Source organism: Streptomyces zhaozhouensis (genome assembly GCF_900230195.1).
GTDB classification, from domain to species: Bacteria; Actinomycetota; Actinomycetes; order Streptomycetales; family Streptomycetaceae; genus Streptomyces; species Streptomyces zhaozhouensis.
In genome coordinates this window covers 1-57,671 of the sequence record NZ_OCNE01000008.1, presented here as the reverse complement: position 1 = coordinate 57,671, position 57,671 = coordinate 1, and the positions used below count along the sequence as shown (strand labels likewise).

43 protein-coding genes (1 of these 43 running past the window's edge) are annotated in these 57,671 nt (G+C 73.0%); 23 read left to right on the top strand and 20 right to left on the bottom strand.

Annotation, left to right across the window (positions count from 1 at the left end; all coding sequences use genetic code 11):
• Positions 1-14, bottom strand: the 5' end (the start) of a protein-coding gene (locus tag CRP51_RS13330; RefSeq protein ID WP_097231378.1) for an SRPBCC family protein. 463 nt of this gene lie to the left of the window's left edge; the window shows 14 of its 477 coding nt (coding positions 1-14); it begins with the start codon at positions 12-14; its stop codon lies off the left edge, out of view.
• Positions 15-410: 396 nt separating this feature from the next.
• Between CRP51_RS13330 and CRP51_RS13325 the strand changes: the two genes are divergently transcribed.
• Positions 411-1,052 (top strand): histidine phosphatase family protein, encoded by a 642-nt coding sequence (locus CRP51_RS13325; protein WP_097231377.1) that lies wholly within the window; start codon positions 411-413, stop codon positions 1,050-1,052.
• A gap of 88 nt (positions 1,053-1,140) precedes the next feature.
• Here the strand turns inward: CRP51_RS13325 and CRP51_RS13320 are convergent, their stop codons facing one another.
• Together CRP51_RS13320 and CRP51_RS13315 are read right to left on the bottom strand one after the other, a co-directional pair.
• Positions 1,141-1,632, bottom strand: coding sequence for a hypothetical protein (locus CRP51_RS13320; protein WP_097231376.1), 492 nt, complete (start codon positions 1,630-1,632; stop codon positions 1,141-1,143).
• 274 nt (positions 1,633-1,906) lie between these two features.
• The gene (locus CRP51_RS13315) at positions 1,907-2,629 is read right to left on the bottom strand and encodes a bleomycin resistance protein (RefSeq protein WP_097231375.1); all 723 of its coding nucleotides are present in this window, start codon (positions 2,627-2,629) and stop codon (positions 1,907-1,909) included.
• A 268-nt stretch (positions 2,630-2,897) separates the two neighbouring features.
• Between CRP51_RS13315 and CRP51_RS13310 the strand changes: the two genes are divergently transcribed.
• The 3 genes from CRP51_RS13310 to CRP51_RS29515 all read left to right on the top strand — a co-directional run bounded on the left by CRP51_RS13310 (position 2,898) and on the right by CRP51_RS29515 (position 6,759).
• Positions 2,898-4,463, top strand: coding sequence for a S1 family serine peptidase (locus CRP51_RS13310; RefSeq protein WP_097231374.1), 1,566 nt, complete (start codon positions 2,898-2,900; stop codon positions 4,461-4,463).
• 72 nt (positions 4,464-4,535) lie between these two features.
• On the top strand, positions 4,536-5,264 hold the full coding sequence (gene cseB, locus CRP51_RS13305; RefSeq protein WP_097231373.1) for a two-component system response regulator CseB: 729 nt from the start codon (positions 4,536-4,538) through the stop codon (positions 5,262-5,264).
• A gap of 1 nt (position 5,265) precedes the next feature.
• On the top strand, positions 5,266-6,759 hold the full coding sequence (locus tag CRP51_RS29515) for a sensor histidine kinase (protein ID WP_245880566.1): 1,494 nt from the start codon (positions 5,266-5,268) through the stop codon (positions 6,757-6,759).
• A gap of 161 nt (positions 6,760-6,920) precedes the next feature.
• Here CRP51_RS29515 and CRP51_RS13290 read toward each other — a convergent pair whose 3' ends face one another.
• Entirely contained in the window at positions 6,921-7,340 is a 420-nt protein-coding gene (locus CRP51_RS13290) for an Imm10 family immunity protein (protein WP_170970542.1), read from the bottom strand.
• Between the two features lie 10 nt (positions 7,341-7,350).
• Positions 7,351-11,907 (bottom strand): DUF6531 domain-containing protein, encoded by a 4,557-nt coding sequence (locus CRP51_RS13285; RefSeq protein ID WP_097231371.1) that lies wholly within the window; start codon positions 11,905-11,907, stop codon positions 7,351-7,353.
• Positions 11,908-12,800: 893 nt separating this feature from the next.
• On the opposite strand from CRP51_RS13285, the gene CRP51_RS13280 reads away from it, so the two are divergent.
• The 4 genes from CRP51_RS13280 to CRP51_RS13265 all read left to right on the top strand — a co-directional run bounded on the left by CRP51_RS13280 (position 12,801) and on the right by CRP51_RS13265 (position 19,447).
• Positions 12,801-13,370: a GNAT family N-acetyltransferase gene (locus tag CRP51_RS13280; RefSeq protein ID WP_097231370.1), complete on the top strand. Its 570-nt coding sequence runs from the start codon at positions 12,801-12,803 to the stop codon at positions 13,368-13,370.
• Positions 13,371-13,503: 133 nt separating this feature from the next.
• The gene (locus tag CRP51_RS29975) at positions 13,504-15,216 is read left to right on the top strand and encodes a serine/threonine-protein kinase (RefSeq protein WP_281259651.1); all 1,713 of its coding nucleotides are present in this window, start codon (positions 13,504-13,506) and stop codon (positions 15,214-15,216) included.
• Positions 15,217-15,761: 545 nt separating this feature from the next.
• Positions 15,762-17,855, top strand: a complete 2,094-nt coding sequence (locus CRP51_RS13270) for a hypothetical protein (protein ID WP_097231369.1) — start codon at positions 15,762-15,764, stop codon at positions 17,853-17,855.
• Positions 17,852-19,447: an ABC transporter substrate-binding protein gene (locus CRP51_RS13265; protein ID WP_141514594.1), complete on the top strand. Its 1,596-nt coding sequence runs from the start codon at positions 17,852-17,854 to the stop codon at positions 19,445-19,447. Before CRP51_RS13270 ends, CRP51_RS13265 begins: the two co-directional genes overlap by 4 nt.
• Positions 19,448-19,647: 200 nt before the next feature.
• Here CRP51_RS13265 and CRP51_RS13260 read toward each other — a convergent pair whose 3' ends face one another.
• Positions 19,648-20,721 (bottom strand): S1 family peptidase, encoded by a 1,074-nt coding sequence (locus tag CRP51_RS13260; RefSeq protein WP_170970541.1) that lies wholly within the window; start codon positions 20,719-20,721, stop codon positions 19,648-19,650.
• 432 nt (positions 20,722-21,153) lie between these two features.
• Here CRP51_RS13260 and CRP51_RS28485 point away from each other — a divergent pair, with 432 nt between their 5' ends.
• The gene (locus tag CRP51_RS28485) at positions 21,154-21,339 is read left to right on the top strand and encodes a hypothetical protein (RefSeq protein ID WP_141514593.1); all 186 of its coding nucleotides are present in this window, start codon (positions 21,154-21,156) and stop codon (positions 21,337-21,339) included.
• A 13-nt stretch (positions 21,340-21,352) separates the two neighbouring features.
• On the opposite strand, the gene CRP51_RS13250 is transcribed toward CRP51_RS28485, so the two are convergent.
• From CRP51_RS13250 to CRP51_RS13230, 5 genes are read right to left on the bottom strand one after another with little or no spacing between them, the layout of a single operon-like run.
• A complete protein-coding gene (locus CRP51_RS13250; protein WP_097231367.1) occupies positions 21,353-21,985 on the bottom strand; it encodes a bifunctional 4-hydroxy-2-oxoglutarate aldolase/2-dehydro-3-deoxy-phosphogluconate aldolase in 633 nt (210 codons plus the stop codon).
• On the bottom strand, positions 21,982-22,824 hold the full coding sequence (locus CRP51_RS13245; RefSeq protein ID WP_097231366.1) for a carbohydrate ABC transporter permease: 843 nt from the start codon (positions 22,822-22,824) through the stop codon (positions 21,982-21,984). Before CRP51_RS13245 ends, CRP51_RS13250 begins: the two co-directional genes overlap by 4 nt.
• A gap of 27 nt (positions 22,825-22,851) precedes the next feature.
• Complete coding sequence (locus CRP51_RS13240; RefSeq protein WP_097231365.1) at positions 22,852-23,796, bottom strand: carbohydrate ABC transporter permease; 945 nt, start codon at positions 23,794-23,796, stop codon at positions 22,852-22,854.
• The gene (locus CRP51_RS13235; protein ID WP_097231364.1) at positions 23,796-25,079 is read right to left on the bottom strand and encodes an ABC transporter substrate-binding protein; all 1,284 of its coding nucleotides are present in this window, start codon (positions 25,077-25,079) and stop codon (positions 23,796-23,798) included. Before CRP51_RS13235 ends, CRP51_RS13240 begins: the two co-directional genes overlap by 1 nt.
• Positions 25,079-25,909 carry an IclR family transcriptional regulator gene (locus CRP51_RS13230; protein ID WP_097231363.1) on the bottom strand — a complete coding sequence of 277 codons (831 nt, stop codon included), beginning with the start codon at positions 25,907-25,909 and terminating at the stop codon, positions 25,079-25,081. Before CRP51_RS13230 ends, CRP51_RS13235 begins: the two co-directional genes overlap by 1 nt.
• A gap of 87 nt (positions 25,910-25,996) precedes the next feature.
• Here CRP51_RS13230 and CRP51_RS13225 point away from each other — a divergent pair, with 87 nt between their 5' ends.
• The 3 genes from CRP51_RS13225 (at position 25,997) to yicI (ending at position 30,851) form a co-directional block, all read left to right on the top strand.
• Positions 25,997-27,169: a mandelate racemase/muconate lactonizing enzyme family protein gene (locus tag CRP51_RS13225; protein ID WP_245880564.1), complete on the top strand. Its 1,173-nt coding sequence runs from the start codon at positions 25,997-25,999 to the stop codon at positions 27,167-27,169.
• A gap of 7 nt (positions 27,170-27,176) precedes the next feature.
• Entirely contained in the window at positions 27,177-28,073 is an 897-nt protein-coding gene (locus CRP51_RS13220; RefSeq protein WP_097231361.1) for a dihydrodipicolinate synthase family protein, read from the top strand.
• Positions 28,074-28,565: 492 nt separating this feature from the next.
• A complete protein-coding gene (gene yicI, locus CRP51_RS13215) occupies positions 28,566-30,851 on the top strand; it encodes an alpha-xylosidase (protein WP_097231360.1) in 2,286 nt (761 codons plus the stop codon).
• A gap of 97 nt (positions 30,852-30,948) precedes the next feature.
• On the opposite strand, the gene CRP51_RS13210 is transcribed toward yicI, so the two are convergent.
• The 3 genes from CRP51_RS13210 to CRP51_RS13200 form a co-directional block, all read right to left on the bottom strand.
• On the bottom strand, positions 30,949-31,947 hold the full coding sequence (locus CRP51_RS13210; protein ID WP_097231359.1) for a phosphotransferase enzyme family protein: 999 nt from the start codon (positions 31,945-31,947) through the stop codon (positions 30,949-30,951).
• A 157-nt stretch (positions 31,948-32,104) separates the two neighbouring features.
• Positions 32,105-33,904, bottom strand: coding sequence for an ABC transporter ATP-binding protein (locus CRP51_RS13205; protein WP_097231358.1), 1,800 nt, complete (start codon positions 33,902-33,904; stop codon positions 32,105-32,107).
• Complete coding sequence (locus CRP51_RS13200; RefSeq protein WP_097231357.1) at positions 33,901-35,694, bottom strand: ABC transporter transmembrane domain-containing protein; 1,794 nt, start codon at positions 35,692-35,694, stop codon at positions 33,901-33,903. The genes CRP51_RS13205 and CRP51_RS13200 overlap by 4 nt, the downstream gene beginning before the upstream one ends.
• Positions 35,695-35,987: 293 nt before the next feature.
• Between CRP51_RS13200 and CRP51_RS13195 the strand changes: the two genes are divergently transcribed.
• The 8 genes from CRP51_RS13195 (at position 35,988) to CRP51_RS13160 (ending at position 44,976) form a co-directional block, all read left to right on the top strand.
• Positions 35,988-37,466, top strand: coding sequence for a glycosyltransferase (locus CRP51_RS13195; protein WP_097231356.1), 1,479 nt, complete (start codon positions 35,988-35,990; stop codon positions 37,464-37,466).
• Positions 37,467-37,530: 64 nt separating this feature from the next.
• Positions 37,531-38,712: a radical SAM protein gene (locus CRP51_RS13190; RefSeq protein ID WP_097231355.1), complete on the top strand. Its 1,182-nt coding sequence runs from the start codon at positions 37,531-37,533 to the stop codon at positions 38,710-38,712.
• Positions 38,713-38,732: 20 nt separating this feature from the next.
• Positions 38,733-40,766 (top strand): aminotransferase class I/II-fold pyridoxal phosphate-dependent enzyme, encoded by a 2,034-nt coding sequence (locus CRP51_RS13185; protein ID WP_097231354.1) that lies wholly within the window; start codon positions 38,733-38,735, stop codon positions 40,764-40,766.
• Between the two features lie 110 nt (positions 40,767-40,876).
• On the top strand, positions 40,877-41,653 hold the full coding sequence (locus tag CRP51_RS13180; RefSeq protein ID WP_097231353.1) for a class I SAM-dependent methyltransferase: 777 nt from the start codon (positions 40,877-40,879) through the stop codon (positions 41,651-41,653).
• 74 nt (positions 41,654-41,727) lie between these two features.
• Positions 41,728-42,702, top strand: coding sequence for a UDP-glucuronic acid decarboxylase family protein (locus CRP51_RS13175; RefSeq protein WP_097231352.1), 975 nt, complete (start codon positions 41,728-41,730; stop codon positions 42,700-42,702).
• Positions 42,703-42,731: 29 nt separating this feature from the next.
• Positions 42,732-43,379 carry a class I SAM-dependent methyltransferase gene (locus CRP51_RS13170; protein WP_097231351.1) on the top strand — a complete coding sequence of 216 codons (648 nt, stop codon included), beginning with the start codon at positions 42,732-42,734 and terminating at the stop codon, positions 43,377-43,379.
• Positions 43,380-43,450: 71 nt separating this feature from the next.
• Complete coding sequence (locus tag CRP51_RS13165) at positions 43,451-44,278, top strand: phytanoyl-CoA dioxygenase family protein (protein WP_097231350.1); 828 nt, start codon at positions 43,451-43,453, stop codon at positions 44,276-44,278.
• A 29-nt stretch (positions 44,279-44,307) separates the two neighbouring features.
• On the top strand, positions 44,308-44,976 hold the full coding sequence (locus CRP51_RS13160) for a hypothetical protein (RefSeq protein WP_097231349.1): 669 nt from the start codon (positions 44,308-44,310) through the stop codon (positions 44,974-44,976).
• Positions 44,977-44,988: 12 nt separating this feature from the next.
• On the opposite strand, the gene CRP51_RS28825 is transcribed toward CRP51_RS13160, so the two are convergent.
• Entirely contained in the window at positions 44,989-45,609 is a 621-nt protein-coding gene (locus CRP51_RS28825) for a TetR family transcriptional regulator (protein WP_097231348.1), read from the bottom strand.
• A 130-nt stretch (positions 45,610-45,739) separates the two neighbouring features.
• On the opposite strand from CRP51_RS28825, the gene CRP51_RS13150 reads away from it, so the two are divergent.
• On the top strand, positions 45,740-46,585 hold the full coding sequence (locus CRP51_RS13150; protein ID WP_245880563.1) for a nitroreductase family protein: 846 nt from the start codon (positions 45,740-45,742) through the stop codon (positions 46,583-46,585).
• A gap of 51 nt (positions 46,586-46,636) precedes the next feature.
• Here the strand turns inward: CRP51_RS13150 and CRP51_RS13145 are convergent, their stop codons facing one another.
• From CRP51_RS13145 to CRP51_RS13125, 5 genes are all read right to left on the bottom strand, one after another.
• Complete coding sequence (locus tag CRP51_RS13145; RefSeq protein WP_170970539.1) at positions 46,637-47,821, bottom strand: YcaO-like family protein; 1,185 nt, start codon at positions 47,819-47,821, stop codon at positions 46,637-46,639.
• Positions 47,818-49,011: a TfuA-like protein gene (locus tag CRP51_RS13140; protein WP_170970538.1), complete on the bottom strand. Its 1,194-nt coding sequence runs from the start codon at positions 49,009-49,011 to the stop codon at positions 47,818-47,820. Before CRP51_RS13140 ends, CRP51_RS13145 begins: the two co-directional genes overlap by 4 nt.
• A 270-nt stretch (positions 49,012-49,281) precedes the next feature.
• A complete protein-coding gene (locus CRP51_RS13135) occupies positions 49,282-50,133 on the bottom strand; it encodes a helix-turn-helix domain-containing protein (RefSeq protein ID WP_097231344.1) in 852 nt (283 codons plus the stop codon).
• Between the two features lie 216 nt (positions 50,134-50,349).
• A complete protein-coding gene (locus tag CRP51_RS13130; protein WP_097231343.1) occupies positions 50,350-51,660 on the bottom strand; it encodes an aspartate aminotransferase family protein in 1,311 nt (436 codons plus the stop codon).
• A gap of 254 nt (positions 51,661-51,914) precedes the next feature.
• Positions 51,915-55,037 carry an alpha-L-rhamnosidase gene (locus tag CRP51_RS13125; RefSeq protein ID WP_097231342.1) on the bottom strand — a complete coding sequence of 1,041 codons (3,123 nt, stop codon included), beginning with the start codon at positions 55,035-55,037 and terminating at the stop codon, positions 51,915-51,917.
• 324 nt (positions 55,038-55,361) lie between these two features.
• Here CRP51_RS13125 and CRP51_RS13120 point away from each other — a divergent pair, with 324 nt between their 5' ends.
• Positions 55,362-55,892: an EF-hand domain-containing protein gene (locus CRP51_RS13120; protein WP_097231341.1), complete on the top strand. Its 531-nt coding sequence runs from the start codon at positions 55,362-55,364 to the stop codon at positions 55,890-55,892.
• A 312-nt stretch (positions 55,893-56,204) separates the two neighbouring features.
• Positions 56,205-57,317 carry a serine/threonine-protein kinase gene (locus CRP51_RS13115; protein WP_141514592.1) on the top strand — a complete coding sequence of 371 codons (1,113 nt, stop codon included), beginning with the start codon at positions 56,205-56,207 and terminating at the stop codon, positions 57,315-57,317.
• The last annotated feature ends 354 nt before the right edge of the window (positions 57,318-57,671 follow it).

Here is a 57,671-nt window from a genome sequence, read left to right as displayed (position 1 = left end):
TGGTTCCGGGTCAAGCTGACAACGCTCCTGACGGTAGAAGAAGGGGGAGGTGGGCCGCGTAGAGGCCCGCCCGACGGGGCATCGGGACGCCTCCCACAGCCGCACGCTAGGACGTGTGACGGACGCGTCTGAAGCGACAAGCCGGTCAGTCATCCGCCCGGCCGCACGGGCCGCCGCCGGGGTGGCACGGCCATCCCGCACAACTGGCGCGGGCGCCGCGAGGAGACGCGTTCCCACCACCTGACTCGACGACCACCCCACGGAGCGATCGCCGAGACCGGCACCGGCTCCCGCCGCCTCGCCAGCGCCCGAGCGCGAGCCGAAGAACCCGCTTGTGCGCTCCGCACCGTCTCCTCCATGGTTGCGGCCTGCGACCAGGCAGGACGCCACCTACAGGAGGGCACACACTGATGCGGACTCTGCACGTCGTCACTCATCCGGAGGCGACGCACCATGTCGAGGGAGTCGTCGGCGGATGGCATGACTCGCGACTGACGCCCGCTGGCGTCCGTGCGGCGGTCTCCGTCGCCCGGGCGTTGCGGGCACGGGTCCCGAACGACGCGGAGGTCGAGCTGTTCACGTCGGATCTGCGGCGCACCCTGCAGACGGCCGATGCGGTGGCCGAGCAGTTCGGCGTGAAGCCGGTCTCGGATAGCAGGCTGCGGGAGAAGTCATACGGTGAGGCGGAGGGTAAGCCGCAGGAGTGGCTGGACCGGCGCTTCGTCCCACCGCCGGCTGTCGGGGAGCGCATGGATCACGACGAGGGCGTGGACGGTTCCGAGACCAAGGCGGCGTGGGCGCGACGCGTCTACGCGGCCATGGACGAGATCCTGCGGAACCCCTGCGAACACCAGATCATCGTGACGCACGGTGGCACCCTGACGTTCGTGGTGGCGTCCTGGATCAGGATGCCGATCGCGTCGGCCGGCTATGCCAGTTTCCGGGCCCCCTCCGGCAGCATCACCACGCTGCGCGAAGACGACTTCTTCCGCAACCGCCAAGTCGTCAGCCTCGGTGACACTCCTGATCCCGACTCCGCACAAGCCGGCTGACCTCAACCCGGCCCGCTTCGACCGCCCGCCGCCCTCACGGGCGGCGGGCCGCCCCACACGGGCGTCACCCTTCGCGGACCTGGCGGGCTCAGCCCAGGGTCTGTCGCCAGGACTCCAGATAGCCCGTGAGGTCGTCGAAGACGCTGACCTCGGAGCCGGCGTAGACGACCTGCGGCTCGGCGCGTCCGTCGAAGGTGAAGTAGGCGCGTTCGAACGGCGCGTCCTGGTCGTCGAGGGCGAACAGCACGGTCGACGACGGGGTGAGGCCAGCCGGCGTCAGAAACCCGGGCGCGGTGTCGGAGACGATCATCTCCCGCACCGGACCGTGCCCATTCCACTCCCGAGTGGTGTGCGGGTCGCGCCATTCCAGCCGCACCGAGCAGTGCCTCCACCACGTCGCGTACGCGTAGAACTCGCGGATCTGCGGCGACGACGTGACCGTGGTACGCCCGTCCACGCACACCAACTCGTCGATCTCGACGCCGCGCGGCCCCAGCATGAGAGGGCCGAACTCCGCCGCCGCTTCGCTGTCGTCGCGGTTGAGCCGTTCGATCTGCTCCAGCAGTCGCGTGACGCACACGCGGCCATGGTGGCCGCCCGAACCGACCGCACGCCAGCGGAAGTGCGACGGGCAGCGGCAGTTCCTTCTCGATCCGTGCGCCGCGTGGTCGCGTCAAAGGTCGGCGACGGCCTTTCGGACGGCTTCCCCGGAGAAACCCCCGGGCGTCTCTCGGAGCGCTGGAGGCCGCGGGCGTGGGCCCACCCCCTCGGAGACGAGGCGGGGCCGGACCGCCGGACGGGGTTCAGCGCGCCGGGGACCGCACCGAACGACGGCCAGCGATCCGGCTCGGTCGTCACACCTCAAGCTGAGGCTCCGCACCCGTCAGGTCCTGCAGTCGCTCCAGTTCACCGCTGACGGACCGCCGTTCCTCGCCGGAGAGTCGCACCGCGGCGGCCTTCTTCAGCGCGGACACCGCCGTCGTCTCGTCACCGAGCCGCCCGGCCACGTCGCCGCGCAGGACGAGGAGGCGTACGAGTTGCGCGGGTGTCGGCCGCTCGCCGTCGAGCGCGAGCACCCGGTCGATGATCTTCGCCGCACCCGCCGGGTCCTCCTTGGAGTCGGCGAAGAGCGTGGCGTTGTGCAGCGCTCGCGCGAAGGTCTCCTCGGGGGCGGGCCGGTGGCTCGGGTCCTCGCTGGTGGGCTGCCCGACCCGGACGCAGTTGCCGCCGGGGTCGGTCATCAGGAACTGCCGCACCCCGTAGGACATGTCCTTCAGCGGCCCGATCCGCGGAATGCCCCGGCTCGGGATCCTCCCGTACGCGGCCTTGAGTCCGGCCCGGAACGCCTCGTACAGCCCGTCCACGTCGTCGGTGAGGACGTAGCACGTGCTGTACGACTGGCTGGGCTCGTACTTCTTCATGCCGAAGAACTGCAGCCCGATGTCCCCCCGCTCGACCACCGCGAACGGATTGGGGCTCCTCTGCACGAAGGTCACCTCGAAACCGAGAGCCGTGTAGAAGTCGACGACGGGCTGGATGGTCTGACACGGGAGCAGGGGAATCGTCTTCTCGGCCATACCCCCACGCTAGTCAAACTTGACTACAAGGGGAAGGGTCTTCGCGGGCCCGCGCCCCGTCTCCCCGCCCCGGGCGCCGTCCGCCAGCCCGGCCACGTTGATACACGACTGAGCGGTTGCCGCGTCGCCTCCGATACGCGGCAGAAACCCGCTGGTGGACCGCGGGGACCAGGGTGAGGCCGGACGGGGACGGCTGACCGCTGTCCCGCGGCGGCGGCCTGCCGGAAGCGGTGGCGGGCGGCGGACGAGAGGGGAGACACACATACACATGTCGAAGTACCGAAGGGCGGTCGGCGCGTTGCTGACGGGGATCGCGCTCGCCGCGATCCTCGTGGCCCCCTCGCCGTCGCAGGCCGTCGTGGGTGGCACCGAGTCCACCCGTGCCTACTCGTTCATGGGCTCGTTCCAACTGTCCTACCCCGCCCCGCCGCGCGCCGACCAGCACGGCTGCGGGGTGGCGGTCCTCGCGCCGCAGTGGGTCCTGACCGCCAGTCACTGCGCCGGCAGGAACCCGACCGACGCGAAGGTGGGTGTCCCCCGTGACTGGAAGGTCAGGGTCGGGTCGCTGGACACCACCTCCGGAGGCGAGGTCGCCGAGGTCGACCACTACTACCGGCTGGCGACCAGCCGCGACGAGGGGGGCTTCTGGGGCCGTGACCTCGCGTTGCTGCGTCTGCGGACCCCGGTTCAGGCCGAGCCGGTGCGGATCGCCTCGACCACGCCGCAGGACAACACGCCGGTCCGCATCATGGGTTGGGGCATGACCTGCGACGACGTCGACAACGAGGCGTGTTTCCCCACGCGGCTGCGGGAGGCCGACACCGTGGTGCAGCCGACGTCGACGTGCCCCTCGGCCGAGCCCAGCGGAGAGCTGTGTATCGGCAGCCCCGACGGCAGCGTCGCCGCGTCGAACATGGACTCCGGTGGGCCCGCGCTGGTCCGCGACGGCGACCAGTGGGCCGTGGCCGGTGTGGTCAGCGGCCCCGACGCGAGCGGCAAGACGCTGTTCACCGACGTCACCAGGCATGTCGACTGGATCAACGGCATCATCGGTGGCACCGACGTGCCCCCCGATGACCAGATTCCGGACGTGGAAGGCTCGGTGGACCTGGAAGGCTGTGCGGGCTCGGTGGTCCGCACCTCCGCCTCCGGGCCGCGGGACCCGGCGCTGGTGCTGACCAACGGTCACTGCGTGCAAGGAGAGCGGCCCGAGCCCGGGACCGCGATCGTGGATCAGCCAGCCGACCGCGGGGTGTCGATAGCCGACCGCCAGGGCTATCCCCAGACCACCGCCCACGCGGAACGGCTGGTGTACGCGACGATGACCGGCACCGACATCGCGCTCTACCGACTGGACAAGACCTACGGACAGTTGGAGGCCGAAGGCGCGAGGATCTTCCGGCTCACCTCCACGCCCGTGCGCGCGGGTGACCCCCTGACCGTGGCGTCCCTCGGCGCCCGCCACCACTGCACCGCCGAGGCCGTCGTCCCGCACCTGCGGGAGGGCGGCTATCAGCAGAACGACTCGATCCGGTACGCCGGCGGCGAAGACTGCTTCCCCGGGTACGGCGACTCCGGTTCGGCGCTGCTGGCGCCCGACGGCACCACGGTCGTGGGGATACACAACACGCACAACGCCGAAGGCGAGCAATGCACGGACAACAACCCCTGTGAAGTGGACCGGAACGGGGAAGTGACCTCCACGCGGGGCCGTGCCTACGGCCAGCAGGTGCACACGATCACGGCCTGCCTGGCCGAGGGATCGCAACTGGACCTGTCCCGCCAGGGCTGCGCGCTCACCGGCGGATCCGGCGCCGGCGTGGGCGCGAGGTAGGCGGGATTCACCAGGCAGGGGTCCCCCGGCGCATGATGGAGCTCCAGCGCCCGCGTCGTCCGATGGGGAGAGATGTCGGTTCCAGTGGCCGGGGGGAACACCCTGGCGCCCGTAACGGTCCTGCTCATCGAGGACGACGAGGTGATCCGCAGATCGGTCACCATGGCGCTGGAGCGCTACGGCTACCGTGTCACCTCCGCGGGTGACGGGCTGACCGGACTCGAACTGTTCCGGGAAGGCCGCCACGACCTGCTGCTGCTGGACGTGATGCTGCCCGGACTCGACGGCATCGGACTGTGCCGTCGGGTCCGGGAGACCAGCATGGACCCGATCCTGATGATGTCCGCGCGCGGCGACGCCCTGGACGTGGTCTCCGGCTTGGAGGCGGGCGCCGACGACTACGTGGTCAAGCCCGTCGACACCGCCGTGCTGGTGGCCCGGATCCGCTCGCTGCTGCGGCGGGCGACCTTCAGCCCCGCGGCGCGGCCGGAGGAACCCGCCCGCCCGGCCGAACCCGCTCCCCTGGTCTTCGGCGACCTGACCATCGACACCGCCGGCCTCGAGGTGTTCCACGCGGGCGAACCGGTCGCGTTGGCCCCCTCCGAACTGCGGCTCCTGCTGGAGTTCGCCGCGAACCCCGGCGTCGTCCTGGACCGGCGGACGCTGCTGCGCGACGTGTGGGACTACGGCTGGCACGGCGACAGCCGCGTAGTGGACCTGTGCGTCCAGCGGCTGCGAAGGAAGATCGGAGCGGAGCGGATCGAGACCGTCCGCGGGTTCGGCTACAAGTTGCGGCGCTGACATGAACACCCTGCGCGAGCTGCTGAACTGGCGTTCGTTGCGCTGGAAGACCGCGGCGCTCGTCACCGTGGCCTGCTGCGCCATCGCGCTGACCGCCGGGGTGCTGGTCCACCGCAGCATCCTGGCCCGGTCGATGAACGACGGCGGCGCCAAGGCCGTGACGGAGCTGTCCCTGGCCCTGGGGGCCTACGAGCGGGACGGCGCCCCGCCCGCATGGCTACGGACGTCGCCCGAGGCCATACCCGGCGAACTGCTGCGCCGGCTCCGGGACCCGCACGGCCAGCGGGACGGGTATGCCACCTGGTACGACGGTGACGGCCCCGGGGATCATCCCTCGATGTGGGCGGCGCGGACGTACCGGGGCGGCCCCGTGGCGGTGGAGGTCGACATGACGTCCGACCTGCTCACCCGGCGGGCCCTGGACCGGCGCCTGTGGAAGTACTCCCTCGTCGCGCTGGCCGTCGTCGTACCGCTGTCGGTGCTCGCGGCGGAACTCCCCCACCGCAGGCTGCGGCGAGTGGCGCGGACCGCACGACGGATCGCGGCCGGCGACCTGGCCGCCAGGACCGCTGCCGGTGCCCCGTCCGGTGGACCTCGCCGCGTGAGGCGCGTGAGGCGCGTGAGCCGCGTCGTCGGGCGCGGTCGGCCGGGTGACGGAGGGGTGCCCCCGTCGGCATGGGGGTCCCCCCAGCCCCTCGGGGAGTACCCGGACGAGCCCGACAACGCGGCACGGGGGCACCTTCCAGGCCCCCCAGGGCCGGGGGGAGGCCGTACCTGGCGGCGCGGCGGGGCAGAGGTACCCCGGCGGGACACCAGCCGCCGCGGCGACGAGATCGCCGAGATCTCCGCCACCGTCGATGCGATGGCCGACAGCCTGCACGCACGGCTGCTGGCCGAGCAGCGCTTCACCGCCGACGTCGCCCACGAACTGCGCACCCCGCTGACGGGCCTGGTCACCGCGAGCGAGTTGCTCCCCGAGGGGGAGGCCACGGAGCTGGTCAGAAACCGGGTGGGGGTGCTGCGGACCCTGGTGGAGAACCTGCTGGAGATCTCCCGGCTCGACGCGGGCGCCGAGCACGCCGATCTGGGACCCGTTCCGCTCGCCGAGGCGGTCGGGGAGTCGCTGGCCCGCACCGGGCTGCCGGCACGGCTCAGCACGGCTGGCGCCCTGTCAGCCGAGACCGACCCGCGTCGGCTCGACAGGATCGTCGCCAACCTGGTCGTCAACGCCCACCGGCACGGTCGCGCCCCCGTCGAGGTCGAGGTGGCGGGGACCCGCGTGACCATACGGGACCACGGCCCGGGCTTCCCCCGCGAACTGCTCGCCGACGGGCCCCGACGGTTCCACACCGGGGCGGCAGAACGCGGCCGGGGCCACGGCCTGGGGCTGACCATCGCGCTCGGCCAGGCCCAGGTCATCGGGGCGTCGCTGTCCCTCGCCAACGCGCCCGACGGCGGGGCCGTCGCCACGCTTCGCCTCCCGGCGGCCGACTGACGCGCCGCGGAACGCCGCATCGGCCGGGGCCTCGTGAGCCGTCGACGAGCTCACTCGTGTCCGAAGCGCGCGAGGGCCCTCCCCCTCATTCGCGCCCCCAGTGGACGTCAACAGGCTTGGTGGAACGGGGATTTCCCGCGCTCACCCCGGTGTGCGGGGATCTACAGCCCCGTGAGTCGGGGGATCTGGCTGGGGGCGCCCCAGGTGACCACGCGGCGGAGCATGGTGGTGAACTCGGCGAGCTCCTCGGGGCTCGCGTCGAACGTGACGTCGAGGACCGAATCTCCAAGCCGGAGGATGGCCGCGTCCTCGGGGGCGAAGCGGAAGCGCGCGGTGGGCGCGGTGAACTCGACGGAGAGCAGCCCGCCGTACACGGTGGCTCCTCCGACGACGATGCAGTAGGTGTTGTCGAAGAGGTCGTCCTCGTCGCGCAGCACGCCCTGCCACGGGGTGGGGGCCGACCTCGCTCGTTGGAAGGCCACGGCGAGACCGGAACCGTCCTCGCCTTCCGCGAAGCCCGCCTCCAGGACGTCGTCGTACTCGTCGTCGTCGACTCCCACTGCGTGGGCGGTGATCCTCATGTCCGGCTTCCTATGCTTGTCGTGTCCACTGACCTGCCCCCTTGGGACCGTCATAAGAGTAGGTGACGTTGACCCCCAGCTCGTTGACCATCCGGTTCATCGCCCCCTGGCACCGGTTGCAGGGCGGCAGCACGGCGTCGATGTAGATGCTTTCACCACGTTGTACCGGGATCTGGTTGAAGTAGGGGTCGTTGGGGATGTTGATGCGTGGCCCGGTGGAGGCTCCGGACAGGCGCGAGATGCGGTGCTCGGTGTGGGCAATGGCCTGCCGGTTGTAACCGGGAGTGGTCGCCGCTGCCTCGGCCGGGGTGGTTCGCCCGCTCCACAAGCCGTACTCCAGCCGCGTGGTGCCGTTCGGGCTGACGATGCGGACGTCCGCGATGTGGCCGTGGACGGTGTTGGCGTCGGCGCAGACCAGGCCGAGGGGGTCGATCCAGCGCCAGGGGTCGGGGACGTAGGCGTAGGCGTTGGGTGCCGCGGCCAGGCCGAGGGGGTCGGGAGTGAGGTAGCGGGCGTTGTCCGGGTCGTAGTAGCGGAAGAGGTTGTAGTGCAGACCGGACTCGTCGTCCAGGTACTGGCCGGGGAACCTGAGGGGGCAGTGGGCGCCGCCGGGGTCCCTGGAAGCGGACCTTCCCCAGAGGGTGCGGCGGTCGCGCCAGGCGAGTCGCCCGTCCTCATCCACCAGTTCGGTGGGGGTGCCGGCCAGATCGCTGACGATGGTGTAGAAACGCCGGTCGTATTCCTCCTGGGGTGAGTCAGGCCCCAGGGCGCGTTCGCGCTGGGCGACGACGCGGTGACTGCCGGGGCTCCAGTCCCAGGTGTGGCACGTCTGATCGGCCGAGTCGACCTGTTCGGCGAGTCGGTTGCCGTCCCAGACGAAGTCGACCTGGCGGATGACGCTTCCGTCGTCGTCAAGGCGCTGTTTGGCGATGCGCCGGCCCAACGGGTCGTAGAGGTAGTGCCAGTGGTGTCCGTCGGGGGTGGTGAGGTCGGTGAGCCGGTCGGCCGCGTCCCACCTGTAGGTCCAGGATCGGGTGCCGCCGGAGAGCAGTTTGCGGGTCCGGCGGACGACGCGTCCCTGTCCGTCGTCTTCGTAGAAGGTCCGGCCGGCGCGTCGCAGGCGGGTGCCCTGGTAGGAGCGGTCCCCGTCGTCGCCGGGCACCGTGCTCGCGCCCCCGGACTCGGGGAGCGCGGCGTTGGTCAGGTTGCCCGCGGCGTCGTAGGCGTAGCCCTCGGACCAGCCGCGTGCCCGGACGGCGGTGACGCGCCCGACGGCGTCGGTGGTCACGTCGCGGGTGCCGTCCGGGTCGGTGAGCGAGGCGAGGGCGCCGGTGGGGGCGTAGCGGAAGGTGCGGTGGTGGATCGTTGCGCCCCCGACGGACAGAGTCTGGCCGGTGAGGCGTTGGGCGCTGTCCCAGTCCTGGGTGAGCGTGGTGCCCCGGCCGACCTGCCGGGCCGTCTCCCGGCCGCTCGCATCGTGCGTGAAGGAGAGGCTGTCGCCGCCGGCCGTGACAAGTGCGGTGGGGCGGGAGGCCGCGTCGTGGGTCCAGTGACTGACCGCGCCGTGCGGTGTGCGGCGCTCGGTACGGCGGCCGAGGACGTCGTAGGTGTTGGTCAGGGTGCGCCCGTTGCATGTCTCCGAGAGGACCTGCCCCAACGCGTCACGGTCCAGGCGGAGTTCGGCCCCGGGCGCGACGGCCTGGACGAGGTGGCCGGCTTCGTCGCGGGCGTAGGTGGTGGTGTGCTCCTCCGCGTGCACGGCGGTGACTTGGCCACGGATGTCGTGCTCGAAGCGGAGGGTCTGACCGGCGCCGTTGGTGCGCGCGACCAACTGGCCGGCCGGGTCATGGGCATAGCGCAGGACGCGGCCGTCGAAGTCCTGCTCCCGGACCAGTCGGCCCGCCGCGTCGTAGGTGTAGGTCCAGGTCAGGCCGAGCTGGTTGGTCACACCGACCAGTCGCAGCTCGGTGTCGTGGGTGAACTCCAGTCGGCTGCCGTCCGGTTCGATCTGGGCGCGGACCAGGCCGAAGTGGCCGATCTCGAAGTGGGTGACCTGGCCGGCGGGGTCGGTGTGGGCGACCAGGTTGCCCTGGCCGTCCCAGCTCCAGTGCTCCACGGTCCCGTCCGGACGGGTGCGTGACGTGGGCTTTCCGTCGATGGTCCACGTGTAGTGGGTCGTGCCGGCCGGGTCGGTGACGGAGGTGACCCGGCCCAGGGCGTCGCGCCGGTAGCTGGTCGTGGCACCCAACGGGTCGGTCACCCTCCGGGGTAGGCCGGCGGCGTCCGCCTCGATCCGGGTGACCGCTCCCAGGGCGTCGGTGACGGCGCTCAGGCCGCCGTTCTCGTCGTACTCGTAAAGGGTGGTCGCGCCCACCGGGTCGGTGGAGGACAGGCGGTTGCCGGAGGCGTCGTAGGTCTGCTCCCACCGGAGGCCGCCCGGCTCCGTCAACGAAGTAGGCAATCCCAGGTCGTTGAAGGTGAGCGTGCTGGTGGCGCCGTCCGGAAGCGTGGTGCCGGTGAGGTTGCCGCGTGCGTCGTAGGTGAAGCGCGTGGTGCGGCCCAAGGGGTCGGTGCGGGCGATGACCCCGTGCACGGGATCCTGCTCGCTGACCGACTCGTGGCCCAGCGGATCGGTCTCGCTGACGAGTTGGGAGAACTCGTTGAACTGGTAACGGGTGGTCTGGCCCTGGGAGTCGGTCACCTCGGTGACCCGTCGGGCGCGGTCATAGGAGAAGGTGCCGGCGAGCAGGCCCTCGGAGCCGGCGACCCGCACCACCCGGCCATGGGCGTCGAACTCGTAGTCGTAGGCGGTGCCCAGTCGGTCCACCCACCCGGTGACCCGGCCCTCGCCGTCATAGTGGAAACGCACCGGGACGCCCGCCGGGTCGCGTATCTCCGTGAGACGGCCCGCGTCGTCGTACCCGTAGCGCACCAACTCCTCACCGGTCGCCTGGAGTCTGAGCGCGGATATGCGAGCGTCCCGGGTCTCCACCGCGATGTGGTAGCCGGCGGAGTGGCGCAGCGCCAGCGGGGTGCCGTCGGACGCGCGGTCGATGTCGATGCGTTGGCCGTTGCGGCTGGTGACGGCGGTCAGGGGGAGGGTGGTGACCTCGGCCCGCTGCCGCATCCCGGGGACCGGCACGAAGTGCAACGTGTGGCCCTCGACCGGGTCGCTCAGCTGGAACTCGCCTCCGGCCCGACCGTCCCAGCGCAGGGTGCGCCGCGCGCCGGCCAGCGGCGGCACGTCCTCGTTGGGACGGGGCACCGGGTACACCAGGATCGCGCCGTCGGGCGCGGCGTAGCACACACCCTGGTCGTCGATCTCCAGCCGCTGGTCCAGCGTGGAGGCCCACGCGTGTCCGAACCAGCCGCCGTGCCGGTAGGAGGAGACGTGGGTCCGGTCGAGGACCAGCGGCAGCACGGCCGGCAGGTTCAGGTCGGTCTCCTGGAGGATCATGTCCCCGGTGCAGGGGTCGACCGGGTCGCGGCACTTGAGCCGCTTCACGAAGTCGACAGCGGAGGAGTAGAGGTCGGAGGCGCCTTGCCGCAGCGTCGGGCCCAGCCGACGGATACCGTCGCCGATGGTTCGCAGACCGTTGCGCGCGGCCGACAGTCCGCCCCGCAGCCCACGGGCCAGACCGCCCAGCGTCGTCAGGCCCTTCATCCCGGGGATGCAGTCGAGCGCGGCGAACGCGACGTCGAGCAGCCCCGCTTTCCCCTGTGCGAACTTGATCAACGTGTCGGCGAGGACGACCACGGCGGCGGCCAGCACGACCCAGGCCAGCGGTCCGCCGATGATCAGGACGACGATACCGAGGACGGCGACGATCACCTTGCAGACGGCGACGAGCGTCTCCCAGGCGTCCGTCACCCACTCGATGACCTTCTCCCACCACTTCTTGTTCTGGATACCGGCGTCGGAGGCTTCCTCGATGTCCTGGGCGCAGACCCGTGCGGCCTCCTCCCGCATCTCCAGGGCCTCCTGGGCGAGTTGACGGGCAGCGGACAGCCGCTCCTCAGCGTCGTTCACCCGGCTCTGGGCCACGCCGGCCGCCGCCTCGGCGGCCTGGCGGTCACGCGTCGCGGCACGGACGTCGTCCTCGTCCGGCGGCTCGACGTTCTCCCGTTCCCCCTCGCGTTGCAGCCGCTCGGCCTCGTCGCCGGCCCGCCCCACCCAGTCCTGCGCGTCACCGAGAGCCGACTGGGCGCTCGCCAGGTCGGCCTGCGCGGAGATCGCCCGGTCCAACGCCCGGTCCGCCATGCCCTGCGCGGTCTGCAGCTTCGGCCAGTAGGTCTGGAGGGCCGCCGCGCAGAGGGAGTAGCTCTCCTCCAACTTGGTCAGGTTGTCCGGCACCCCATCGAACTCGGCGCGGAAGGCGTCCGCCGACAGCCCCGCCCAGTCCAGCACCGCACGCTCCGAGGCCAGGCCACGGATCTTGCCGAGCGCCTCACCGACGTCGTCGGCGAACTCCTGTAGGTCATCGGCCAGTTCCCGTACCTCGTCCGGATCGCCAGGGGTGGGGTCCCTGTCCATGTCCACCGGGCTCCAGTCGGACGCGCGCGCCATGACCTACCTCCAGACAAAGAACTAAGATGATCATAGAAAGGGCGGAGACAGAGCGTCAAAGCCGACGACGCACTGTCGCCGACCTTCATGTGATGGGCTGTCGCCTGGCTTGGCGTCAGCCGGACCGGCACCGCGCGGGCTGGTCAACGGCCCCCCGCTGACGGCTTCCACGAGCTTCGTCGAGTTTCGTCGAGCTTCCACGACATACGTACCCAGATCGTCCGCCGCGATCCGGGGGCAAGCGTTCCGCCCGCCCGCCGCGGGGTGACACAAGCGGGTGGCGGGGACTGCGGGAAGCAGGCCCGCAGGTCACGCGCCGCCGCGACCCTGTGATCCGCCGCGGGCGCGCGGGAGCGTCTTCCGGCGCCTCGGAGCGCGGGAGCGGGTGGTCGGGGCCGGGGAGTTCCGGACGCGCCGGGGAGCGGCGCGGCCGTCCCGGTCGCGCCAGCTGAGGCCGCGACAGTGCAGGTGGAGCGCGCGGCGGCGCCGCGCGCTCGCACCGTCCGGCGCGACCGGCAACGCGGTCGCCCACCCCGTGACCGCCGAGGCGGGCACCGCCGGCGTCGCCGTGTCACCAACGTGCCGGGACAACACACCCAGCCACCCGCGGCAGCGGCTGGCGACTCGACGGACGCGAGGGCCCCGACGCGCGCCGGGACGCCCCGTTCCACGGTGCGTTCCCGCCGCCGCCGCACACGGCCGGCCAACACGCCGATCCGCCTCATGGCACTCCCAACGGTGCCGGCGGGCCGCCGACTCGACGCCCCTCTGCCGTGGCGAACACCGCGAAACCCACGTGTGGGCCCGCGAGTTCACGCTTACCCTGGCGACCATGACCCGGCCGACTCGTGACCACGCGCCGTTGCACACCACGACGAACGAGGACCACGAACGTGACCCGTGTCATCCGTGACTACACCCCCGCGGACGAGACCTCATGGCTCCGCTGCCGGGTGCTCTCCTTCCTCGACACCCCCTACTTCGACGACGTCGACCAGACGAAGCCCCAGATCCCTCCGCCGGGCTTCGAGCTGGTCGCCACGGACGGTTCCGGGGCCGTGCTCGGCGCCATGGACGTCACGGTCGACGACGACCTGGCCACCATCGACACGGTCGCCGTCCACCCCGACCACCAGCACCGGGGACACGGCCGGGCCCTCCTCGCGGAGGCCCGAGCCCGCGCCCGTGCCCTGAACCTGAACGCGCTCGACGCCTGGACGCGGGACCACCCCGACACCCTGCGCTGGTATCGAGCCATGGGGTTCACCGAGAGCAGCCACTACCTGCACGTCTACGCGCACCACTACACCTCGCCCGGCGAGGCGGACCGAGCCGTGGAGAGCCGGCGTCCGGGACTGAGACCGATGGCCGTCTTCCTGAACGCCGACCTGGACGACGAGGAGCGGTTGAGGGCGGAGTTCTCGCGCGTCCACGTCTGCCGCCGGTTCACCCTGCGCCTGTGACGAGGCGCCACCCCGGTCCGCCGCCGCCACCGACCGTCGTCCACGCCCGTGGACGGACGCCGCCCGACCCGCCGTACGATGACCTACACCCGGTGGCGCCCACCGCCGACCACGCAGTGAGGGGGACACCCGCGTGACGGAACCAGGGGCCGGTCCGACGCCCGACCCGACGTCCGGCCCGCCGCCCGCCGACCAGGTCCGGCCGCTCCAACCGCAGGACCCGCGCGAGGTCGCCGGCCACGCCCTCCACGGCCGTCTCGGTACCGGCGGCATGGGCACCGTCTACCTCTCCACCGCCCCGGACGGCCGCCCCGTCGCGCTCAAGCTGGTGCACACCCAGCTCGCCGAAGACCCGCTCTTCCGGCGGCGGTTCGAACACGAGGTCAAGGCGGCCCGGCGGGTGCACGGCCGGTTCCTGGTCCCGCTCGTCGCCAGCGACACCGACGCCGCAGTGCCCTGGCTGGCCACGGAGTACGTGCCGGGCCCCTCGTTGCTGGCGGCTGTGGCCTCGCACGGTCCGCTGCCGCCCGACGCGGTGGTCCGGCTGATCGCCGCGGTCGCCGACGCGCTGGCGACCATCCACGCGGCCGAGGTCGTCCACCGCGACCTCAAGCCGGGCAACGTGCTGCTGGCCGCGGACGGGCCGGCCGTGATCGACTTCGGCATCGCGCGGGCCGCCGACGCCACCTCGCTGACCAGCGCCGAGTCCCGCGTCGGCACCCCGGCGTTCATGGCGCCGGAACAGATCGTGGGCCACGGCTCGGTGACGGCCGCGGTGGACGTGTTCGCGCTGGGCCTGACCGCCGCGTTCGCCGCCGCCGGCAGCCACCCGTTCGGCGAGGGTGCCACCCCCGCGCTCCTCTACCGGATCATCAACGAGGAACCCGATCTGGCCGGCTGCCCGGCCGAGTTGCGCGACCTGCTCGGCGCCTGCCTGGCCAAGGACCCCGACGACCGCCCGGACCCGGCAGCCCTCGTCGAGTCCTGCCGGGAGCTGGCCGCGGCGATGGGCCTGGCAGACCACCTCCCCGGCGACGGCTGGCTCCCCACCCACCTGGTCGCCCCGGGCCCGCCGCCGGCCGCACCGGCACCCGCCCTGCCGCCGCTCGTTCCGCCGCGGATCATGTCCGCACCGGTCCCCGGGCCGCTGACCACCGCCCCGCCGCACCGGCCGGCCCCCCGGCCGGGCGGCCCCGGCAACGGCGCCCGCCGCGCCGCCCTCGCGGCCGTGGGCACCGTGGCCGCCGCGGCGCTGGCCGTCGTCCTGATCGCCGTCCTCTCCAGCGGCGGCGGCTCCGACGACGAGCACGCCGACGGCGCCGCGCCTGGCGACCAGCAGACCGCCTCCTCGCGCACGCCCCGGACGCCGGACCCGGAACCCTCCACCGCGGACGAACCCGACATGCCCGAACCGGAGCCGGAGCCGGAACCGGAGCCCGAACCCGACCCCACCACCGAGGAGGCGGTCGAGGAGCCGCCTCCCACCGGCGACACGCACGACGCCCGGGACAACGCCTCGGCCAGCATCGAGATCCTCAGTTTCGTCACGCTCTACGACGACTCCTGCGCCTGCGAAATGGGGTACGCCGAGATCGGGGTGGACGGCATCGACGCGGACTCCTGGGTCGTCGTGGACTGGTATGTGGACGGCGCCTTCCAGGACGTCCGAATCTCCGACGACCTGGCCGGGCCCAGCGAGTTCGTCGCCCTCGAATACCCCTATCCGACCGACGACTGTTTCCTGACCTACTCCGTCGAGGCCACCCTCTACCCCTCCGACACGCCCCTCTCCGCCACCGCCGATTACAGCGGCTGCGCGGACTTCCCGCCCCCTCTCCTGGACTAGGGCCTCTCTTTCGCGGGACTCCTGACGCGGACCGGATGAACACGACCGCGAGGGGAAGTGCGGCGAGGAATGCGGGCGCGGTTTCTCGTCGTAGCGGAAGGCGAGACCGCGCCGGGGTCTGTCGCGGCTGACGGCATTCTTCCACCGGCACCGCCGCCGAGGAACGCGCCGCCGGCGAAGGGCACTGGCGCGACCTCGCACTCCTCCACGCCTGAAAGCGGGCACGCGCCCCCCGGCGACGCGACCACGACGGCACGTACCCGGTCCGCGCATTGCCGTGGCAACGGCGCCCCACCCGCCCCTTTCGCAACGGAGTTCCCACCGGCCCCTCGCGATTCCCTTTCCCGTCCGAGAACTTTTCCGGGACCGCACCCGGACAACAGGGGGAACACTAGGATGCCTTCGGGGGCACGCGACGAGGGGGGAAGTGTGCGTCCGCCGATTCCGAGCCCCCTCACGCAGGTGTTTCAGGCCGCGCGTCGCGCGGTTCGAGGGGGAGAGTGGTGAACGCGCGATCGAATTCTCCGAATGGTTTATCGGAACCCTTGTACGGCCTCACGCCCCTGACCGGGCTGCTGGTGCCCCGCATGGTCCTCGGGAACGACCATCCCGAAGCGCCGCGCGGTAAGCCGGTCCCCGGTCCGGTCGTCCAACTGCTGGGAGGCCGGCTCAGCGGCAAGAGCGCCGTACTCCGCGACCTGGAGGCCCAGTACACCGGGCGCACGCCGACGGCCTCGGTGGACCTGGCCCATCCGGGCTTCGGTCAGCCTGGGCTCGCCGACGTCAGAGCGCATGTCGGCAGCACCGGTTCCCTGGTGACCCATCTGCTCTTCCTGCTGGCGGCACGGCTGGGCGCGGACGTCCCCGGTATGCACCGCATCGAGTTCCCCCGGCTGTCGCTCGGCCTGTTGATGGCCACCGCCTGGCGCCCCCTCCGCTCCGACGCCTCCGGGGAGGACGAGGAGGGCGGTGAGGGGGACGAGGGCGAGGAGGGTGTGCTGCCCGCCGACTACCGCAGGGAACTGGAGCGACTGGGCACGTGGCTGGAGCAGATGCAGCCGAACGCCTCACGGCGTGAGCGCAGGCGCCGTTTCGCCGCCCTCTTCGACGTGCTGGTCACCCATCTGGGAGCCGTGACCGGGCTGCCCGAGCCGATCTCCGGCCTCGTCGTCGACACCGCCAGGCCGCTGCTGGAGTCCACCGGGCTGGACGAGGCACCGTTCTCCTGGTGGGGCGCGCGGATGCGCCGCAGGGGCGTCCACCACAGCAGCAACCTCTGGCTCCTGATCGCCTTCCACGCGCAGTTCCGCGGCGAGGACACCAGGATCGACGCCGAGGAGGATCTGGTCGCGGCCTTCCTCGACGACATCGACGCCTACTACACCAGGAAGCGGCTGGGCAACGGCGCGAAGCGGCCGCTGATCCTGCTGGACAACGTCCACGCCGAGCCGGGACGCGCCCTGCTCCGGCTCCTGCTCCCGCACTACGACCTGGTCACCACGCGTCCCGTCGTCGTGGCCACCCAGCTCGACGACGGGCGGGAGCCACGGCCCGGCCCGCTGGCGCTGCTCGGCCAGGGCTGGCCGGACGGCGGGGCGGTGCGGCTGGCCCTGCCGCCCCTGTCCCAGAAGAACATCCGCGCCATGCTCACCGGGCGCGGCCTGCCCGCCTCCCTCCAGTGGCCCGTGGCGCGGTTCAGCGCGGGGCGGGCCGGATGCGTGCGCCATCTGGTGGACGCGGCGCGGGGCGAGCACGGCCTCTCGCCGGCCCCGGGGACGGCCGGCGACGCCGGGTCGTACGCGGACGAGTTGCTGCTGCGTCTGCTTCCCGAGGCGGACACGCGCGAGGATCTGACGCTGCTGGCCCCCGCCCTGGATTCCCGGGCGGCCCACAGGCTGTGGCGCGCCAGGACCCCGCCGCGCGTGCGGACGCCGTTGGAGGCGGAGGCCCGTTTCGTCGCGCTGAGCAGGGAGTTGGCCGCCGCCCACTGGCACAGGCGGCCCTGGCCCTGGCCCTCGGGGGAACTCGTCGAGGGCCGCGCGCCGTTCGTGGCGGACCAGGGGCTGCGGACCCTGTTGCTGCACCGCCTGACGGCCTCGGCGTCGGAGGAGGCGGCCGGTCGGTGGACCCGCACGCATCTGTTCCTGCGGTCGTTGTACAACCTCAGGGAACTGCCGCCGGGCGCGGCGGAGCACAGCGTGCCGTATCTCCACCACACGCTCGCCCTGCACGATCTGGCCAGCGTCGTGCGCTGTCTGCACCACCGGCTGACCAGGAGCGGCCCCGAGGAGTGGCTCGCCGCCGTCAACGCGATCTGCGCGGCGCCGAGGCCGCCCGCCGGGGTGGTGCCGGTGACCGACGACGGCCTGGGCTGCCCCTCCTGCGAGACCGTGCACCACCAGGAAGCGCACGACATGGTCCGACGCCTGGTGACCTACGTCTGGCGGCACAGCGGCCCGCTCGCGCCGGTGCCGACCACCGACGAGCTGCCCGACACGTTCCACCACGTCTCGGTGCAACTGCACTCCCACAACAGAGAGCGGGGCGTCATCGAGGCTCTCGCCAGGGTCTGGTACGGCGCGCTGAGAAGGGGAGTTCAGGCACCCCACCTGCCACCACCGAGAGGAGTCGAACCGTGAGGCCATCGACGGGACGGGAGTCGTGGGCGAAGCTGCGGCGCCGGTGGAACGACCTGGGGTGGAAGACCCGGCGCCGCCTGCGGGCGATCGGGATCCTGCTCTCCCTCGCCCTCGTGCTCGCGGGCGGGTGGGGCGTCGTCAGTCTCGTACTCCCCGACCTGACCTGCGACGAGGACGAGGGCATCGTCCGGGAGACCGAGGGCGGAGAGTGTGTGGGCGTCACGGACGGCTCCTATGTCTTCGCCGAGTACCTCAGGGAGTCGCTGGACCTGGTCAAGACGGAGAACGAGCGGGTGGAACGCGAGTGGGCGGACGAGGAGGTGCCGTATGTGACGGTGGCCTTCATCCTGCCCTTCACCTCGCCGGACGCCATCGAACAGCAGCAGATGGTCTCGGAGTTGCAGGGCGCCCATCTCGCGCAGTACCGCGCCAACCGGGAGGCGGAACGGCCCGGCATCCGTCTCGTCGTGGGCAACACGGGGGAACACAGCGAGCAGTGGTCCGTCGTGACCGACCGGCTCGCCGAACTGGCGGACTCGCCGCAGGAGCGGCTGCGCGCCGTCACCGGGCTCAACGTCAGCACCGACGAGACCAGCGCGGCCGTGCGGGAACTCACCCGCGACCATGGCATCCCGGTGGTCGTGGGCCCCCTCACCGCGGACGGCCTGGAGAACGACCCGGAGGGCTCGTACCCGGGGCTGGCGAGGGTGATCGCCGACAACAGCGACCAGGCGGCGGCGCTGGCGTCCTTCTTCGGCGACATCGACCCCTCGCGCACACTGCTGGTCGAGGATCTGCGCGAGGAGGACGACTACATCAGCTCGCTGCGGGAGGTCTACCAGGAACGGACACGGGACGCGGCGCACGCCCCCGAGACGTTCCGCTCCCCGCCGAACATCAACGACGAGGGCAATCTCGCCAACGAGTTCCAGGCCATGGTCAACAGCATCTGCAACATGACCGACGTGGACACGGTGTATTTCGCCGGGCGCAACGTCCAGCTCAGGCTCTTCGTGAACGCGCTGGTCGGACGCGGCTGCCAGGACAAGGACTACCAGGTGATCACGATCTCCGGCGCCTCCACGCTCATCACCGACGAGAAGCTCGACTGGGAGGGGTTGGAGAGCGGAAGCGTGACGGTGCGGTACACCAGCAACGCCCACCCGGACGCCTGGAGGTCCGAGGAGGCGCCGGCCACCGGGGGTTCGGAGGCGGACTTCAACGAACTGCTCGCAGCGCGAGACAGGGTGGGGCTGACCGGGCTCGACCTGTCGGACTCGCGGGCGATCACGATGCACGACGCGGTGACGACCGCCGTGGAGGGCATCCGGAACTCGGTGACGTCCGAGAGCGCGGTCCCGCCCCTGGACGCGGTGGCGAACGCCTGGTCGCGGATGCACGGTGACCCGGGCAACTTCATCCACGGCGCCAGCGGTTGGATCTGCCTCGACGCCTACGGACGGTCGTACAACAAGGCGGTCTCCATCGTGCGGCTCGACCCCGCCGAACGGGGCATCCGCTTCGAAGGGCTGGCCTGGCCGACCGGCGCGGCGCCGGAGGCCAACTGCCCGATCCCCAACGACCGGGAGTGAGGCCGCGCGAGGGCTTCCGCCGGGCGGCGCGGCCCTCGGAAGCGGGGCGGCGGGGCGCCTTCGCGGGGTCCGGTCCCGGTGGCGGGGCGCGTTCTGTGGGGGAAGCGTGAGACGCCCGGCCGGGGGTCCCGGCCGGGCGTCTCGTCAGGTGCCTGGCGGCCCCTGAGGTCGTGTGCCGCCTGCCGACGGAGGGCCGGCCGTTACGGGATCGTGGCGCCCACCGCGTTCAGCGCGGCGACCACCGGCTGGAAGAAGGTGGTGCCGCCGCTGGAGCAGTTGCCGCTGCCGCCCGAGGTGAGGCCGTGCGCGGTGTTGCCCGAGAAGAGGGCGCCGCCGCTGTCGCCCGGCTCGGCGCAGACGGTCGTCTGGATGGTGCCGCGCACCGTGCCCTGCGGGTAGGTGACCGAGACGTTGAGGGCGGTGACCCTGCCGCTCGTGACGCCCGTGGTCGAGCCGGACCGGGTGACGGTCTGGCCGACGACCGGGTTGGCCGCGCCGGTGATGGAGCGCGCGGTGCCGTTGTACAGGTTGACCGCGCTGGGGCTGGAGATGCTGGAGCTGTACCGGCCCGCGGCGTAGTCGGAGCCGGGGAAGACGCTGGTGCTCAGCGTGCCGAACGACGAGCCGCCGGAGGAGGCCGACCAGCTGCTGCCGGCCGAGCCGCAGTGACCGGCCGTCAGGAAGCCGCGCTGGCCGCCGATGGTGACGTTGAAGCCGAGCGAGCAGCGGGCGCCGGAGCGGTAGATGGCGTCGCCGCCCGCGATGTACGGGGAGAACTCGCCGTCGACCTGCTCCAGGACGGCCTGGCCGCCCAGGTCGGCCACGGTGTCCTGGAGTTCGGTGAGCGCGTCGCCGGTGACGGTGGAGTCCACCGTCACCTTGACGGCGTTGGCGACGGGGTCGATGCCCCACGCCGTGCCGGGCACGGCGTACTCCTCGACCTCGCCGGCCGCCGCCTCCAGCTCGGTCATGGAGTGCTCCACCACGCGCGCCTCGGCGCCGGTGGCCTGGACCTCGGCGATGGCGGAACCGTCCGTGACGTTCACCACGAGGGTTTCCGTCTCGGCGTCGTAGAAGGTGCCGGCCGTGTCGGCGGACAGCGTCTCGTCCAGGGTGGTCGCCAGCTCGACGGCCGCCTGCGAGGACAGGGTGTCCGGAGTGAAGCTCTGGGACTGGGCGTTCGCCTGCGACATGGTGAACGATCCGGCCAGCAGTGCCGCGACACCGGTGACGGCCATGGTGAGGCGCCGGGCGGACTTGCGTCTGTTCGTCACGCTTGTTTCCTCCTGGTTGAGGTCCAAGGTTTCGTGAGAGGGGTACACACCGGTCACGTGTTCATGACAAGTGCACGCGACGAGCATCCCGCCGTCGCCCCGCCCACACAAGGACGGCTTTCCGGCCAACGACCGCCCCGCCCCGGACGCGACGCGGCGGTCGTCCGGCGGCCGGGAGCTGGGGCTTGTGGCCGCACGTCGGCCGGCGCGTCGAATTCGACAGGCGGAATGCGCACCTCCGCATGACGGGTCGGCAGGAGGTCGGCGGCATTCGCGTTGGTCCCGAGGCGGACGACGGACCGCCCGGGCGTCGGTCGCCCGGGCGGCCTCGCCGGCGCGCACCGGTGCGTACGACGCCGGCCACGCGACCTCCGCCTCGGGGTCGCGACCGGCGACTGCACCTGGTCGATCCTCGGCGCCGGCGAGCGCCCGATGCACCTGGGCGCCGACACCTACACGTGGAAGGACTGCCTCATCCCCGGGGACGGCTACCACGTCCAGCAGTCGACGCTCCACCCCGACACCCCGGACTGGGACGAGGCGCTGCTCACCGACTACTGGTTCCTGTACGACTCCCAGGAGATCCAGTGGGGGTCCTCGCTCGACCCGCACTTCTGATCCGCGCCTCCGCTCACGCGCCCTCGCGGGCCCCCTCCCGCCACGCCGCCGTCAGTGCCGCCGCGCGGGTGCGGAGGGACGCGAGGGCGGCGGGGGTGGTGGCGGCGGCGCTGACGAGGGAGGAGCCGACGCCGACCCCGTGGCAGCCGAGCGCCGCGTAGCCCCGGGCGGCCGGGGCGTCGACGCCGCCGGTCGGGAGCAGCGGGATGTCGGGGAGCGGGGCGCGGACGGCGCGGACGTAGTCGTGGGCGCCGGCCGTGTCGGCGGGGAAGACCTTGACCGCCGCGGCGCCCAGGCGCCAGGCCGTCTCGATCTCCGTGGGGGTCAGCGCGCCGCAGAGCACGGGCACCCCGGCCTCGCCCGCCGCGTCGAGGACGGCGGGCGAGGTGGTGGGGGTGACCAGGAACTGGGCGCCGGCGCCCACCGCGCGACGCACGTCCTCGGGCGTGCGCACCGTGCCCGCGCCGACCGCCGCCGGCCCCCCGGCGGCGCGCCACCGCGCGAGGGCGGCCTCGGCGCCCGGGGTGGTGAGGGTGACCTCCAGCGCGTGGACGCCGGCGTCCACCAGGACGTCGTGGAGCGCGTCGGGCGGCGCGGCGCGCAGCCGCACGATGGCGACGACGCCTCCGGGAGCGGCGGCGGTCATCCCTTCACCGAGCCGTTGGCCATGCCCTTGGTGAGGAAGGGTTCGAGGAGGAGGAAGAGGATCACCATGGGGACCATCGAGATGAGGCCGACGGCCATCAGTCCCGACCAGTCGACGCTGAACTCGCCGATGAAGGAGGCGATGCCGACGGTGACGGTCCAGCCGTCGGGGTTGCCCATGAGGGTGCGGGCGAAGAGGAAGTCGCCCCAGGTGAGGATCGAGGCGTAGGTGAACGTCGCGGCGATGCCCGGCTTCAGCAGCGGGACGATCACCCGCCACAGCGCCCCGGCCCTGCCGCAGCCGTCGATCATCGCGGCCTGCTCGATCTCCACGGGCACGGCGTCGACGAAGCCCTTCATCAGCCAGGTGGTGAACGGGACGGTGGCGGCGGTGTTGACGAGCGTGACCGACCAGAGGTTGTTCACCATGCCGAAGTTGGCGAAGAGGACGAAGATCGGGATGATCAGCAGGGTGCCGGGCAGCATCCGGCTGAAGAGCAGGGTGAAGCCCATCGCCTGCTGGCCCCTGGTGCGGAAGCGGGAGAGGCTGTAGCCGCCGAGGGTGGAGACGACCGTGGAGAGGATGGCGGCGCCGAGGGTGGTGAGGGTGGAGTTCCACATCCACTCCATGACGGGCACGTCGCTGAGCACGGAGGCGTAGGCGTCGAGCGAGGCGGCGTCGGCGGGCGGGAGCAGCGGCGGGTCGGAGACCAGCAGGCGTTCCGAGGGAACGACCGAGGTCATGATCATCCAGTAGATGGGGAACATCAGCACGGCGGTGACCGCGATCGCCAGCGCGAGCAGCGACCACCGGCGGGGCGCGGAGGGGGTGGTGGACATGGGTTGCTCCTGTGGTGGCGGGCCGGATCAGCCGAACTGGCGGCGCACGGACCGGCCGGCGGCCGTCAGCAGGACGCCGCAGATCGCCATGGTCACGATGCCGAGCGCGGCGGCGGCGCCCATCTCGAAGAACTGGAACGCCTCGTTGTAGATCCGGATGGCGAGCGTCTGGGTGGCCTCGTTGGGCCCCCCGCCGGTGAGCGGGTAGATGAAGTCGAACTCGCGGAAGACGCCGATGCCGGTGATCACGATGGCCAACGTGGCGGCGGGCCGGATGGCGGGCCAGGTCACGTGCGCGAACTGGCGCAGCGGCGAGGCGCCGTCCATCCGGGCGGCCTCGTACAACTCGTTCGGCACCGACTGGAGTTGGGCCAGCAGCACCAGGATGAAGAACGGGTAGTACTTCCAGATCGTCGGCAGGATGACGGCGAACATGGCGGTGTTCTCGTCGACGAGCCAGGCGACGTTGCCGTCGATGATCCCGGCCGAGCGCAGCAGGTGGTTGACCACGCCGTAGGAGGCGTCGAGCATCCAGCTGAACGCGGCGGCCACCACGACGCCGGGCACCGCCCAGGGCAGCAGGACCAGCGGCCGGATGATCCGGCGCCCGGGGAAGGCGCGGTTGAGCAGGAGGGCGAGGCCCAGGCCGAGGGCGAAGGCCGGCAGGACGACGCCCAGGGTGTAGACGATCGACCGCACGATGTCGTCGACCAGTCCCGGATCGGTCAGGATGTCGCCGTAGTTGTCGACCGTGAGCGGGTTCTGCTCCAGGTTGAGCAGGTCGGAGATCTGGCCGCCGCGCAGGCTGAGGTCGATCGCCACATAGAGCGGGTAGGCCATCAGCAGCCCGACGACGGCGAGGGTCGGCGAGAGCGTCAGATAGGCGAAGAGGTCGCGGGCGCGGTGCGCGCGGCGCAACGCCGGGGAGGGCTCGGGGGTGGCGCGCGGGGCGCGCTGCCGTTCGGTGGTCATCAGGACTCCATCGCCGCTTCGAGCTCGTCCTGGAGGTGGGCGGCGATCGAGGCGGTCGGCTCGTCGGTGGTGATCAGGGAGGTGGCGGCGGCCGACACGAGGTCGCTGACCCGGCCGAAGCGCTCCCGGTGGGTCTGGTGCCCGGGGAAGATCGACACGGCCTCGTCCGCGAGCCGCTGGAAGAGCGCCAGCTCCGGGGTCTCCTCCAGGGCCCGCGCGGTGGCCGAGTCCTCCCGGGGGGCGGGGTTGAGGGTCACCTCGGTGTAGCGGCGCTGCCACTCGGGAGAGGAGGCCAGGGCGATGAGGTCCCAGACGGCGTCCGCCTTGCGCCCCTCGATGCCGGCGGGCATGTGGATGCTGTTGGAGACGCCGCCGGGGACGTGGGGGAACGGCGCGCGGGCGACCTTGAGGTGGGGGCGGTGCGCCTCGGAGGCGCCGCTCAGCTCGTTGAGCAGGAACGGTCCGTCCAGCAGCATCGCGATCTTCCCGGTGAGGAACAGTTCGTTGCGCTGCTGCCCCTGGATGCCGCGCGGCGCCTGGGCGAGGGCCCTGCGGTAGAGGTCAAGGCCGGCGATCGCCGCGTCGGAGTCGGCGGTGAAGCCGCCGTCGTCGGTGGAGAGCGTCCCGCCGTTGCCGACGACGAAGGCGGCCAGCTCGGTGTAGTTGTCGGGGTTGGGGGTCGTCGTGGCGCCGAAGCCGTAGACGCCGTCGCCGGTGATCGCCTCGGCGGCGGAGATCAGCTCCTCGGGGGTGGTGGGGACCCCGGCGCCGACGGACTCCAGCAGCCGCTCGTTGTAGTACAGGGTGTAGCCGTAGCCGAGCAGCAGGACGCCGTGGTCCTCGCCGTTCAGCCGCATCTCCTCCTGCAACGGGGTCCAGGTGCGCGGGATGTCGGTGCCGCGCAGCCGGTCCGCCAGCGAGGTGAGCCAGCCCCGGCCGGCGAACTCGGCGGCGTTGCGCGCCGGCAGATGCGTGATCTCGGGGCGGTCGCCGGCGGCGAACCGGATGGTGAGCTGGTCGACGTAGCTGTCGTACGGGATGGAGTAGAAGTCCACCTCGACGTCCGGGTGGGCCTCCTCGAAGGCGGCGATCAGCTCGCGCCACCAGAGCGCGAAGGAGCCCTCGGCGGCCTGCCAGGAGGGGAACTCCAGCACGGTCTTCCCGCCGGCGGACCCCCCGCCCGAACCGCAGCCGGCGAGCGCGGCGCCGGCCGTCGCGGCGAGGCCGAGGGTGAGCACGCGCCGCCGGGACGGGCCGGCGGGGCGCTGCCGGGCCGGCGCCATCAGGCACCGCCGCCGAGGGTGCGGGGCGCGGCGGCCGGCCCGTGGTGCGGGTAGACGGCGGGGCCGGTGTAGCCCAGGGCGGTGCTGACCTCGTCGGCCGTCTCGATCACGCGGCCGGCCAACTCGCCCTCGCGGCGGTCGAGATCGATCGCGGAGAGCGAGCCGGAGATCGACAGCGCGGCGACGACCTCGCCGGCGGCGTCCCGGATGGGCGCGGCCACGCAGGCACGGCCCAGGGCGAGCTCCTCGACCTCCGTGGCGTAACCGCGCTCCAGGACCAGGTCGACCTGCGCGTCCAGCTCCTCGTGGGCGCCGACGGTCCGGGCGGTGAACCTCGGCAGCTCGGGCAGCATCGCGCGGCGCTCCTCGGGGGTGGTGCCCACCAGCAGGCACTTGCCCATGCCGGTGGCGTGCAGGGCGTTGCGCTGCCCGGCGAGCGTCATCGACTTGGGCGCCAGCGCCCCCTCGTAGTTGGCGAGGTAGAAGACGGTGCCCCGGTGCTGCACGGAGACGTTGACGCCGAGCCCGAGCAGCGCGGCGGCCTCCTGGGCGTGACGGCGGGAGGCGCGGTAGACGGGGTGCTGGTTGAGCGCCGAGCCGGCCAGGGTGATCAGCCCGGTGCCGAGCCGGTAGAGCCCGGAGGCGGCGTCGCGCTCCACGTACTCCAGGGCTTCGAGCGTCGCGAGCATCCGGGACGTCGTGGACTGGCCGAGCCCGGCGCGGGTGGCGACGTCGGCGACCCGCAGCGGCTGTCCGTCGTGGAACGCCGCGAGGACGGCGGCGGCGCGTTCGACGCTCTGGTTGGTGCTCGTGCCCTGCTCCCCGGCCACTGTCTGCTCCCCTGCATCCGAAACACTTGCGTTGTGATGTGGATACTGCATTAGGCTATCCGCTCAACGCAAGGGTCCAACCGCAGAATGGATGAGCACATGCAGATCGCCTCGGTCGAGACGTTCGTCCTCAAGGTCTTCCACGACGAGGCGTACCTCGGCGCCCTGCCGGACGGCTCCGAGGTACCGGCCGGCTACCAGGTGCGCGCGCCCTGGCGCAGCCTCTACTCGCGGCGGTTCGAGACCCTGCTGGTCAAGGTGGTCGCCGAGGACGGCACCGCGGGCTGGGGCGAGGCGCTGGCGCCGGTCGCCCCCGAGGTGCCGGCGGCCGTCGTCGACCTGCTGCTCGCCCCGGTGCTGCGCGGCCGCGACGCCCTGGCGCCGCGCTCGAACTGGGTGGCGCTGCGGGACCTGATGCGCGAGCGCGGGCATCTCGTGGGCCACCAGGCGGACGCGCTGGCCGCCGTCGACATCGCGCTGTGGGACCTGGCCGGCCGGCTGCGCGGCGCGCCCGTCGCGGCGCTGCTCGGCGGGGCGTTCCGGGACCGGCTGCCCACCTATGTCTCGGGGCTGCCCCGCACCACCGACGCGGAGCGCGGCGAGCTGGCCGCCGACTGGGCGGCCCGGGGCGCGCGCGGCGTCAAGCTGCACCTGGGCCACGGGGTGGACGCCGACCTCGCCACGGTGGACGCCGTCCGGGCCGCCGCGCCCGCGCTGCGGGTCGCCGTCGACGCGCACTGGGCGTACGGTCCCGCCGAGGCGCGGCGGCTGGCGGCGGGGCTGGCCGAGCGCGGCTGCTGGTTCCTGGAGGCGCCGCTGGCGCCCGAGGACGAGGACGGCCACGTCCGGCTCGGCGCACGGTCGCCGCTGCCGCTGGCGGTGGGCGAGACGCTGCGCAACCGCTGGGAGTTCGCCCGCTGGCTGCGTGCCGGCGCGCTGGAGATCGCCCAGCCGGACGTGGCCCGCACCGGCATCACGGAGGCGATGGCGATCGGCGAGCTGTGCGCGGCCGCCCACGTCCCCGTGGCGCCGCACCACTCCGTCGGGCTCGGCGTCGCGCTCGCCGCCGGGCTGCACGTGGGCGCGGCCGTCGAGGAGCTGCTGGTCTTCGAGTACCAGCCCACCTCGACCGAGGTCGGCCAGCGCGTGCTGCGGACCCCGTTGGAGGTCCGCCCCGACCACTTCCCCCTACCCGCCGGGCCCGGTCTCGGCGTGGACGTCGACGAGCAGGTCGTGCGCGACCTCGCCGGAAAGGACTGATCACCCCATGCCCCTCGTCCACGGGCTCGCGCCGATCCTGGCCACGCCCTTCGCCTCGGACGGCTCCCTCGACCTCCCCTCGCTGCGCCGCGTCGTCGAGTTCAACCTCGCCAGCGGCGTCGACGGGCTGGCCGTCTCCGGGATGGCCAGCGAGACCTTCGCGCTGACCGCCGAGGAACGCGCCCGCGTGCTGCGCGAGGTCGTCGACGTCGCGGCCGGCGCCGTCCCGGTGGTGGCCGGGGTCAACGCGACCTCCACGGTCACCGCCGTGGAGCAGGCGCGGGCCGCCGCCGAGGACGGCGCCGCCGCGCTGATGGTGCTGCCGCCGTACATGGTCAAGCCGACGCCCGCGCAGCTGGTCGCGTTCTACGAGGAGGTCGCCGCCGCGACCCCGTGCGAGGTGATGGTCCAGGACGCGCCCGGGGTGACCGGAGTGGCCATGACCCCGGCGACGCTGGCGCGGCTGGCCGAGGTGCCGGGCGTCACCTCGGTCAAGGTCGAGGCGCCCCCGACGCCGCCGAAGGTGACCGCCGTGGTGGAGGCGGCGGGCGGCGAGGGGTTCGCGGTGCTCGGCGGCCAGAACGCGCAGTTCTGTCTCGACGAGTACGCCAGGGGCGCGATCGGCACCATGCCGGCCTGCGAGTTCCCCGACCTGCTGCGCCCGGTGCTCGACGACTGGGCCGCCGGCGAACGCGCGCGGGCCAGGGAGGGTTTCGCCCGGCTGCTGCCGCTGATCCTGCACGGGCTCCAGCAGGGCTGGGCCTGGGCGATACACAAGGAGGTGCTCGTCGCCCGCAAGCTCATCGCCGACGCCACGGTCCGCTCCCCCGCCCGTCCGCTCGACGCGCCGACCCGCACCGCCCTGCGCGAGGTGCTCGCGCCCCTGGGGATCGCCGTCGGCTGACGCGCGCCGGCGCCCCGCCGCGTGAGGGGGTGGACCCGAGGAGGGGTCCACCCCCTCACGCGCGCCCACGCGCTCTTGACAATTCCGCACCGGCGACCCCGACTTTCCGAATTCCGCGAACGAGGCCGAAAAAAGAACCGCGCATGACCACGCGGTTCCCGGCGAGTTACCCGGGTGAGAGAACCGCATTCCGCGCCCGGCCGTTATTTCCGTCGCGCGCCTCTCCCGTGCGCCGATGTCCGACACCGCAGGAAACCACTGCAAACACGCCGCTCATGGCGATACGCGAAGAACTCCGGCGCGGCCGAACCCTGGGTGACCTGGCCCGCGTTGCCGGACACCCGCTTCTCAGCGGGGCGGACAGGAGATATGGTCAACGCCACGCGCCGCCAGAAAGGCGCTTCCGCCGTCCCGAAATAATCCTTCGACTTATCCAGGGAACGGCCTCGCGGCTCTTCCCTGATTCGCCTGCTCCGATGAGAAGGAGAACTCGTGAAGAACTCAGACGGCCACTGGCTGCTCCGCGAGCGCGCCGAAGACGTGTACGCGACCGAGGTCGCCGAGGCCGTGGTCGAGGACGACCGGCTGACGCTGTACTCCGCCGTCCAGCACGTCGGCAGCCGGGACAACACCATCGACTCCGCGCTGCTCACGGTGGAGTGCTCCTCCCCCGCCGAGGGCGTGATCGCCGTGCGGATGACGCATCACGCCGGGCGCCTCCCGCGCGGTCCCGAGTTCGCGCTCGCCGAGCGGCCCGACCACGCGCCCAAGACCCGGCGCGACGGCGCGCTGGTCGAGCTGAGCAGCGGCTCCTTAGATCTGCGGGTCGACACCTCGGGGCCGTGGCGGCTGGAGTTCACCTCCGGGGACCGGAGGCTGACCACGGCCGAGGGGCCCGGCACCGGCTTCACCCTGGTCGGCGGGGAGCGCCACTACTCGGTGGCGCAACTGTCGTTGGGTGTCGGCGAGTTGGTGTACGGGCTCGGGGAGCGCTTCACGCCGTTCACCAGGAACGGGCAGTCGGTGGAGGTCTGGCAGGCGGACGGCGGGACGGCCACCGACCAGGCGTACAAGAACGTGCCGTTCTATCTCACCAACCGGGGCTACGGCGTCTTCGTCAACCACCCCGGGCAGGTCCGGTACGAGGTGGGCTCCCAGGACGTGGGCCAGGTGCGGTTCTCCGTGGCGGACCAGACGCTGGAGTACCTGGTCATCCACGGCCCGACGCCGAAGGAGATCCTGGACCGCTACACCGCGCTGACCGGGCGCCCGGCGCTCCCGCCGGCGTGGTCGTTCGGGCTGTGGCTCTCCACCTCGTTCACCACCGACTACGACGAGGCCACCGTCACCCGCTTCGTGCGCGGGATGGCCGAACGCGACATCCCGCTGGGGGTCTTCCACTTCGACTGCTTCTGGATGAAGGCGTACCAGTGGTGCGACTTCACCTGGGACCCGGACGTCTTCCCGGACCCGGAGGGGATGCTGGGCCGGCTCAGGGAGCAGGGCCTGCGGATCTCGGTGTGGATCAACCCGTACATCGGCCAGAAGTCCCCGCTCTTCGCGGAGGCGATGCGCGCGGGGTACCTGGTCCGCCGGCCCAACGGCGACGTGTGGCAGTGGGACATGTGGCAGGCGGGCATGGGGCTGGTGGACTTCACCAACCCCGAGGCCAGGGAGTGGTTCGCCGGGAAGCTGCGGGCGCTGACCGAACAGGGCGTGGACGCCTTCAAGACCGACTTCGGCGAGCGGGTCCCGACCGACGTGGTGTGGCACGACGGCTCCGACCCCGAGCGGATGCACAACTACTACACCCAGCTGTACAACCAGGTCGTCTTCGACGTCCTCGCCGAGGCGCGCGGCGCCGGTGAGGCGGTGCTCTTCGCGCGCTGCGCCACCGCCGGCGGCCAGCAGTTCCCCGTGCACTGGGGCGGTGACTGCGACTCGACGTTCTCCGCGATGGCCGAGTCGCTGCGCGGCGGGCTCTCGCTGGGGCTGTCCGGCTTCGGCTTCTGGAGCCACGACATCGGCGGCTTCCAGAACACCCCGCACCGCGCCGTCTTCAAGCGGTGGGTGCAGTTCGGGCTGCTGTCCTCGCACAGCCGACTGCACGGCGCGGGCACCTACCGGGTGCCGTGGGACTACGGCGACGAGGCGGTCGAGGTCACCCGGGACTTCACCCGGCTCAAGCACCGGCTGATGCCCTATCTCTACCGGGCCGCCCGGCAGGCCGCCGCGCAGGGCACCCCGATGATGCGGGCGATGGTGCTGGAGTTCCCCGACGACCCGGCCTGCGGCACGCTGGACCGGCAGTACATGCTCGGCGACGACCTGCTGGTCGCCCCCGTCTTCTCCGAGGACGGCACCGTCGAGTACTACCTGCCGGCCGGCACCTGGACGCACCTGCTGACCGGCCGCCAGGTCCAGGGCCCCGGGTGGCGGCGGGAACGGTACGGCTTCGAGAGCCTCCCGCTCTTCGCCCGCCCCGGCTCCGTCGTCCCGTTCGGCGGCCGGGACGACTCCCCGGTCTACGACTGGGCCGACGGCGTGACCCTGCGCGTCCACGCCCCGGCCGAAGGCGAGACCGTCGTGACCCGCGTCCCAGGCCGGCGGGAGGGCGAGCCGGAGGCGGTCTTCCACACCACCCGCGAGGGCGGAACGGTCACCGTCCGTGCCGTGCGCGCGCCGGGCACCTGGCACGCGCTGCTGGCCGGCCCCGACGGCTACGGCGCGCCGGTGACCGCCGCCGACGGGGCGGTCACGCTGACGCCGGCCCGCTGACCCTCGCCCCCCGGGGTCCGGCCGCGCGGTGCCGCCGCGCGGTCGGACCCCGGGAACGCGTCAAAGGGCGCGTCGGGGGCCGTGTCAGGGGGGCGTGTCAGGGGGTGCCGTCGACCGCCTCGACGAGTCGGGAGAGCGTCTCGGAACGCGGCATGTCCGGCAGGAAGGCGGGCACCTGCGCGTCGGCGAACGCGCGCTGCCGCGCGCCCAGTTCGGGGTTGACGGCGTCACGCGCCTGCACATACAGGAAGTTGAGGGTGCCGGCGAGGAACGCGGAGAACGAGTCCAGGTCGCGCACCCGTCCCGGACCGCCGGCGTCCCGGTAGGCGCGCCACAGCCGGCGGGCGGCCTCGGCGCGCGGACGCTGCCGGCCCGACCACATGTAGAGCACGCTCGCCAGCTCGCGTTCGGCGGTGGTCGGCCCGGTGTCGTCCCAGTCCAGCAGCACCGGGCCGCGCGCGTCCCGCAGCACGTTCTGCGGCTGGAGGTCGCGGTGGGAGACCAGCAGCTGGTCGTCGGCGGCCGGCGCGATGTGCGGGGAGAGGGCGGCGACGGAGCTCTCGTGGAACGCGGCGAGGTCCCCGGCCCAGGGGGCACCGGCGGCGCGCGCGTCGGCCAGCAGTCGCGTCCAGTCGTCGGCCCCGGGGGCGCGCTGGTACCAGTCGTCGGGGGCCTCACGGGCCGCCACCCCCGCCAGGTGGATCCGGGCCAGGGTGGCGCCCACCCAGTCCAGGACGTCGGGGGCGGTGGGCTCGACCGGGACGCCCTCGACCCACTCGTAGAGCTTCACGTGGCCGGGGCCGAACTCCGCGGGCAGCGCCGGGGTGTGGCTCCCGTCGCGGCTGGCCAGGAAGCGGGGCGCCGGGACGCCGCGCGCCACGGCGGCGTCCCGGAGCGCCGCCTCGTCGCGCACCTGCCCGGCGTCGAAACCGAAGAGCAGCTCCTTGACCGCCCAGTCGGCCCCCTCCCCCTCCCCCGACAGCCGCCACACCCGCCCCGTCGCGCCGCGCGCGACGGGGCGCAACGTCCAGGGCCCCGGACCGAGTCCGTAGAGGGCCGCGAGATGGTCGGCGGACTCCGCGATGCTCACACGCATGGCCGTGACTCCCCTTTTCTGTGGAACGGGCTCGGTGGAACGGGCTGTTCCGGAACGGGCTGTGCCGGAACGGGCTCGGCGCGACGGACGCGACGGACGCGACGGACGTGAAGGACGCGCGCGGTGGACGGGCGGGGCCCGGGGCCTCGGGGGGCGCTCATCGCGCGCCGGGGCGCGCGGTGTCGCGGCGCGCGTCGTGCGGCGCGCCGTGCCAGGAGCGCCAGAGCGCCGCGTAGGCGCCGCCGGCGGCCATCCGCTCGGCGTGGGTGCCGAGTTCGACCACCCGGCCGTTCTCCATCAGCACCACCCGGTCCGCGTCGTGGGCGGTGTGCAGGCGGTGCGCGATGGCGATGACGGTGCGGCCCTCCAGGACGGCGGCGAGGGCGCGTTCGGTGTGGCGCGCGGTGCGCGGGTCGAGCAGCGCCGTGGCCTCGTCGAGGATCACGGTGTGCGGGTCGGCCAGCACCACGCGCGCCAGGGCCAGTTGCTGGGCCTGCGCGGTGTCGGCGCGATGGCCGCCGGCGCCCAGCACGGTGTCCAGGCCCCGCGGCAGCTCCCGGACCCAGTCGGCGCCGACGGCGGCCAGGGCCGCGTGCAGCCGGCCGTCGTCGGCGGACTCGGCGGCGATCCGCAGATTGTCCCGGACGGTGCCCAGGAAGACGTGGTGTTCCTGGGTGACGAGCACGACCTGGCGCCGCAGCCGGGCGGGGTCCAGCGCCGCGATCGGCACCCCGCCCACGGCGACGGTGCCGGAGCGGGGGGCGTCGATGCCGGCCAGCAGGCGGCCGAGCGTCGACTTCCCCGCGCCGGACCGGCCGACGACCGCCAGCCGTTCGCCGGGCCGCACCGCGAGGTCGACGCCGTGCAGCACGTCGGCGCCGCCGTCGTAGGCGAAGCGCGCGTCGGCCACCTCGATCCGGTCGTCGGCGGGCACCGGCGACGCGCCCCGCCGCCGGGGCGGGAGAGCACCGACGCCCTCGACCCTGGCGAACGAGGCGCCGCTGCTCTGCAACTGCTCCAGGCGTTGCAGGATCACGTCCAACGGCTGGGCCAGCTGCCGCAGATAGAGGGCGACGGCGACCACGGAGCCCAGGCTCACCGCGCCGTGCTCGTGCAGCGCGCCGCCGAGCAGCAGCACCCCGGCGACGGGCAGGACATAGGAGACGTCGACGGCGGGGAAGAGCACGCTGCGCAGGAAGAGCGTGCGTTCCCTGGTGCCCCGGCTCGTCGCGACCGCCTCCCGGCAGACGTCCAGGCGCCGCCGTCGCAGGGACAGCGCCTCGACGGTGCGAGCGCCCCCGACGGTGGCGGACAACTGCTCCGCCAGCGCGGAGGTCGCCGCGCCCTCGGCGAGGTAGGCGGCCCGCGCCCGGCGCAGGTACCAGCGCACGGCGAACCAGATCCCGGCGAGCCCGGCCACCCCGATCAGGCCGAGCAGCGGGTGGACGAGGAAGACCGCGACCAGCACGAGCAGCGCCTGGGTCGCCGCGAGGAACATCTCGGGGCCGATGTCGCGCAGGGTGTGGCCGACCGCCGCGACGTCGGTCGTGCCGCGCGTCGTCAGGTCGCCCACGCCGGCGCGTTCGACGGCGGAGGCGGGAAGCGCGAGGACCCGTTCGACGAAGCGCTCCCTGACGCGCGCGGAGGCGCGTTCGCCGAACCGGTGCCCGAGGTGGCGCGCCTGACGGGCCAGGACGATCTGCGCCAGCGCGAAGACCGGCATGGCCAGCGCGAGCCGTTCGACGCCGGCCGGCCCGGCCCCCGAGTCGACCTCGTCGACGATGCGACCGAGCAGCCAGGGGCCGGCGAGGCCGGCGACGGCGGCCAGCGCGTTGAGCACGATCGCGGCGGTGAACGCGGCGCGGTCGCCGCGGATCAGCGCGACGGCGGCGCGGCGCACCTCGGGCGGCGGTGCGACGGGCAGTTGGCCGTCGTGCGGCTCCCCGGAGGCGGTCATCGGACGGTCTCCGGCGTGGCCGGGGCTTGGGCGGCCGCGTCGCGGGGGGCGTCCGCCTCGCGGGGGGCGTCCGCCTCGCGGGCGACGAGCCGGCGGTAGTCGGGGTGCTCGGCGAGCAGGCCGCGGTGGTCGCCGGTGGCCACGACCCGGCCGGCCACGAGGAAGTGCACGGTGTCCGCCCGGTCGAGCAGCAGCGGCGAGGAGGTGGTGACGGCGGTGGTGCGGCCCGCGCGGGCGGCGCGCAGCCCGTCGGCGAGCGCCGCCTCGGTGTGCGCGTCGACCGCCGAGGTGGGCTCGACGGCAAGCAGCACCTCGGGGTCGGCACGCAGCGCCCGCGCCAGCCGGAGACGCTGCCGCTGGCCGCCGGAGAGGTTGCGGCCCTGGGCCTCGATCCGGGAGTCCAGACCGTGGGGCAGCGCGTCCACGATGTCCCGGGCCATGGCCGCGGCGAGGGCGGCGGACACCGCCGCCGGGTCCGCGTCCCGGGCGCCGGCGACGACGTCGCGCAGCGTTCCGGCGAAGAGGTCGGCCTCGTTGTCGGCGAGGAGGATCCGCGCCCTGACCCGCTCCGGCGCGAGCGCGTCGAGGCGGACACCGCCCCAGGTGGCGGCCGAGCCGGTGAACCGGCCCAGGCGTTCGACGACCGCGGCCGACTCCGCGGGGCGGGCGCTGACCAGCGCGGTCAGCGCGCCGGGCGCCAGGGTGACGCCGGAGTCCGGGTCGTGCAGGACGGCGGGCCCGGCGGGCGGCTCGGCGGCCGGCGCCTCGGCGCGGCCGGCGGGCGCCGGCCCGTCCGGGGCCAGCCGCAGGAAGCGCACGACCCGGCCGACCGCGACGAGGCCGCGCGCGTAGTCGTGGCCGACGTCGATCAGCGAGGAGACCGGCACCACCAGGACGGCGGCGTAGCCGTAGACGGCCACCAACTCGCCGACGGTGATGTCCCCCTGGGCCGCCATCCGCGCGGCGAGCCACATCACGACGGCGAGGAAGAGCGTGGGCAGGCCCACGCCGAGTGCCCCGATCCAGCTGGTCACCGCGCCGACGCGGTATCCCTCCTCGCGCAGCGCGCGCGAGGACTCGCGGTAGCGGGAGGCGAAGACCGCCTTGCCCCCGAGGCCGTTGAGGACGCGCAGCCCTCCGACGAGGTCCCCGATCCGCGCGGCGAGCGCGCCCTGTCCTTCCCGGTATGTCGCCTCGACGGCCTGGAGCCGCCGCAGCAGCGGGCCGACCAGCGCGCCCAGCAGGGGCACGCAGAGCAGGACGACGGCGGCCAGCGGCGGCGAGACGGTCCACATCAGCCCGGCGACCACCGCGTACGCGCAGACGGCGCCGATCGCGGGTCCGATGACCGCCAGCACGGTGGCGATCACGCCGGCGTCGCCGAAGCCGATGGTGACGGCCTCGCCGACGGTGACCCGGCGCGGCAGGGCCGCGCCGAGGCGCATCGCGTGGGCGACGACGGCGTGCACGGTGCGGTAGATGGCGTCCATGCGGATACGGGTCATCGTGCGGTGGCGGAGGACGCCCAGCCACGCGTTGAGCACGCCGACGCCCAGCAGGGCGGCGACCCAGCCGAGCAGCGCGCCGGAGGTCGCGGAGTCCCCGTCGCCGAGTCCGTCGTCGATGGTGCGCGCCAGCAGGTAGGGCATCAGCGCCAGGCCGACCATCTGGCCGCTGACCAGGACCGTGTCGAGGGCGACGCGGCGCCGCTGGCGGGCGGTCATCCACAGGAGATAGCGCTTCGGGCCGCGGGAGTCGGGGATCTCAAGATTCAGCTGCGAATCCACCATTCGCGTCACCATAGATCATGCCGGAGCGGCGTGTCAGCAGCCGTTTATCGCACCTTCAGGACGCCCTGAACTCACTGCGGTAATTGTTCGTTCATCGCGCGGTAACTGGGCGACCTTTTCCGGGCGCTTCGCGCACCTGCCGGGCAAAACATATGGGAGAACAAGGGTTTGGCATCCACGCAGGTGGGACGCCTCCCGCCATACCGACCGCGGCCACGGCCAAACCGGACGAAATGAGCAATCCGGCGGAATCTGAGGGGGCGTCATGGCGCCCTTGACCGAGTGGCAACTAGATGCCTACGCTTCTTTTCGCCTTTGGGCTGTTCGATGCCCGCCTACTTCACACAGGAAGCTGTGTCCTCGTGACCGACGTTTCTGTTGTGGTACCCGCGCACAATCGACCGAAAGAACTCCTCAGAACTCTTCGGAGCCTCACCCGACAGACGCTCCCCACCACCGACTTCGAGGTAATCGTCGTCGACGACGGATCTCGTGAGGACGCCCGCGCACTTGTCCGGAAATCGGCGGCAGCACTGTCCTCGCTCAATCTCCAGGTGGTCAGGAACGAAAAGGCGGTGGGCGCCTCCGGGGCCAGAAACCAGGGAGCCCGATTAGCCGCCGCGGAGCTCCTCGTCTTCCTCGACGTCGACTGTCTCGCCCATCCCGACATGCTGGCCGTCCATCTCGCGACACAGCGCGAGCGGCGGGTGGCGGCCTCCGGTTACACCCACGGCAGGGAGCTCACGCCGGAGACCTGGGAGCTGCGGATCGGCGGCGAATGGAACTGGGAGTCGGCGCCCGAGGTCTTCGCGAAGGCCGCCACGGTCGGCCTGCTGCACGACCCGCTGACGGAGCTGCTCGCCGAGCCCAGGAGCAGCGACTGGGCGTTCTTCTGGACCTGCAACGTCAGCGTCCCGCGCGACGCGTTCGAGGCGGTCGGCGGCTTCGACGAGGACTTCGACGTCAAGGGCGTCGAGGACGTCGAGCTGGGGCTGCGCCTGTCGCTGGCCGGGCTGCCGACCGTCTTCCTGCCGGACTCCCGCGCGCTGCACCAGCCGCATCCCCGCGACCGGCACACCGAGTTGCTGCGGGACCGGCGCAACGACCTCGTCCTGCTCCGCCGCCACCCCACGCTGGAGGTGGAGGCCGTGTGCAGCTTCGACATCGTGAACGCCCGCGCGGCGCTGCCCGCGTTGACGCGGTTCCGCGACCGTCTCGCCCCCGAGGCCGTCGACACGGCGCACCTGTCCGCGCTGCCGCGGACCACCGAGGCGCTGGCCGGCGCGGAGACCACCCTGCTGATCGGCGCCGCCGACGCCTGGCCCCCGTCCCTGCCCGCGCCGACGCTGACCGTCGGCCCGACGGCCGACGAGGTCGAGGGCCGGTCCTACCGGCTGCTCGGGACGCGGCTGCCGTTCGAGGACGGGCAGGCGGACGTGGCCGTCCTCACCGACTACTGGCGGGCGCTGCCCGAGGCCACCGCGTGCCGGGTGATCGCCGAGGCGCTGCGCTGCGCGCGCCGCGTCATCGTCCTGAGCGACGCGGCCACCGCGCCGCCCGCCGTGCCGGACCCGGAGCTGGCGGCGGCCCTTGAGGGGGCCGGCAGCCCCTTCTGGACGCACACGGTCGCGCTGCGCCGCGAGTTCCACCAGTTCCGTTTCACCGCGCTGGACAGACCGGCGGGCGGGTCGAACGCCGCCGGCGCGAGCCGTGCGTTCACGGTGGAGCCGGCCGCGTGGCCGCTCACCCACCTCTCTGACATCACGTACTAGCCGGCGCCCGCACGCGGCAGCCGGTGCGACAATTCCGCGCCACAACGACGGTCGGGGACCAGCCATGCTCACCCGCGAAGAAAACCGTGTCCTGAACCTCAGGGAATTCGAGGAGGGACGTGCCAGGCTCCGCAGCCGACCGCGCGCGCTCTTCGTCGAACTCACGGAGAACTGCAACTTCTCCTGCCCGATGTGCCGCTCAGGCGGCCCGTTCGACCGCTCCAAGAACATGAGCTTCGAGCTGTTCGAGGAGATCGCCGAGGAACTGTTCCCGACGGCGGAGATCGTGGATCTCCGCGGCTGGGGCGAAAGCACCATCCTCAAGCGTTTTCCCGAGTTCGTCGACAGAACGCTGAGTTACGGCTGCCGCGTGCGGATCGTGACGAACCTGTCCGTGCCGAACGAGGAGATGTGGCGGCATCTGGTGCGCAACCGGGCGCTGATCGCCGTCTCGTTCGACGCGGGCGAGGAGAAGACCTTCGAGACCCTCCGCAGCGGCGCCAAGTTCAAGACGATCGTCCGGAACCTCGAAATACTGGCGGACGAGGGACGCGCCAGCGGGGTCGGCACGGACAACGTTCACCTCAACGTGGTCGTGCAGGCCGCCGCTTTGGAGGAGCTGAGCCAGATCGTCACGCTGGCCGGGCGGCTCGGATTCCGCGTCCATCTCAATCCCGTGACGCTGGGCCATGACGACCCGGACAACCTCCGCTTCCACCGGGACCGGCTCGCCGCCTCCCTCGCGGAGACGGCGCGGGTCGCCGAGGAGACGGGGACCGAGGTGCGGATCGACGCGGCGCTCGACGAGGAGTGGGCGCTCACCGAGCACACCGCCAAGACCTGCACGCACCCGTGGATGTACTGCTACGTCAACTACGCGGGCCGGGTGGGCTTCTGCGACCATCTCATCGGCCAGCCGGGCGAGAGCTACCTGCTGGGCGACCTCAGGACCGCGTCGTTCGAGGAGATCTGGAACGGCCCCTCCTACCAGGACCTGCGCGCCGAGCACGCGGCCTGGGAGAAGGGTCTTTCGAAACGATTCGAAGAGTGCAACTGGTGCTACCGCAACAGGTATGTGGACTTCGACGCCGAGACCCATCCCGGCTACGCGGAGCACACGGTGCGGCTGACGCCGGCGAACTGCCCCGCCGTCACCGGTGAGGGCACGCCGCGACCGCCCTCCCCGGGCGCGACGCGGCCCTCCCTGCCGCTGACCGTGGTCTCGCACCCGCCTCACCAGTCCTGATCCAGGAGAGGGAGTCACCCGTGCCTGTCGAAGGAAGTACCGCCCCGCACACCGGCGCCGCCTGGCCCGAGTGGCCGGAGACGGACGAACGGTCGGTGCGCGCGCTGGCCCGGCCGCTGCTCAGCGGCCGGCTCGCGGTGAGCGGCGCCCGCAGCGTCTGGTCCTCGGACAACGAACGGGCGGCCCGCGCGCTGGCCGACCTGTCCGGGCGCGCGCACGCCGTGCTGACGACCAACGGTTCCAGCGCCATCGTCGTCGCGCTGCACGCGCTCGGCATCGGTCCGGGCGACACCGTGGCGATGCCCGCCACCACGTGGGTGAGCTGCGCGACGGCCGTCTTCCGGGTGGGCGCCCGCCCCGTCTACTTCGACGCGGCCGAGGACTCCCCCTGCGGCGACCCGGCCGGGCTCGCCGCCGCCCCGAGCGCCGTGCTGGGCATCCATCTCTATGCCCAGGCGTTCGACGTGGCCCGCGCCAGGGCCGCCTGGCCCGGCGTGCCGATCATCGAGGACGTGTCGCACAGCCAGTTCGGCACGGACGCGCACGGGCGACGCCTCGGCGGGCTCGGTGACGTCTCGATCATGAGCCTCCAGGCCACGAAGATCATCACCTGCGCGGAGGGCGGCGCGGTCCTCACCGACGATCCGGGGATCGCCGCGCGACTGGACTCGCTGGTGATGGACTCGCGCCGGCGGACCCGGCTGCCCGAGCCGGAGGCGGCCAACGAGTTGGAGCCGGCGTATCTGCTCCACGGCGCCAACCACGCGCTGCCGGAGACCTCCGCGGCGCTGCTGCTCGACCAGCTGGCCAGGTTCCCGCGCCAGGCGGCGCTCCGCGCGGAACGGGCGGCGCTCTTCCGTGCGCTGATGACGGACCGGGGCTGGGAGGTCGCGGCGGACGAGGGGGTGCTGGGCGGCGGCACGTTCTACGGGCTGGCGCTGCGCGTCCCCGACGGGCGCCCGCCACAGGACGTGCTCCGGGAGGCGCACGCCCGCACGGGCGCGACGCTGGACCGCGTCTACCCGCCGGTCCCCGAGGGGCCGCTCTACCGGCCGGCCACGGTGAAGCAGTACGCGGAGCTCGCGCGCGACACCGCGCCCTGCGTCCCGCACTCCCGGGCGTGGCACGCGACCGGTGTCGTGGTGCCGCACCAGCTCTTCCTCGCCGCGCCGGAGCGGGTGGAGCGGCTGGCCGCCGCGCTGGGCCGGCCCACGACGGCGCGGGAGTGGCCGCTCCCGGCGGCGGGGGGCGCCGCCGCCTCGGAGTCGGCGCCCCCCGTGATCGACGTCGTCGTCATCACCCGGGGCACCCGCCCCACCCTTGACGCCGCGTTGAACAGCGTCGCCAAGCAGGACGTGACCGCCGGGATCCGCACCACCCTCTGGCTCGACGGCACGGCGCCCGTGCCCGACGTCCCGGCGGCGCTCGACGCGCGGGTGGTCCGCGTCGACCGGGGCGACGCCGCGTGGGAGGACCCGTTCGACCGCATCGCGGCCCTGCGCGACCTGGCGACGCGCGGGACGACGGGCGACTTCGTGGCGTTCCTCGACGACGACAACGAGTGGGAGGAGGACCATCTGTCGAGCCTGCTCGACCTGGCGGTCGGCACGGGCAGTCCCGCCGTGCACTCCTGGCGCACCCTCGTCGACGCCGAGGGCCGGCCGACGCCGGTGACCCGCTTCCCCTGGCTGCCGCCCGGCCCCGACTCGGAGCGGCGCTTCCGGGAGCTGTGCGCGGCGGGCGTCATGGGCGAGGACCCGGTGATCCGCGACGGCCTCACGTTCGCACTGCCCGACGGCGGCGGGGGGATGGTCGACATGGGCGAGTGGCTCTTCGAGCGCCGGCTGCTCGGTCAACTCGCCTTCCGCCGCCCCCGCAGCCGGCGGGAGATCGCCGAACGCCTCGGCGAGGACGACATCCTGCTGGAGCAGTTGGTGGCGCTGGACGTGCCGGTCCGCTGCACGCGGCAGCCCACGCTGCGGTACCGGCTGGGCGGCATGTCCAACAGCGAGTACGGCGACGCCCCGCCGCCCGTCCCCGACGCCCCGCGTTAGGCCCCGACGCCCCGCGTCGGGCCCCGCGTCCTGCGGGCCCGTGCGACACCGGCGGCCCGTTCGGCGTCAGCGGCCTGTCCTGCACCAGCGCCAGATTGGGAGAGTCCCCCATGAGCCTGCACGAGTTCTACGACCCCGAGCTCTACGAGAGGAAGCTGGGCATCTCTCCCCGGGTCGGCCCCCTGTACCTCTCCGAGCTGCGCGACCTGGCGCCCGGTTCCACCGTGCTGGAGCTGGGGTGCGGCATCGGCGACGTGCTGCTGCCGTTCGCCCGGCTCGGCCACCGTGTCGTGGGCGTCGACGGCTCCCCCGGGATGCTGCGCAGGTTCCGGGAGCGCCTCGCCGAGGAGGAGTTGGACGGGCGGGCCGAGCTGCACCGGTGCACGCTGCCCGCGCTGCCGGACACCGGGCCCGCGGACGCGATCGTGATGCCGTACGACCTGATCTCGCACCTCCTGGACGACACGCAGTTGGACGAGCTGCTCGCCAACTGTCGCCGGGTCGGCAAGCCGGAGACGGAGATCCTGTTGGACGTGTCGCGCTTCGACGTTGAGTATCTCGGCTCGCTCGCCGGGGCGACGGGCGCGCTCACCCGGGCGCACGACATCCATGACTATCTGGATGACCACTCCCTGTACGTCAGCGAGCAGTCCCGCTATACGCCGGAGACCGGGGTGCTCGCCTGCACCTTCCGGTACGAGGAGCTGGACGCCTCGGGCCGGCTGGTCGGCACCTGGTTCCGCCAGCTCCGGCTCTACCCGCGGCGGGCGCGGGAGGTCACGGCGGCGCTGACGCTGGCCGGCTTCGAGAACGTCCGCGTCGAGGACCGGTCGTTCCCCGACGGGATGGACCACCTGCTGTTCCGGGCCACGGTCGGCCACGGTTGAGGCCCGTCCGCGGGCCGTCGCGGGGCGACGCCCGGACGGCAAGGGCATGTTCAGGAACTCGCTGAGGAGGGAACATGGCGGCAACGGACGCACACCGCCCCCCGGGCACCGCGCCCGAACGCGTCGTGATCACGGGCGGCGCCGGATTCGTCGGCTCCCACCTGGTCGAGCACTTTCTCCGGGCCGGCGCCGAGGTCGTCTGCCTGGACGACTTCTCCTCCGGCTCCAAACGGAACCTGGAGTTCGCCGACCACGGCAGGCTGTCGCTGCGGACGACGGACGTCTCCGAGGAGTGCGAGGTGGAGGGGCCGGTCGACGCCGTGCTGCACCTGGCCTCGCCCGCCTCGCCCGTCGACTATCTGAACCGGCCGCTGGCCACCATGCGCGTCGGCTCCCAGGGCACGTGGAACGCCCTGGAGCTGGCGCGCCGCAAGGGCGCGCGGCTGCTGCTCGCCTCGACCAGCGAGGTGTACGGCGACCCGCAGGTCCATCCGCAGCCGGAGAGCTACTGGGGCTGCGTCAACCCCATCGGTCCACGCAGCGTCTATGACGAGTCGAAGCGCTTCTCCGAGGCGCTGACGATGGCCTACCACCAGCAACACGGCGTCGACGTGGCCATCGTGCGCATCTTCAATACCTACGGCCCCCGAATGCGGCACAGCGACGGCCGGGCCGTACCCACGTTCATCGCCCAGGCGCTGGCCGGGGAGCCGCTCACCATCTCCGGCGACGGCAGTCAGACCCGGTCGTTCTGCTATGTCGACGACCTGGTCGCGGGGATCGCCGCCATGCTCCGCTCCGACCTGGTGGGCCCGGTGAACCTCGGCAACCCGGAGGAGTACCGCATCGACGCCCTGGCGCGGCGGGTGAAGTCGCTCACCGGCTCCTCGTCCCCCGTCAGGTTCATCGACCTGCCCGTCGACGACCCGCGGTGCCGGCGCCCCGACATCAGCAGGGCGCGGCGGGAACTCGGCTGGGCGCCGACGGTGGGCGTCACGGAGGGCCTGCGCCGCACCGTCGCGTGGTTCCGCCGGTCCTCGGCCGGCTGAGCGGAAGATCGGGAAGGGAGAGGATCGCGATGGAACGCACCTCCGCGGGGGAACGCGCCTCCGAAGTGGTGAACGAGGCCGACATCGCCCGCTGGTACGAGGGCTGCGTGTTCTCCTCGGACTGGACGACGAGCCACTTCCCCGTCTGGACGGAGGTCCTGGCCGCGCACCGGCACCGGCCGGCACGGGTGCTGGAGATCGGCTCCTGGGAGGGGCGGTCCGCGCTCTTCTTCCTCCACTACCTCGCCGGGTCCTCGCTGACGTGCGTCGACACGTTCGAGGGCAGCGTCGAGCACCACGAGAACGCGTCGTTGGCGCCCTCGGTCGCCGACGTGGAACGGCGCTTCGACGCCAACACGGCGCGGTTCGCCGACCGGATAGAGAAGATCAGGGGCACGTCGGGGAGCGTGCTCCCGCTCCTGGGAATCGCCGGGCGCCGCTTCGACATCGTCTACGTGGACGGCAGCCACTACGCGGCCGACGTCTACGGCGACGCGGCGCTGGCCTGGTCGCTGACGGTCTCCGGCGGCCTGGTGCTCTTCGACGACTACGACTGGAACCTCATGGAGACGGAGAGCGAACGCCCGCGGCTGGGCATCGAGACCTTTCTGCGGACCGTCCCCGGGCAGTTCCGCGAGATCCACCGCGACTACCAACTGATCGTCGAGAAGCTCTGAACCCCCGCCTCGGCGGGCGGGACCGCGTTCTCGCACCGGTGTGATGTGTGTGATGGGAGTGGAGTTGCGTCATGGGCCTGCTGGATTCCGAACAGCTCGCGTTCTTCGACTCGTTCGGCTTCGTCGTCGTGCGTGGCTTCTTCACGCCCGACCAGTCGGAGCGCCTCTTCGCCGAGGTCGTCGACAGCCTCACCGACCAGTACCCGCAGGTGCGCCGGGCACGGGAGCCGGCGGCGCGGACCGGCATACCCGTGGACGGCGTCACGAGCTGGTTCCTGCCGCTGATGAACGCCGCGACGACCCCCGCGAGTTGCGCGCTGGTCAACGCTTCGCCGCTGCGCGACGTCGCCGAACAGCTGCTGGGCGCCGACGCGCTCGTCAAACCCCCCAAGGGCACCTACCTCAGCAACGCCTCGCCCTGGCACCAGGACACCACCGAGCCGCATCTGCGGGCCGTGAAGTGCGTCGTCTACCGCGACGAGCTGTGCGAGGCGGACGGCTCGCTCCAGTTCCTCCCCGGCTCCCACCGGGGCCCGCTCGCCGAACGGCTGGCCGGCTACCGGGAGGAGATGGCCGTCGACGAGGAGTTCGACGAGCTCGGCGAGGAACGCCGCTGGCCCGGCTTCGTCCCCCCGCTCGGCCCCCACGACGTGGTCGTCTTCGACCCGCACATCTGGCACGGCAGCGTCCACGGCCGCGCGCGGTTCAGCTGGACGACCTCGTTCGTCGCCGTCCCGGAGACCCCGGAGCAACGCGCCGCCGCCCACCGGTACATCGCGCAGTTCCTCGGCCAGGACTTCGTCTACGACCAGGAGAGGTTCCCCTACTACGACCCCCGCTGGTCCCGCGCCGACGCCCCGCCGTTCGTGCGCCGGATGCGGGAGCTCGACGTGCTGTGACGACGGTCCGTTCGTGGGAGGCTGGCGCCATGGAGCAGCACGTGGTCGCGGTGGTCGGCAGCAGCCCGGGGGTGGGCAAGTCGACGCTCTGCGGGGCGTTGGCCGCGTGGCTGGCCGGGGCCGGGGTGGCGGTCGACCACTTCGAGGAGGCGGACGTCCTCACCCGGGACGCCTTCCGGCCGGTCGCGGAGGAGTTCGCGGACGGCGCCGGGAGCGTGCGGCCGGACACGCTGGTCGCGGCGACGCGCGCCTATGTGGCGGGGGCCCGGCGCGCGGGCGTGCGGGTGCTGGTGACGGACGCGCTGCTGCCGTTCGTGCCGTCGCTGGTCGCCTGGGGCCACGACGAGGCGGCGATCGGACGGATCGTGCGGGAGCTGGCCGCGGCCGTGGAGCCGGCGACGGTCCATGTCGTGTATCTGCGGGGCGCCCCGGAGGCCGCCCTGGCGCGGGCCGTCGCCCGGGAGGGCGCGGGGTGGGAGCGCTGGTATGTCGACAAGCTGGGGCGCGCACCGGGCGGCCGCTCGGTGCGTGACCTGGCGTCGGCCGCGGAACATCTGCGGTGGGAGGCCGGGTTGACCGCGCGGGTGCTGGCGACGACGGGGTGGGACGTGCTGACCGTCGACGTGGACGGGTGCGACGCGGCGGAGACGGAGCGCCAGGTGCGCGGGCGGCTGCGCGAGGCGCTCGGCGTCGGCTGAGCCGGGGCACGGTCAGCGGCGGGCGTCGCGCGTGACCTCGTCGTTGAGCAGCGCGGACGCCCGGCGGTAGATCCTGACGAGGCTCGCCGCGCGCTCCTCCTCGGGCGGCGAGGCAGCCCACTCGTCCAGCGCGGCCCGGAAGACGGTGAGGGCAGTGGCCGCCGTCACCTGGAGGTGGAGGAGGCCCTCGGGGTCGGCCCCGTCCTGCTGGGCGACGCGCTCGACGACCCGCTCGACGCACTCGGCGTCGTGGAGCTGCGCGATCCGGCGCAGGGCGGGGTCGTGGGAGGTGAGGCGACGCACCGTCAGCATCCGCTCCAGCCAGTCCTCGGTGGCGGACTCGGTGAGGATGCCCGCGATGACCTCCTCGAAGTCGGCCAGCCTCAGGCGGCGTCGGGCGGCCCGCTCGGCCAGCTCGTCGCCGAGGGCCGCGCTGAACCGCCTGGCCGTCCGGAAGGCGGCCTCCTCCTTGTTCGCCCCGTGCCGGTAGAAGGTGCGGGGCGAGACCTCGGCCGCGGCGGCGATGTCGTCACAGGTCGTCGCCTCGAAGCCGCGGCTCTCGAACAGCTTGATCGCGGCCACCTCGATCTCCGTCTCGGTGGCCTGCCGCCGTCTGTCGCGAAGCGTGGACACGCACGCATGGTACCTCGGATGCCTGCTTGGCAGATACTGCCAGTATGCTGTTTACTGCCGATACGGCATGAGTGCGTCGCGGCAGTGCCGAGGAACGTGCCCGAGGAACCGAAACGACAGAGGTGTGTCTGTGTCCACGGACGATGAGCGGCACGAGCTGCTGGAACAGCGCTACGGAAAGGGGAAGGCGCCGGAGGGGGTGAGGTGGAACGACCAGATAGCGGGGATGCTGCGGCACCGTTCCGTCCGCGCCTACCTGCCCGACCCGCTGCCGGAGGGGACGCTGGAGACGCTGGTGGCCGCCGCGCAGTCGGCGTCGACCAGTTCCAACCTCCACCAGTGGAGCGTGGTGGCGGTGACCGATCCCGAGCTGAAGGCCGAGATCGCCGCCACCACGCGGATGCACTCCGTGGACCGGGGGAACCCGCAGATCAACGAGGCGCCGCTGCTGCTCCTCTGGGTCGCCGACCTCTCGCGCAGCCACGCGATCGCCACGGAGGCGGGCGACAGCGGTGACGTCCTGGAGCAGTTGGACACCTTCCTGGTGGCGGCGACGGACGCCGCGCTCGCGGCGCAGAACGCGACGGTCGCCGCCGAGTCGCTGGGCCTGGGGACGGTCTACATCGGCGCCGCGAGGAACAAGGCGCGCGAGCTCGCCGAGATGATCGGGCTGCCGCCGCTGAGCTTCGTCTCCTTCGGCCTGGTGGTCGGGGTTCCCGACCCCGAGCGGCCCGCCCGGATACGCCCCCGCCCCGCCCAGGAGCTGGTGCTGCACCGGGAGCGCTACGACACCTCGGCGTGGCGGGAGGCGGCGGACGACTACGAGGAGGAGTTCCGCACCTTCCGCGAGGACGTGGGTCTGGGCCACAAGACCTGGCGGGAGTCCGTTCTGATGGTGTCGAGCGGCGTCGAGGCGATGGACGGGCGGCAGAACCTGGGCGAGACCGTCCGGGCGCGCGGCTTCCTCGCCGGATAGCCCAGGCCGCCCCGGCGCCCGCGGCGCGGGTCCCTCGGAGACACGGGTCCCTCAGACGCACCGGGGCTCGTCGGCGCAGGGAGACAGCCGGCGGATGGCGTCGCTGTCCCGGCGCGCGTGGTCGAGGCCGGGGCAGACGACCCTGACCACCGAGAACGGATCGCCGTCGGTGGAGAGTTCGGCGAGGAGCGGCGGCATCCCGGTGTGCGCCTCCACCCGGCGGGCGACATCCTCCAGCGCGGCGTCCGGGTCGTCGTGGGCGGCGCGGTATCCCTCGGTCACCTCGGCGACCGCCCGCCCCCGGGAGGTGGCCAGCAGCGGGTCGGAGGAGTGGGGCGGCCGGCACTCGGAGGGGAGGTCGTCGCGGACGGCCATGATCCTCGTCAGGCGCGCCTGGACGGCCTGGCCGATCGCGCGGCACATGGCGGCGCCGAGGTCGAGGTCGGCGCCGACCCCCGCGGCGACGAGCGGGTGCAGGGGTGACCAGACGAACGCCAGGAAGACGGGCACGGCGAGGGCGTTGCGGACCAGTGCCACCTCGATCTGGGTGCTCGCGTCGGCCAGCCGGTCGAGCAGGCCCCGCAGATGCGCGTCGTCGAGCGTGGCCAGGTCGACGCGGACCCGGGGGTCGGGGCCCTCGGCGCCGAGGCTGGCCAGAGCGTGGCGCTCGACGACCCGGTACAGGCCCTCCAGCGCGGCCTCCGGGAGGGTGCCGCCGGAGGCGAGGCCGTTGCGGGAGGCCCGCAGGACGCGGGGTTCCCCCCGCACGCCGGGCACGAACGACAGGCGCAGGAGCTGCAGCGGCAGCGGCACCGGCGCACCGCCCAGGAGCGTGCGGCCCGGCGTCCAGGCGAGCTTCACGTGGGCGAGCGGCCCGCTGGTCGGCAGGGTGTTCAACGCGTCGACCGAGTACGGGAGTTCGAGGTCATAGGCGGTGGCCTCGAACGCGGGTGGGTCGAACGCCTCCGCGTGTGCCAGCTCGACCGACCGCATCGCGGCCAGACCGTGGGCCATCGACGGGGTGAGGCCCGCGCTCTGGGTGGTGGCGTAGGTCTCGGCCAGCGGCCGGACCGCGACGGAGACCGGAATGCCGATGTGATCCAGATGGGTGACGTCCGCGACGCGGGTGATGCCGTACCGCCCGAGCAGCGGCTCGACGCGTGCCCAGGTCTCCTCGGTGTTCGGCCCGCCGGACCGGGCGGGGGAAGCGCCGTCGGGCGCGGCCGGCCCCCTCACGCCGTCTCCGCGCGGAGCGACTCGGAGGCGGCCCCGCCGGCGCCGGCGACGAACGGCCGCAGCATCCTGACCGCCGTCTCGACGTCGGGGATGCCCCGGCTCCGGCACTCGCCGGCGAGTTCGCCGGCGGGAATCTGCCAGATGTGGCAGAGCAGGACCCGGCCGGCGTCCTCGGAGAGCTCCCGCGCGGGGTCCTGGGCGGCGCGGCGCGACCGGGGGCCGACGTCGAAGCCCGGGGCGGGGTCACGCCGCAGCTGCGCGGCGACGGCCTCGATGTCGGCCGGTTCCTCCGCGCTCAGCAGGAGCGCCACCTCGTGCGGGTCGCTCAGGTCGGGGACCGGGCAGTCGGCGTCGGCCAGGCGCCGCTCCCGTTCGCGGGCGGCCGGGAGCGGCAGGCGTGTCACGGCGGGGCCGCCGGGCAGGGAGTCCTCCAGGTAGCGGTTCCAGACCCGCGCGTAGTAGGGGTTGAACAACTGCTGGTAGGCGATCCGTTGGCCCAGCGGCGGGGAGCCCTCGCGGGCCACGAAGTGGTTGCGCCAGGCGCGCAGGGCAACGGTGCGCCAGGCGGCGTCGCCGGCGCCCGTGACCCGGCCGACGACGCCCTCGGCGACCGTGCGGCGGGCCGCCTCGATCGCCGCGAGGCAGTCCCTGCGCTGCTGGTCGAAGATGTGCGGGTCGTCGGCGACCCGCCGGGCGTACCAGTCGGCCAGTTGGGGCCGGCCGGCACGGCGCAGCAGGTGGACGACGCGGTCCTGGGTGCGCGAGGGGTAGTACTCGCGCCGGAGCGTCTCGACGACCCGTTCGATCTCGGCCGCGCGCAACAGCCCCTCCGCGCAGGCGGCCTGGGCGGCGGCGCGGAGGTTGACCAGGGGGACGCTCAGCCGCGCGTAGGGCGCCTCCTCCTCGTGGGCGACGGCCACGGCGTCGTCGCCGTCGAGGACCCCGGAGCGGTACAGCTCGTGGACGGTTCCGACGCCGCGCACACCGAAGGGGCCGAGCTCCAGGGCGCGCAGCGCTCCGACGCCCGCCGCGCCGATGACGGTCACGCCCCGGTCGAGCGCGTGCAGATACTCCTTGTGCCGCGCGCCCGGCCGGTGCGGGGCGAAGTCGTCGACGACCACGGCGACATCGCCGGCCGCAGGCTCGGGTCCGAAGAAGTCCCCGTGCGCGACCGGAGGATGGGGCACCACTTCCGGAAAGCGCTCACCTATCTCGTCCGCCGGACAGGTCGGACCGACATAGACGTGAATCCGTCCCTTTGCCACGTGGCCATCCCTCTTTCAGGATTCTGGCGTTCCCGCATTCGAAAGAAACTCTAGGCGAGAGTAAAAGAAGGGTCATGACAGCGATTGCGCACTCCCTGACGGATGTTGCGAGCGCCTCTTCCCGTACCCGCCGGTACAACGGAACGGGGAGGTGTCAGATCGCCCCTCCCGCCGCTCGCCGGCCGGTCGGCGCGGTCAGGGAGGCGTCGTGTGCTGGCCGCGCTGGCGGTACTCGGAGGGCGAGCATCCGACGTGCTTTCTGAACACCCGGGCGAAGTTCTCCGGGTTGGCGAACCCGCAGAGCCTGCCGACCTGCGACACCGGGTCGTCACCCGAGGCGAGCAGGTGGCGGGCGGCGTCGATGCGCAGCCCCGTCAGGTACTGCAACGGCGTCTTGCCGGTGGCGACGGAGAAGCGGCGCAGAAAGTGGTAGCGGCTGAGCCGCACCTCCCTGGCCAGCCGGTCGAGCGTGACGTTCTCGGCCAGATGGGTCTCCATGTAGGTCCGCACGGTGAACAACTGCTCGGCGTTCAGCCCCCCGGCGCCGGGCGAGGCGGCGCGGAACGGGTGGAGCAGGTACTCGGCGAGGTAGTGGGCGGCGGCGAGGGCGTACTGGTCGCCGCTGCCGGTCCGCCAGGCGTGCAGCAGCACGGGGGCCATCGAGGCGATGTGCGGATCGAACGCGCGCAGCGTGTGCAGTTCCGAAACCGTCCGGACAGGGGACTCCGGATGTGCCTCCAGCGTGCGTTGGAGAATCGTCAGCGGCAACTGGATGCACGCCACACGGAACGCGGACCGCCTCGGCGGAGTGCGGTCCAGGCGTACGGGATTGTTGGGGGCGACCCTGCATATCTCGCCCGGCATGAGCGTCGCGCTGCGCCGTCCCTTGCCGTCCAGTCCCGACACCTGGCAGGAGCTCTGGAGCGGCGTGATGATCCCGAACGTCTCGTCCGGCAACTGGTATATCCAGCCGTCGTCCCCGCTTTCCGAGATCTCCTTTTCCAGTACCAGCTCCTGCCAGAAGAAGCCGTGCAGTCGAGCAGTCATCTGATTTTCCCTTGCGTGGGGGAAGGCCGGGAAATGCGTGCGGGACGGTCGGGGCCGCCCGGAGTGGACGCGGGGCGCACACGCTCTCGGCGCCGGAGCGATCGGGACGCGCCGCACCGGAGTGATCGTTCACCCGGGAGACAGCGCGGAACCACCCGGTCTCGCGGGCCGCGCCGGGGCGCGGTCCCGCTCCGGGACCGGCCAGACCCTCGTGGCTCAGGGGCCGGCCGCGAGGACCGCCTTGAGGGAGTCGGCGAGGATGTCGACGCCGAGGTGCAGCTCGTCCTCGCCCACGGTCAGCGGTGGCGCGATGCGGAAGATGCCGCCCATGCCGGGCAGTTGGACGATGTTGACGTGGAGCCCCCGCTCCAGGCACGCCGCCGTGACCGCCTGCCCGAGGGCGTCGGCCGGTGTTCTGCTCTCCTTGTCGGTCACCAGCTCGATGCCCTGCAGGAGACCGCGCCCCCGCACGTCGCCTACCACCTCGAACGTGTCCCGCAGCTCCAGCAGCCGCGTCCGCAGCGTGCCGCCCAGCAGGGCGGCGCGCGCGACCAGCCCCTCGCGCTCCACCACGTCGAGCACGGTCAGCCCGACGCTCGCCGCGAGCGGGTCGGAGACATGGGTGGTGAAGAAGAGGAAGCCGCGTTCCCGGCAGACCTCCTCGACGGCCGCGCTGGTGACGACCGCCGCGACCGGCAGCCCGGCGCCCAGCGTCTTGGAGAGGGTCAGGATGTCGGGCACCACGCCGTCGCGTTCGATGGCGTACATGTGGCCGGTCCGGCCGACGCCGGTCTGCGCCTCGTCGACGATCAGCAGCATCCCGCGCGCCTCGCACAGCTCCTTGAGCCGGGCGAGATAGCCGGGCGGCAGCTCGACGATGCCGCCCGAGGAGAGGATCGGCTCGACCAGACAGGCGGCGAGGGAGCCGGTCGACTGCTGGTCGACGGCGGCGAAGCCGTGGGCCAGCTCGGTCTCCCAGTCGTGGGAGCCGTCGGGGTGGCGGAACGGCGAGCGGTAGGCGTTGGGTGTCGGCAGCGTGAGGTTGCCGGGGACCGTCGGGCCGTAGCCGCGCCGGCCCGCGGAGTAGGTCGCGGCGGCGGCGCCGGAGGTCATGCCGTGCCAGGAGCGGTCGAATGAGACGATCTCGTAGCGGCCGGTGGCGAGTTTCGCCATCTTCAGGGCCGCCTCGTTGGCCTCGGCGCCCGTCGTCAGCAGCAGCGTCTTCTCCAGCGGGTCCGGCAGGGTGCCGGCCAGCCGCCGGGCCAGCTCGACGACGGGACGGCTGAGCATCCCGCTGAAGAGGTGGTCGAGTGTGGCGACCGACTCGGAGACGGCCCGCACCACAGCCGGGTGCCCGTGCCCGAGAACCGCGCTCATCTGCCCCGACGTGAAGTCGAGGATGGCCCGACCCTCGCTGTCGTAGACATGGCTTCCAGCGGCGCGTTCGATGATGCGCGGCGTGAACGACGCACCGTAGTGCACCAGATGACGCGCGACCCCGTCCCAGAACGTGTCGTCCGTCTCCACAGCCCCTCCCCGGTACAGCAATCGATTTCCGCCCCCCGAGAGCTATGCCCTTCCCATTGCCCAGGATGCACGTGCTTCATCCCTGCGGTCATCTTTCCGTACCGCAGCCGCTTCCGGGGAGCGACGCGCCGCACACCCCCGAAGCCGCGCCCCGGCGGGCGGCCGGCGGGTGGGGCGCGCCGGGCCCGGGGCGGCGGGCACCGCTCGTCGTGCGGTGCTCCCGCGCCCCGGGTAACCGGCGGCGCCGGGGGTGGTCAGGGACTGGTCAGGCGGGTGGTAAAGGTGTGGGTGCCGGAGGCCACGTGGTGATGGACGCGGCCGGTGCCCTCGGCGGTGGGGACGCGGATCTCGGCGGTGGTGTGGGGCGGTATCCGCACCCGCAGCCGGAAGGCGGCGGCCTCGCGGGTCCACTCGGAGGTGACCTCGCCGTACGGGGTCCGGTAGCGCCCGCTGACGTGGGTCAGGGTGCCCACCAGCCGTGGTTCGACCAGGAGTTCGCGGAAACCGACGGAACCAGGCCGCTGGCGGATGCCGGCCAGGGAGCCGTGGAACCACTCCTCGATCGGGAGGAGGATCACGTGGTTCTTCGAGTGGACCAGGTCCCACTGCTCGGGGATGCTGGTCAGGCCCTCGGGGTTGGCGGTGGTCGGGTTCAGGAAGTGGCCGTAGCCGGGGCGGGTGTCCTGGTGGAGGGCTTCCCACAGGAGGTCGTCCCGGCCCGCCTCGGTAAGGGCTCTGACCAGGGGGGCCAGTCCGATCGTTCCCGCGCTGAGGTGAGGGCCGCCGCCGAACGGGGGGTAGGCGTTGACCAGTTCGACCAGCGAGTCGACGACGCGTCCTCGTTCCCCCTCGGGGACCAGCCCCTCGTCGAGCGCCAGCGCCTGGGCGGCCTGGGTGGCCCCCTCGGTGCCGCCGCTGCCGCCCGCACTGGTATAGCGCCCCCGCTCCTGGTGGTAGAAGGCGGCGTGGAACGCCTCCCGGATCGCGGTGGCGAGCGCGCGGTACTCCTCCGCGTGGGCGCTGTGGCCGAGGAGCGCGGCCATCCGGGCCATCCGGTCGACGGTCTGGTGGTAACCCCAGGTGCCGGTGAGCAGCCCCGAGGTGGTCTCGTCGGCGGCTATCCAGTCGGCGAGCGGGGCGTGTACGAGGTGCGCGCGGGCACCGGTACCGGCCTTCTCCTCGCGGACATAGCGCACGAAGGCGCGCATCGACGCGTAGTGCCGTTCCATCAACTCCGTCTCGCCGTAGGTCTCGTAGTGCAGCCAGGGCACCAGGACGACGGCGTTTCCCCAGTTGATCTCGTCGCCGAACTCGCCGAGGTAGCCCCAGTCGTAGACCGGGGCCTTCAGCGCGACGTTGCCTCGGTTGGCTCCGGTCAGTGACTGCCCCTCCACCAGATGGCGCTGCATGGTGCGCAGGTAGGCGGCGAAGCCGAAGTGCCGGGCCAGGGAGCGGAACGGCTGGGTGTAGTCGGCGAGATAGGCCAGCTTCTCGCGTCCGGGGCAGTCGGTGAAGGTGGACATCAGGTTGCTGGCCACCGAGTGGCGGGCCATCCGGTGCACGCGGTTGACCCGTTCGTCGGAGGTGTGCAGCTCGCCGGCGACGGGCGCGGCGGCGCGCAGCCGGAGGGCGGTGACCGTGTCGGCCGTCGCCTCGAAGTCCTCTGGCAGCCCGTCGAGTTGGAGCCACTGCATCCCGAAGTAGTCGAAACGCGGATGCCAGCTCTCGCCGCCGGGCGCGCCGTGGCTGGTGTAGGTGGCGAAGACGTCGGTGCCGCGTCCGGGGCCGCCGCCCATGACCGAGCTCTGTTCCACGGTGCCGTCGGCGTCGAGCGACTCGGCGGGGCGCAGGGTGAGGGTGGTGCCGGCCGGCACCCCGGCGGGCAGGCGCAGCAGCGGCCAGCCGGCGAGGTTCTGGCCGAAGTCGAAGACCCAGACGCCGGGCCGGGGCCTGGTGACGCGCACCGGGCGGAGCCGGTCGACCACCTTGACGGGTTCGGCGGCGCGCCAGACCAGTCGGGTGGTCAGGCCGGGCGGCGGGGCGAGGCCGGCCGGGACCCAGCCGACCCGGGTGCCGTCGCGGCGCGGCGCGCCTGCGGTGAGGTCGGCGTCGGGCGCGGTCCAGCCGGGCTGTTCGCGGCGCGCGTCGTAGTCGGTGCCGGTGTACCAGCCGGTGGTCGTGGTCGGTCCGAGCGCGGCCCGCCACGCGCGGTCGGTGACCACGGTCGCGGTCGAGCCGTCGGCCAGGGTGATCTCCAGCCGGGCGATCAGCCGGGGCGGAACGGCGGCGTTGGCGGTGGGCTCGGTGCCGGCGAGCGGGTTGCCCGAGCCGCTCACGGCGGCGCCGGCCGGGTGCGGCCGGTCGAGCGGCGGCGCGAAGGAGACCGTGGTGTGCCCGGGGCCGTGCGGGGTGAGCTCCACGACCTCGCGGGACTCGATCCGCTCCCCGCCGTCGCCGGTGTCGACGTGCAGCGCCCCGCCGACGTGGAGGCGGCCGGCGAGTCCGGCCAGCGCGACCCGGCTCGCCCCGGCGGGCGCGGCCGTCAACAGGCTTCCCCGGGCCGGGAGTTCGCTCTCCCACCAGCTGTAGGGCGCCGTGCGCCCGGTGGCCTCGTGGGTGACGGAGCGCGTGACCAGCGCGGTGCCGTGGCCGAGCGCGACGCCGAGCGTGTTGGCGCCCGGGCGCAGCAGCCGGGTCACGTCGTGGACGCGGTACTCGGCGGACAGCTGGTAGTGCGAGTTGCCCGGCGCCAGGACCTCGTCGGTGACGGGGACGCCGTTCAGCTCGGCGTGGTGCAGCCCGAGGCCGCACAGGTGGAGCCGGGCGTCGACGACACGGGCCGCGCGTTCCCCGGGCAGGGTGAAGGCGCGGGCGAGCAGCGGCAGCGGGTCCTCGGTGCGTCGGTCCGGGTGCTCGATCCAGCGGGCCGCGCCCCAGTCGGCCCCGGTCAGCAGGCCGGTCTCCCAACGGGCCGGCCCGCTCCACGCGGTCACGTCGCCGCGCGTGCTCCACACCCTGACCTGCCAGACGACCGGCTGCCGCGCGGGCAGCGGCTCCCCGCCCCAGCGGACGTCGTGCTGGGCGGCCGACTCCACCCGGCCGGAGTCCCACAGCAGCGGCCCCTCGGTCAACGCGGCGACGCTGCCGGCCGCGCGCACCTGGTAGGCCCGCTGCGCCCAGCCGTCGGGCGCCTCGGTCACCCGCCAGCCGAGCCGGGGCGCGGGGTCGTCGACGCCGAGCGGTTCGTCGGCGCGGCCGGCGACGCGAAGGTCGGTGACGGCGGCGGGCGGCGGGAGGGCGCGCGCGTCGCGTACACGCCCCGTGGGGGGCGGGGTGCCGGGGCGGGCGGGTGAGTGGTCGTCCACGCCGGCTGGCATCGGGGGCGCCTCCCGTTGATACGTTTCACGGCCGTCGCCTGGGACGTTAACCGGACGCGGGGGGATAGCCAACCCCGTGGTGCCTCGCGGGGCCCGGCCGAGCGGGCGGCAAGGGCGCGAGAGGACCCGTTCCGGTCCGGTGGCGAACGAGGTCGGTCCGGGAGCCCGCGCCGGTGCCGTCGCGCACCGCCCCGGCCCACGCGTGCGCGCGGGCTCCCCGGCGCGTCTGCGTCCCTCGTTCGAGGGAAACGGGCACCGGATTTCCGGTCAACTCCGCTCGCTGGGCGGAGAGTTGGGAGTCCGGAGACAGGAGAGGGGCGGCTCATGACGCGTGACGAGGCGAGCGATCGGGCCCGCGTGGTCTTCACCATCCTGGACGGTGACCGCAACGGGGTGCTGGAGCGGTCGGACTTCGAGCTGATGGCGGAACGGGTGGAAACGGCGGCCTGGCGGTCGGCCCCGGCTCAGCGGGAGGCGCTGCGCGCGGGGATGCGCCGCTGGTGGGAGGGGCTGGTGACGCGCCTGGACTCGGACGGCGACGGGCGGATCGACTTCGAGGAGTACCGGGGCACGGTGCTCTCCCCCGGCCCGTTCGCCGACACGGTGGCGTCGTTCGCGCACGCCCTCGCCGCGCTGGGCGACCCGGAGGGGGTCGGGACGGTCGCGCGGGGTGTCTTCGTCGAGCTGATGACGGCGGTCGGTTTCCCGGCCGACCGGGTGACGGCCGTCTTCGACGCGTTCGGCCCCTCGGCCGACGACCGGGTGCCGGTGGCCGTCTGGGAGGCCGGGGTGCGGGACTTCTTCTCCCCCGACAAGGCCGGCATCGCGGGGGATCACCTGGTCGCCGGGGAGTGATCCACGCGGCGGGGAACGGCCGACGCGCGACCGGTCACCGGCGCGCGACGGGTCGACTGGTCACCCGTGGGGACTGGTCACCCGTCGGAACTGGTCAACGTGCAGGTGGTCAACGCGGCACGTGGTCAGTTGGGTCCGCTGGTCACCCCGCAGCGAGTTGCGCCGGCACGGTGACAGATCGTCACATGGGTTGGCTCGGGCGAGGTGGCCAACCGCCGGGAGGAGCACGCGGACGGAGGGGCAGCGGCGCCCTGACCGGCCCCTACCGTCATCCTTCGCCGGACGGCCTGATCTCTGCCGGAGGTGGTGGCGGTGGAGACTCTGGCGGCGACCGACCCCCGACGCATCGGCCCCTACCGGCTGCTGGCCGTGCTGGGCCACGGCGGGATGGGGCGGGTCTTCCTCGGGAGCGAGCCGAACGGCCGGCTGGCGGCCGTCAAACTGGTCCGCGCGGCGCTGGCCGACGACGCGCGCCACCGGGGACGCTTCCGCCGGGAGGTCGCCACGGCGCGCAGGGCGCCGGGCGTCCGCACCGCCGCCGTGATCGACGCGGACCTCGACGCGGACCTCGACGCGCCCCTCCCCTGGTTGGCCTCGGTCTACATCCCCGGCCCCTCGTTGCGGCAGGTGGTCGCCCCCGGAGCGGACGACCACGCCGGTCGCGCCGACGCGGACGCCACCACCGTCGACGTCGCCGCCCGGCCGCTCCCCGAGGACGCCGTGCTGCGGCTGGCCGCCGGCCTGGTCGGCGCACTCGACGAGATCCACGGCACGGGGCTGGTGCACCGGGATCTCAAGCCGGACAACATCCTGCTCACCGACGAGGCCGACGCGACGGGCGAGCCGAGCGGCGACGGCGGCGTCCGGGTGGTGGACTTCGGTATCGCGCTGGGCACCGACGACGCCCCCGGCAGCACCCGGCTGACCAGGACCGGGTGGGTGGTCGGCTCGCCCGCGTACATGTCTCCCGAACAGGTCGAGGGGACCGCGCTCACCCCCGCGAGCGACATATTCTCGCTCGGTTCCGTGCTGGTGATGGCCTGCACCGGATCAAGTCCCTTTCAGGGGACGTCACTTCAGCAGGTGCTCTCCCGCGTCCTGCACGCCGATCCGGACCTGTCGGCGCTCCCCGAGAGCGTGCGCCGGATCGCCGGGGCGTGCCTGGCCAAGGACCCCGCCCGACGGCCCGGCCTGGAGCGGCTGCGGCAGGTCCTGGACGACAACGGCTCCGCGGGGCCCTGGCCGTCACACGTCACGGACCTCGTCCGGGACCAGCGTGCCGAGGTCACCCGCCTGGTCGGCCCCACGGGCGAGGGGACCACCGCCGGGAAGAGGAAGGACGGAACGATCCTCTATCCGTACGTGTACGCCGCGACGAAGCGCGGCTCCCACGCGTGCGGGCCGCAGAACCACGCCGAGCGCTGAGCCGGGCGCCTCCCGCCGCCCCGGGCACCACCCGTTGAGGTGCGCGCCCCCCTCCCAGTGCGCCGGCGTGCGCCCCTCGGTGACCGCCCCTGACCTGGTGCCCCGTCAACTCGGCGCCGCTCCCCCGCGCGACGGGGCGCCCCGCGTGGGTCGGGGCGTGGTTGAGCCGACTACGCGGTGCTCCTATGGTCGTTGCGCGCCGTAACTCGATCACCCGGTGGGAGAAGCGATGGCTCGTCCTTCCGACTGGAGTCCGGTGGACATGGATTCCGATCCGACGCCAGGTGAGCCCGACGAGGTGCGGGAGTTGGCGCGGGAGCTCCAGGAGTTCGCCGACGATGTCGGGGAGGCGCT

Coding starts and splice junctions, on each gene's coding strand:
- CRP51_RS13325 (WP_097231377.1), top strand. CDS start 411: ATGCGGACTCTGCACGTCGTCACTCATCCGGAGGCGACGCACCATGTC.
- CRP51_RS13315 (WP_097231375.1), bottom strand. CDS start 2,629: ATGGCCGAGAAGACGATTCCCCTGCTCCCGTGTCAGACCATCCAGCCC.
- CRP51_RS13310 (WP_097231374.1), top strand. CDS start 2,898: ATGTCGAAGTACCGAAGGGCGGTCGGCGCGTTGCTGACGGGGATCGCG.
- cseB (WP_097231373.1), top strand. CDS start 4,536: ATGTCGGTTCCAGTGGCCGGGGGGAACACCCTGGCGCCCGTAACGGTC.
- CRP51_RS29515 (WP_245880566.1), top strand. CDS start 5,266: ATGAACACCCTGCGCGAGCTGCTGAACTGGCGTTCGTTGCGCTGGAAG.
- CRP51_RS13290 (WP_170970542.1), bottom strand. CDS start 7,340: ATGAGGATCACCGCCCACGCAGTGGGAGTCGACGACGACGAGTACGAC.
- CRP51_RS13285 (WP_097231371.1), bottom strand. CDS start 11,907: ATGGCGCGCGCGTCCGACTGGAGCCCGGTGGACATGGACAGGGACCCC.
- CRP51_RS28485 (WP_141514593.1), top strand. CDS start 21,154: ATGCACCTGGGCGCCGACACCTACACGTGGAAGGACTGCCTCATCCCC.
- CRP51_RS13250 (WP_097231367.1), bottom strand. CDS start 21,985: ATGACCGCCGCCGCTCCCGGAGGCGTCGTCGCCATCGTGCGGCTGCGC.
- CRP51_RS13245 (WP_097231366.1), bottom strand. CDS start 22,824: ATGTCCACCACCCCCTCCGCGCCCCGCCGGTGGTCGCTGCTCGCGCTG.
- CRP51_RS13240 (WP_097231365.1), bottom strand. CDS start 23,796: ATGACCACCGAACGGCAGCGCGCCCCGCGCGCCACCCCCGAGCCCTCC.
- CRP51_RS13235 (WP_097231364.1), bottom strand. CDS start 25,079: ATGGCGCCGGCCCGGCAGCGCCCCGCCGGCCCGTCCCGGCGGCGCGTG.
- CRP51_RS13225 (WP_245880564.1), top strand. CDS start 25,997: ATGGATGAGCACATGCAGATCGCCTCGGTCGAGACGTTCGTCCTCAAG.
- CRP51_RS13220 (WP_097231361.1), top strand. CDS start 27,177: ATGCCCCTCGTCCACGGGCTCGCGCCGATCCTGGCCACGCCCTTCGCC.
- CRP51_RS13210 (WP_097231359.1), bottom strand. CDS start 31,947: ATGCGTGTGAGCATCGCGGAGTCCGCCGACCATCTCGCGGCCCTCTAC.
- CRP51_RS13205 (WP_097231358.1), bottom strand. CDS start 33,904: ATGACCGCCTCCGGGGAGCCGCACGACGGCCAACTGCCCGTCGCACCG.
- CRP51_RS13200 (WP_097231357.1), bottom strand. CDS start 35,694: ATGGTGGATTCGCAGCTGAATCTTGAGATCCCCGACTCCCGCGGCCCG.
- CRP51_RS13195 (WP_097231356.1), top strand. CDS start 35,988: ATGCCTACGCTTCTTTTCGCCTTTGGGCTGTTCGATGCCCGCCTACTT.
- CRP51_RS13190 (WP_097231355.1), top strand. CDS start 37,531: ATGCTCACCCGCGAAGAAAACCGTGTCCTGAACCTCAGGGAATTCGAG.
- CRP51_RS13180 (WP_097231353.1), top strand. CDS start 40,877: ATGAGCCTGCACGAGTTCTACGACCCCGAGCTCTACGAGAGGAAGCTG.
- CRP51_RS13175 (WP_097231352.1), top strand. CDS start 41,728: ATGGCGGCAACGGACGCACACCGCCCCCCGGGCACCGCGCCCGAACGC.
- CRP51_RS13170 (WP_097231351.1), top strand. CDS start 42,732: ATGGAACGCACCTCCGCGGGGGAACGCGCCTCCGAAGTGGTGAACGAG.
- CRP51_RS13165 (WP_097231350.1), top strand. CDS start 43,451: ATGGGCCTGCTGGATTCCGAACAGCTCGCGTTCTTCGACTCGTTCGGC.
- CRP51_RS13160 (WP_097231349.1), top strand. CDS start 44,308: ATGGAGCAGCACGTGGTCGCGGTGGTCGGCAGCAGCCCGGGGGTGGGC.
- CRP51_RS13135 (WP_097231344.1), bottom strand. CDS start 50,133: ATGACTGCTCGACTGCACGGCTTCTTCTGGCAGGAGCTGGTACTGGAA.
- CRP51_RS13125 (WP_097231342.1), bottom strand. CDS start 55,037: ATGCCAGCCGGCGTGGACGACCACTCACCCGCCCGCCCCGGCACCCCG.
- CRP51_RS13120 (WP_097231341.1), top strand. CDS start 55,362: ATGACGCGTGACGAGGCGAGCGATCGGGCCCGCGTGGTCTTCACCATC.